The organism is Luteimonas padinae, assembly GCF_014652935.1.
GTDB classification, from domain to species: Bacteria; Pseudomonadota; Gammaproteobacteria; order Xanthomonadales; family Xanthomonadaceae; genus Luteimonas; species Luteimonas padinae.
The window spans coordinates 1-57,671 of sequence record NZ_BMZT01000011.1 but is presented as its reverse complement, the minus strand read 5'-3'; the positions used below and the strand labels follow the sequence as shown (position 1 = coordinate 57,671).

General features: G+C 71.7%; 40 protein-coding genes and 4 pseudogenes (1 of these 44 running past the window's edge). 11 read left to right on the top strand and 33 right to left on the bottom strand.

Features of this window, described 5'->3' with window-relative positions; translation table 11 throughout:
* The 5 genes from IE168_RS12695 to IE168_RS12675 all read right to left on the bottom strand — a co-directional run.
* Positions 1 to 249, bottom strand: the 5' portion of a protein-coding gene (locus tag IE168_RS12695) for a dihydrofolate reductase (RefSeq protein WP_189498922.1). It extends 237 nt beyond the left edge of the window; only the first 249 of its 486 coding nucleotides appear in the window; its start codon is at positions 247 to 249; the stop codon falls past the left edge of the window.
* Positions 250 to 283: 34 nt separating this feature from the next.
* Entirely contained in the window at positions 284 to 1,078 is a 795-nt protein-coding gene (locus IE168_RS12690; RefSeq protein ID WP_189498812.1) for a thymidylate synthase, read from the bottom strand.
* Between the two features lie 72 nt (positions 1,079 to 1,150).
* Positions 1,151 to 2,062: a prolipoprotein diacylglyceryl transferase gene (lgt, locus tag IE168_RS12685; protein WP_189498810.1), complete on the bottom strand. Its 912-nt coding sequence runs from the start codon at positions 2,060 to 2,062 to the stop codon at positions 1,151 to 1,153.
* A 10-nt stretch (positions 2,063 to 2,072) separates the two neighbouring features.
* Positions 2,073 to 2,810 (bottom strand): TerC family protein, encoded by a 738-nt coding sequence (locus tag IE168_RS12680; RefSeq protein ID WP_189498808.1) that lies wholly within the window; start codon positions 2,808 to 2,810, stop codon positions 2,073 to 2,075.
* A 46-nt stretch (positions 2,811 to 2,856) separates the two neighbouring features.
* Entirely contained in the window at positions 2,857 to 3,237 is a 381-nt protein-coding gene (locus tag IE168_RS12675; protein ID WP_189498806.1) for a diacylglycerol kinase, read from the bottom strand.
* Positions 3,238 to 3,487: 250 nt separating this feature from the next.
* Here IE168_RS12675 and IE168_RS12670 point away from each other — a divergent pair, with 250 nt between their 5' ends.
* Complete coding sequence (locus IE168_RS12670; protein WP_189498804.1) at positions 3,488 to 4,258, top strand: SGNH/GDSL hydrolase family protein; 771 nt, start codon at positions 3,488 to 3,490, stop codon at positions 4,256 to 4,258.
* 127 nt (positions 4,259 to 4,385) lie between these two features.
* A complete protein-coding gene (locus IE168_RS12665; RefSeq protein WP_189498802.1) occupies positions 4,386 to 4,922 on the top strand; it encodes a hypothetical protein in 537 nt (178 codons plus the stop codon).
* 124 nt (positions 4,923 to 5,046) lie between these two features.
* Here the strand turns inward: IE168_RS12665 and IE168_RS12660 are convergent, their stop codons facing one another.
* The 10 genes from IE168_RS12660 to nudE form a co-directional block, all read right to left on the bottom strand.
* Positions 5,047 to 5,715, bottom strand: a complete 669-nt coding sequence (locus tag IE168_RS12660; RefSeq protein ID WP_189498800.1) for a LysM peptidoglycan-binding domain-containing protein — start codon at positions 5,713 to 5,715, stop codon at positions 5,047 to 5,049.
* Positions 5,716 to 5,824: 109 nt separating this feature from the next.
* On the bottom strand, positions 5,825 to 7,060 hold the full coding sequence (locus tag IE168_RS12655) for an ABC transporter permease (protein ID WP_189498798.1): 1,236 nt from the start codon (positions 7,058 to 7,060) through the stop codon (positions 5,825 to 5,827).
* On the bottom strand, positions 7,057 to 7,761 hold the full coding sequence (locus IE168_RS12650; RefSeq protein ID WP_189498796.1) for an ABC transporter ATP-binding protein: 705 nt from the start codon (positions 7,759 to 7,761) through the stop codon (positions 7,057 to 7,059). The genes IE168_RS12655 and IE168_RS12650 overlap by 4 nt, the downstream gene beginning before the upstream one ends.
* Complete coding sequence (locus tag IE168_RS12645; protein ID WP_189498794.1) at positions 7,758 to 9,254, bottom strand: efflux RND transporter periplasmic adaptor subunit; 1,497 nt, start codon at positions 9,252 to 9,254, stop codon at positions 7,758 to 7,760. Before IE168_RS12645 ends, IE168_RS12650 begins: the two co-directional genes overlap by 4 nt.
* Before the next feature lie 61 nt (positions 9,255 to 9,315).
* A complete protein-coding gene (locus IE168_RS12640) occupies positions 9,316 to 10,614 on the bottom strand; it encodes a sensor histidine kinase (protein WP_189498791.1) in 1,299 nt (432 codons plus the stop codon).
* 17 nt (positions 10,615 to 10,631) lie between these two features.
* A complete protein-coding gene (locus IE168_RS12635) occupies positions 10,632 to 11,345 on the bottom strand; it encodes a response regulator transcription factor (RefSeq protein ID WP_189498789.1) in 714 nt (237 codons plus the stop codon).
* A 70-nt stretch (positions 11,346 to 11,415) separates the two neighbouring features.
* Positions 11,416 to 11,718, bottom strand: a complete 303-nt coding sequence (locus tag IE168_RS12630; protein ID WP_189498786.1) for an Mpo1-like protein — start codon at positions 11,716 to 11,718, stop codon at positions 11,416 to 11,418.
* A gap of 36 nt (positions 11,719 to 11,754) precedes the next feature.
* A complete protein-coding gene (gene mazG / locus IE168_RS12625) occupies positions 11,755 to 12,579 on the bottom strand; it encodes a nucleoside triphosphate pyrophosphohydrolase (RefSeq protein WP_268245221.1) in 825 nt (274 codons plus the stop codon).
* A 287-nt stretch (positions 12,580 to 12,866) separates the two neighbouring features.
* Positions 12,867 to 13,691, bottom strand: coding sequence for a 3'(2'),5'-bisphosphate nucleotidase CysQ (gene cysQ / locus IE168_RS12620; protein ID WP_189498784.1), 825 nt, complete (start codon positions 13,689 to 13,691; stop codon positions 12,867 to 12,869).
* Positions 13,681 to 14,232 carry an ADP compounds hydrolase NudE gene (gene nudE / locus IE168_RS12615; protein WP_189498782.1) on the bottom strand — a complete coding sequence of 184 codons (552 nt, stop codon included), beginning with the start codon at positions 14,230 to 14,232 and terminating at the stop codon, positions 13,681 to 13,683. Before nudE ends, cysQ begins: the two co-directional genes overlap by 11 nt.
* Positions 14,233 to 14,270: 38 nt before the next feature.
* Between nudE and bioA the strand changes: the two genes are divergently transcribed.
* Positions 14,271 to 15,677, top strand: coding sequence for an adenosylmethionine--8-amino-7-oxononanoate transaminase (gene bioA / locus IE168_RS12610; protein WP_189498780.1), 1,407 nt, complete (start codon positions 14,271 to 14,273; stop codon positions 15,675 to 15,677).
* Positions 15,678 to 16,078: 401 nt separating this feature from the next.
* Positions 16,079 to 16,816, top strand: coding sequence for a 16S rRNA (uracil(1498)-N(3))-methyltransferase (locus IE168_RS12605; RefSeq protein WP_189498778.1), 738 nt, complete (start codon positions 16,079 to 16,081; stop codon positions 16,814 to 16,816).
* Positions 16,817 to 16,840: 24 nt separating this feature from the next.
* On the opposite strand, the gene IE168_RS12600 is transcribed toward IE168_RS12605, so the two are convergent.
* From IE168_RS12600 to IE168_RS14875, 4 genes and pseudogenes are all read right to left on the bottom strand, one after another.
* Positions 16,841 to 17,326 (bottom strand): chemotaxis protein CheW, encoded by a 486-nt coding sequence (locus IE168_RS12600; protein WP_189498776.1) that lies wholly within the window; start codon positions 17,324 to 17,326, stop codon positions 16,841 to 16,843.
* An 11-nt stretch (positions 17,327 to 17,337) separates the two neighbouring features.
* Positions 17,338 to 18,981, bottom strand: a complete 1,644-nt coding sequence (locus tag IE168_RS12595; protein WP_189498773.1) for a chemotaxis protein CheB — start codon at positions 18,979 to 18,981, stop codon at positions 17,338 to 17,340.
* Positions 18,974 to 21,835: pseudogene (locus IE168_RS14880) on the bottom strand (response regulator); the annotation flags it as partial. The gene IE168_RS12595 and the pseudogene IE168_RS14880, both read right to left, overlap by 8 nt.
* Positions 21,836 to 21,933: 98 nt before the next feature.
* Positions 21,934 to 22,296: pseudogene (locus IE168_RS14875) on the bottom strand (hypothetical protein); the annotation flags it as partial.
* Between IE168_RS14875 and IE168_RS14870 the strand changes: the two are divergent.
* Positions 22,198 to 22,680 (top strand): annotated as a pseudogene (locus IE168_RS14870) (hypothetical protein); the annotation flags it as partial. The pseudogenes IE168_RS14875 and IE168_RS14870 overlap by 99 nt on opposite strands.
* On the opposite strand, the pseudogene IE168_RS14865 reads toward IE168_RS14870, so the two are convergent.
* The 5 genes and pseudogenes from IE168_RS14865 to pilG form a co-directional block, all read right to left on the bottom strand.
* Positions 22,616 to 25,927, bottom strand: a pseudogene (locus IE168_RS14865) (FimL-related protein); the annotation flags it as partial. The pseudogenes IE168_RS14870 and IE168_RS14865 overlap by 65 nt on opposite strands.
* 10 nt (positions 25,928 to 25,937) lie before the next feature.
* Positions 25,938 to 27,959, bottom strand: coding sequence for a methyl-accepting chemotaxis protein (locus IE168_RS12570; protein ID WP_189498771.1), 2,022 nt, complete (start codon positions 27,957 to 27,959; stop codon positions 25,938 to 25,940).
* Positions 27,960 to 27,990: 31 nt separating this feature from the next.
* Positions 27,991 to 28,545: a chemotaxis protein CheW gene (locus tag IE168_RS12565; RefSeq protein WP_189498769.1), complete on the bottom strand. Its 555-nt coding sequence runs from the start codon at positions 28,543 to 28,545 to the stop codon at positions 27,991 to 27,993.
* A 1-nt stretch (position 28,546) separates the two neighbouring features.
* Complete coding sequence (locus tag IE168_RS12560) at positions 28,547 to 28,912, bottom strand: response regulator transcription factor (protein ID WP_189498767.1); 366 nt, start codon at positions 28,910 to 28,912, stop codon at positions 28,547 to 28,549.
* A 19-nt stretch (positions 28,913 to 28,931) separates the two neighbouring features.
* Entirely contained in the window at positions 28,932 to 29,333 is a 402-nt protein-coding gene (pilG, locus tag IE168_RS12555; protein WP_189498764.1) for a twitching motility response regulator PilG, read from the bottom strand.
* Between the two features lie 176 nt (positions 29,334 to 29,509).
* On the opposite strand from pilG, the gene gshB reads away from it, so the two are divergent.
* Positions 29,510 to 30,472 (top strand): glutathione synthase, encoded by a 963-nt coding sequence (gene gshB, locus IE168_RS12550; RefSeq protein ID WP_189498762.1) that lies wholly within the window; start codon positions 29,510 to 29,512, stop codon positions 30,470 to 30,472.
* Between the two features lie 25 nt (positions 30,473 to 30,497).
* Positions 30,498 to 31,370 carry an energy transducer TonB gene (locus tag IE168_RS12545; protein ID WP_189498760.1) on the top strand — a complete coding sequence of 291 codons (873 nt, stop codon included), beginning with the start codon at positions 30,498 to 30,500 and terminating at the stop codon, positions 31,368 to 31,370.
* A 4-nt stretch (positions 31,371 to 31,374) separates the two neighbouring features.
* On the opposite strand, the gene tsaB is transcribed toward IE168_RS12545, so the two are convergent.
* The 4 genes from tsaB to mrcB all read right to left on the bottom strand — a co-directional run bounded on the left by tsaB (position 31,375) and on the right by mrcB (position 37,412).
* Positions 31,375 to 32,112, bottom strand: a complete 738-nt coding sequence (gene tsaB / locus IE168_RS12540; RefSeq protein ID WP_189498758.1) for a tRNA (adenosine(37)-N6)-threonylcarbamoyltransferase complex dimerization subunit type 1 TsaB — start codon at positions 32,110 to 32,112, stop codon at positions 31,375 to 31,377.
* Between the two features lie 119 nt (positions 32,113 to 32,231).
* Positions 32,232 to 34,346, bottom strand: a complete 2,115-nt coding sequence (gene yoaA, locus IE168_RS12535; RefSeq protein ID WP_189498756.1) for a DNA repair helicase YoaA — start codon at positions 34,344 to 34,346, stop codon at positions 32,232 to 32,234.
* A gap of 91 nt (positions 34,347 to 34,437) precedes the next feature.
* Positions 34,438 to 34,986: a tetratricopeptide repeat protein gene (locus IE168_RS12530; protein ID WP_189498754.1), complete on the bottom strand. Its 549-nt coding sequence runs from the start codon at positions 34,984 to 34,986 to the stop codon at positions 34,438 to 34,440.
* A complete protein-coding gene (mrcB, locus tag IE168_RS12525) occupies positions 34,983 to 37,412 on the bottom strand; it encodes a penicillin-binding protein 1B (protein WP_189498752.1) in 2,430 nt (809 codons plus the stop codon). The genes IE168_RS12530 and mrcB overlap by 4 nt, the downstream gene beginning before the upstream one ends.
* A gap of 138 nt (positions 37,413 to 37,550) precedes the next feature.
* Here mrcB and IE168_RS12520 point away from each other — a divergent pair, with 138 nt between their 5' ends.
* Positions 37,551 to 39,644, top strand: a complete 2,094-nt coding sequence (locus tag IE168_RS12520; protein WP_189498750.1) for a glycosyltransferase — start codon at positions 37,551 to 37,553, stop codon at positions 39,642 to 39,644.
* 7 nt (positions 39,645 to 39,651) lie between these two features.
* On the opposite strand, the gene IE168_RS12515 is transcribed toward IE168_RS12520, so the two are convergent.
* Together IE168_RS12515 and IE168_RS12510 are read right to left on the bottom strand one after the other, a co-directional pair.
* Positions 39,652 to 41,019, bottom strand: a complete 1,368-nt coding sequence (locus tag IE168_RS12515; protein ID WP_189498748.1) for a hypothetical protein — start codon at positions 41,017 to 41,019, stop codon at positions 39,652 to 39,654.
* 37 nt (positions 41,020 to 41,056) lie between these two features.
* Entirely contained in the window at positions 41,057 to 43,243 is a 2,187-nt protein-coding gene (locus tag IE168_RS12510) for a bifunctional (p)ppGpp synthetase/guanosine-3',5'-bis(diphosphate) 3'-pyrophosphohydrolase (protein ID WP_189498746.1), read from the bottom strand.
* A 55-nt stretch (positions 43,244 to 43,298) separates the two neighbouring features.
* On the opposite strand from IE168_RS12510, the gene IE168_RS12505 reads away from it, so the two are divergent.
* Positions 43,299 to 43,781: a hypothetical protein gene (locus IE168_RS12505; RefSeq protein ID WP_189498744.1), complete on the top strand. Its 483-nt coding sequence runs from the start codon at positions 43,299 to 43,301 to the stop codon at positions 43,779 to 43,781.
* Here IE168_RS12505 and hrpA read toward each other — a convergent pair.
* Positions 43,774 to 47,898 (bottom strand): ATP-dependent RNA helicase HrpA, encoded by a 4,125-nt coding sequence (gene hrpA / locus IE168_RS12500; RefSeq protein WP_189498742.1) that lies wholly within the window; start codon positions 47,896 to 47,898, stop codon positions 43,774 to 43,776. The genes IE168_RS12505 and hrpA overlap by 8 nt on opposite strands.
* Before the next feature lie 81 nt (positions 47,899 to 47,979).
* On the opposite strand from hrpA, the gene IE168_RS12495 reads away from it, so the two are divergent.
* Together IE168_RS12495 and recQ are read left to right on the top strand one after the other, a co-directional pair.
* Entirely contained in the window at positions 47,980 to 48,549 is a 570-nt protein-coding gene (locus IE168_RS12495) for a Dps family protein (protein WP_189498740.1), read from the top strand.
* 106 nt (positions 48,550 to 48,655) lie between these two features.
* Entirely contained in the window at positions 48,656 to 50,479 is a 1,824-nt protein-coding gene (recQ, locus tag IE168_RS12490) for a DNA helicase RecQ (RefSeq protein WP_189498738.1), read from the top strand.
* 122 nt (positions 50,480 to 50,601) lie between these two features.
* Here recQ and IE168_RS12485 read toward each other — a convergent pair whose 3' ends face one another.
* Together IE168_RS12485 and IE168_RS12480 are read right to left on the bottom strand one after the other, a co-directional pair.
* Entirely contained in the window at positions 50,602 to 54,318 is a 3,717-nt protein-coding gene (locus tag IE168_RS12485; protein WP_229823523.1) for a TonB-dependent receptor, read from the bottom strand.
* Entirely contained in the window at positions 54,315 to 57,662 is a 3,348-nt protein-coding gene (locus tag IE168_RS12480; RefSeq protein WP_425490162.1) for a DUF7507 domain-containing protein, read from the bottom strand. Before IE168_RS12480 ends, IE168_RS12485 begins: the two co-directional genes overlap by 4 nt.
* Positions 57,663 to 57,671 lie beyond the last annotated feature (9 nt).

The following is a 57,671-nucleotide window of genomic DNA, read 5'->3' as shown; positions in this document are numbered from 1 at the left end:
CGCCTCGTCCAGCGACCCCACCGCCTCCATGCCGGCGAACGGCACGCGGCCGCTGCGGGTCAGCACGAGGTTGCGGCGCTTCGGCAGCGCCCGCCCCAGCGACTCGGCCGTCCGGCGGCCCATGAGCAGGGTCCGCCCGAGGGTCAGCGCCTTGAAGCGCGCGAGGTCGTCGGGCAAATGCCAGGGCAGGCCGTTGTCGCGACCGATGGCGCGCGCGCGGTCCATCGCCACGACCAGGTCGATCGGCACACGCGTCGCGGCGCTGGCCGCCATCGCGCCGCGCTCAGACCGCCACCGGCGCCTTGATCGCCGGCAGCGGGTCGTAGCCTTCGATCGCGATGTCCTCGTAGCTGAAGTCGAAGATGTCGCGGATCGCGGGGTTCAACGCCAGCCTCGGCAGCGGCCGCGGCTCGCGCGCCAGCTGCTCCCGCGCCTGGTCGTAGTGGTTCGAATACAGGTGCGCATCGCCCAGCGTGTGCACGAAGTCGCCCACGCCAAGGCCCGTGGCCTGCGCCACCATGTGGGTGAGCAGCGCATAGCTGGCGATGTTGAAGGGCACGCCGAGGAAGATGTCGCCGCTGCGCTGGTAGAGCTGGCAGCTCAGCTTCCCGTCGACCACGTAGAACTGGAACATGGTGTGGCAGGGCATCAGCGCCATCGCCGGCAGGTCGGCCACGTTCCAGGCACTGACGATCAGCCGGCGCGAATCGGGGTTGCGGCGGATCTCGTCCACCACCCAGCGGATCTGGTCGATCTCGCGGCCGTCGCCTGCGGCCCAGCGCCGCCACTGCTTGCCATAGACCGGTCCAAGTTCGCCTTCGGCGTCGGCCCACTCGTCCCAGATCGAGACCTTGTTCTCGCGCAGGTAGGCGATGTTGGTCTCGCCCTGCAGGAACCACAGCAGCTCGTGGATGATCGACCGCAGGTGCAGCTTCTTGGTGGTGACCAGCGGGAAGCCTTCGGCCAGGTCAAAGCGCATCTGCCAGCCGAAGACGCTGCGCGTGCCGGTGCCGGTGCGGTCGGCCTTTTCTGTGCCGTGCTCGAGGACGTGGCGGAGGAGGTCGAGGTACTGGCGCATGGGGTGGCCTCGTCTGTCGGGTCGGAGGGCGCTGCCGCGGCGGCGGGATGCGGGTCGCAGCTGTAGCTGCTCCTACAAGGGGGCGGTGGGCGGGGGGGCGGGTTGCAGGGTGGGGGTGCGGCGCGACCACCACAGCCAGTACAGGCCCAGCAGGATCAGCGGCGTGCTCAGCACCTGCCCCATCGTCAGCCAGCCGAAGGCGAGGTAGCCGATGTGCGCGTCGGGCTCGCGCACGAACTCGACCAGGAAGCGGAACGCGCCGTACAGCAGCGCGAACATGCCGGCCACGGCGTAGCGCGGGCGCGGCCGGCGGGAGAACCACCACAGCACCGCGAACATCGCCACGCCCTCGAGGACGGCCTGGTACAGCTGCGAGGGGTGGCGCGCGTAAGGCTCGAGCTGCCCGGCCTGGTGCAGCGCACGCAGCGCGGCGTCGTCGAGGTAAGCAAGGTCCTGCGGCAGCGCGCTGCGGAACACCGTGGCCCAGGGCAGGTCGGTGGGCTTACCCCAGAGCTCGCCGCCGATCCAGTTGCCGATGCGGCCGAAGCCCAGCCCCAGCGGCACCAGCGGCGCCACGAAGTCCATCGTGTCCATGAAGTGCAGCCGGCGCTGGCGCGACCACAGCCAGCTGGCCAGCAGCACGCCCAGCAGGCCGCCATGGAAGCTCATGCCGCCTTCCCAGACCTTCACCAGCATCAGCGGGTTGGCGAGGAAATCACCGAACGAGTAGAACAGCACGTAGCCGATGCGGCCGCCCAGCACCACGCCGAGCATGCCGTAGAACATCAGGTCACCGAAGCCGGCCTCGTCGACGCCGGGCAGGCGCCCGGCGCGGATCCGCGAACGGCCGAGCAGCCAGGCGCTGAGGAAGGCCAGCGCATACATCAGCCCGTACCAGTGGACCCCGGGCTGGAAGGTTCGCCCCGCCAGCTCGAAGGCGGGCGACTGGAGCGCGATCGGGTCGACCAGGTGCAGGAGGCTCATGCCGCGTCGCTCACTCGTTGGCCACGCCCCTCAGGGCGCGGCGCTTGGCCCACAGGTTCAGGCCCTCGACGAAGGCCGAGAAGGCCATCGAACCGTAGATGTAGGCGCGCGGGATGTGCAGGTCGAAGCCCTCGGTGAGCAGGTACACACCGATCAGCACGATGAACGCCAGCGCCAGCATCTTGACCGTCGGGTTGTTGTCGATGAAGCGGCCCAGCGGTTCGGCCGCCAGCAGCATCACGCCGACCGCGACCAGGATCGCCGCGACCATCACCGGGATGTAGTCGCCGGCCATGCCCACCGCGGCGATCACCGAGTCGAGTGAGAACACGATGTCGATGATCGCGATCTGGGTGATGACCATGGCGAACGAGGTCGCGGCCTTGCCCATGCCGTCCACGTCCTCGTGCTCGCCCGCCACGAGCGAGCGGATCTCCATCGCGCCCTTCACGATCAGGAACAGGCCGCCCAGGATCAGCACCAGGTCGCGGACCGAGATGCCCTGCCCGAACAGCGTGAACAGGTCGCTGGTCAGCCCGGCCAGCCAGGCCAGGGTCAGCAGCAGGCCCAGGCGCGTGATGCAGGCCACCGCGATGCCGAACTTGCGCGCGAACTCGCGCCGCTCCGCGGGCAGGCGGCTGACCGCGATCGAGATGAACACCAGGTTGTCGATGCCGAGCACGATCTCGATCGTGGCCAGCGTGACCAGCAGGATCCACACCTGCGGGTCGGTGATGAGTTCGATCATGGCTTGCTTGTCCTTCGGGAAACGGGTGCCGTGGCGTGCACGGCGGTCATGGCAGGCGTGGCAGCAGGATCGCGCCCCACACCAGCAGCACATTGAGCATCAGCACGAACACGGCGGCCGAGCCCATGTCCTTGGCGCGCCCCGCGAGTTCGTGGTGTTCGTCGCCATAGCGGCCGATCACGGCTTCGATGGCGGAGTTCAGCAGTTCGATGGCCAGCACCAGCATCAGGCAGCCCACCAGCAGCGCGCGCTCCACGCCGTCCTGCCCCAGCCACCAGCCGAGGGGTGCCAGCACCACGAACAGGTAGACCTCGAGCCGGAACGAGGACTCGTGCAGCCAGGCGGCGCGCAGCCCCTGCAGCGACCAGACGGTCGCCTTGAACATGCGCGCGGGACCGCGGGGCAGGTGTCCGGTTTCGTCGGCCATCGTCTTCCCTGCTCAGCGCCAACCGCTGGAGCGCGTTGGCGCGACCGGCAGGGCGCCAGCGAGGCCGGCGGCGGGGATGCGGCTGCCCTCCGGGCACCACGGGGATGGGAACTGCATGCGAATCAGCGCCGCGTCCGACCAGTAAGCGGGCAATTTTGCCACAAGGCGGCGTGCGCGGCCGGTCGCCCCCGGTTGTGCCCGGGGACGCGCGCTGCTCCACTGGCCGCAGGCCCCTGCCCGGAGTCCATCCATGGATCGCCCCAGCCGCACGCGCGCCACCGGCCCGCGCATCTCCATCCCGCGCGCCGCGGCCGCCTTGGCCTGTGTCGTCCTGGCGCTGCTGCCTGGCGCCTGCGCCACGCAGCCGGAGACGCCGGCCGCAGGCTCGACGACGGCGTCCGCGCCGCTCGCCGGGCATCTGGATCCGGTCTCCTCGCCGGACTGGCAGGCGGACATGGCGCGGTTCGCGGCCCGGGACGAAGCGCACCCGCCGCCGCCCCACCCGGTGGTCTTCGCCGGCAGTTCCTCGTTCCGGATGTGGGATTCGCTGCGCGCGGATTTCCCCCGGACGCCCGTGCTCAACCGCGGGTTCGGCGGCTCCCAGGTGCGCGATCTGGCATGGCACGCGGACCAGGTCGCCATTCGCTACCGCCCGCGCGTCCTGCTGCTCTATGCCGGCGAGAACGACATCGACGCCGGGCGCACGCCCGCGCAGGTGCTGGCGGACACGCGTCTGCTGGTCGCGCGGCTGCGGGCGGCGCTGCCGGACACCCGCATCCTCTGGGTCTCGATCAAACCCAGTCCCGCGCGCTTCGCGCAGCTGCCGCTGCAACGGGAGGCCAACGCAAGGGTCGAGGCCTGGCTGCGCGGCCAGCCCGGGACGGGCTACATCGACGTCGCCACGCCGATGCTCGACGCATCGGGCCAACCGCGCGGCGAGCTGTTCATCGCCGACCGGCTGCATATGAACGCGCGCGGCTACGGCATCTGGCGGGAAGCGATCGCGCCGCGGCTGCGCTGACACTTCACCCGCCGCGAAGACCACGCCTGCGATGATGCAGCCGTCGCACAACCGGACCAGGAGGCTGGGCATGCGCCAGGCCGCTGTTATTCTCGGGGCGATGACCGCCCTCGCCCTCGGAGCTGCCATGAATCCTTCGTTCGCACAGGCCAATCCGCAGCCGCTGGCGGCCGGCGATCCCGTCCACGATGCGGTCCTCGGCGCCGCGATGACGCCGTTGAACACGGAGTTCGGGCGCAACGTCGAACTCGCGGTCGAACGCATCGACCGCCTGGGCAACTGGGCCTTCGTGATCGGCAACATGCGCTCCCCCGGGGGCGGTCGCATCGACGTCTCTGGCACGCGCTTCGCCGATGCGGCGGAACAGGGCGCGATGTCGGATGTCTACGTGGCGCTGCTGCGTCGCGAAGGCGACGCGGCAGGCGATGCGTCCGATGGCGCCCGGGAATCCGTGGCAGCCGGAGCCGGTCCGGCCGCTCCTGCCGAGGCGGCAGCCCGCGACCAGGCCGGCCTGCCGCAGGAGGACGCCGACGCGGCCGTCGCCGCGGAGGCTCCGCAAACGGGCCACTGGACGGTGGTGGACTTCGCCATCGGCCCGGGCGACGTGGCCTGGCTGGGCTGGCCGCAGGAACACGCGGCGCCGCGCGCGCTGTTCGGTTTCTAGCGCCCGCCGTTCCGTTTCTGGCGCCGGCCGTCCGAGGGCCGTCGCAGGCCTGCAATTCCCCGTCCGCAAAACGCAGCGAGCCGGGACGGAACCCGGCTCACTGTCGACCACGGCGCGAGCTGCATCAGCGCGGCGGGGTGATGATCTCGTAGTTGCCCGACGCGCCGCCCCAGCTGATGCGCTGCGAACCGTCCGCGTTGACGTTGTTGGACCCGATGAACTTCGGCTGCCCGTTCTCGAAGCCCGCGAACAGCACCACGTGCGACTGCCCGTTGCGCTGCATCAGCACCACGTCGCCGGGGCTGGCATTGGCCAGCGACACCGTCTGCCAGCCATCGCCCTTGAGGTTGTTCGCCAGCTGGTCGACCGAGGCGCTGGCCTGGCCGGCGTCGATGAGGCCGGCCTTCTGCAGGCACGCCGACACGAAATTCGCGCAGTTGACGTTGTTCGGCACCCAGCTCTGCATCGGCAGCTCGTCGCTGTACTTCAGCTCGCCGGCGTTGCGGCCGATGAACTGCTCGGCGATCGCCGCGGCGTTGTTGCCGCTGACCGGACCGCCCCCCTTCACGCCGTCGACGCCGGTCGTACCGCCCGGCCCACCCGGACCCCCGGCAGCGCCCGCGCCGCCCTGCGAGCCGGTCGCGCCGGGGATGTTCAGCGAATCGCCGGCGTAGATCAGGTCCGCGTCCTTGATCTGGGAGTTGGCGTCCATCAGCGCATTGACCGAAGTGCCGTAGCGCTGCGCGATCTGGGACAGGGTGTCGCCCCAGGAAATGCTGTGGATGGCGGTCATTGGTGTCTCCGTCCCGCAGAGAGCGGCGGCAGCCGCGATGGAGCGAGTGTCCCGCTCCCGCCGGCAGCCGCCAACCCGGGGCCGCCCCCGATGGGGTCGACCCTAGTGCCTACTGCGAGCGCAGCGCCTCGATCGGATCAAGCATCGACGCCTTGCGCGCCGGGTAGTAGCCGAAGAACAGGCCGGTGGCGACCGAAAACCCGGCTGCCAGGCCCACCACCTGCCCGTTCAGCACCACCGGCAGGTCACCGAAGCGCCCCACCAGCAGCGCCCCCGCGACCCCGATCACGATGCCGAGCGCGCCGCCGACCAGCGACAGCAGCATCGCCTCGGCCAGGAACTGCCGGCGCACGTCCGACGGCCCCGCGCCCACGGCCATGCGCAGCCCGATCTCGCGGATGCGCTCGGTGACCGACACCAGCATGATGTTCATGATCCCGATGCCGCCCACGATCAGCGAGATCGTCGCCACCGCGCCCAGCAGCAGCGACATCAGCCGCGTGGTCGCGGTGCGCGTGGCCACGATCTCGGAGATGTTGCGGACGCTGAAATCGTCCTCGCCGCCCGGCGCGATACGGTGGCGCTGGCGCAGCAGCGATTCCACCTCGCCCTGCACGTAGCCCAGGTCGTCGGCATCGGCCACGGTGAGTGCGATCTGCATGACGGCACCGGGCGGCAGGCCCATGGAGCCGAGCAGCCGGCGGCGCGCGGTCTGCATCGGCACCATCACCACGTCGTCCTGGTCCTGGCCCCAGCCGCCCTGCCCCTTGGGCGCGAGCACGCCCACGACCACGAAGGGCACGCGGCCCAGGCGCACGGTCTGGCCGATCGCGGGCTCGTCGCCGAACAGCTCGCGGCGCACGGTCTCACCCAGGATCACTTCCTTGGCCGCACCGCCGTAGTCCTGGGCATCGAAGGCCTCGCCCTCGACGAGGGTCCAGGCGTTGATGTCGAAGTAGTCGGGCTGCACGCCCTGCCAGCGGCTGGACCAGTTGTTCTCGGCGTAGACCACCTGGGTGCTGCCGTTGAGCGAGCCGGAGACGTACTGCACCTCGGGGATGTCGCTGCGGATCGCCTCGACGTCGCCTTCGGTGAGCGTGTAGAAGCTCGACGCGCTCTGGCGCACGCCGCCCGGGCCGCGCCGCGAGCCCGGCGAGATGTCCAGGCGCTGCGAACCCAGCCCCGACACCATCTTGTCGATCTCCGACTGGGTGCCCTGCCCCACCGACACCATGACGATCACCGCGGCGATGCCGATGATCACGCCCAGCGAGGTAAGCACGCTGCGCATCCAGTTGCCGCGCAGGGCGTGCACGGCGGTGCGGATGACGTCGCTGAACTTCATGCCGCGGCCTCCGCGTGTTCCGGATGCAGCTCGCCGTCGCGAATCACGTAGGTGCGGTCGGCGTGCGCCGCGACCTCGGCATCGTGGGTGATCAGGACCACCGTGTGGCCCTCGTCGCGCAGCCGCTTGAACAGCGCCAGGATCTCCTCGCCGGTCTTCGAATCCAGCGCGCCGGTGGGCTCGTCGGCCAGCAGCAGCGGCGGGCGGTTGACCAGCGCGCGGGCAATCGCCACGCGCTGCTGCTGGCCGCCCGAAAGTTCGTTCGGCCGGTGGCCGGTGCGGCCGCCCAGCCCCACCGCCTCCAGCACCTCGGCGGCCATGCGCGCGCGCTCGTCCGGGGGCACGCGGGCATAGGCCAGCGGCATCGCTACATTGTCGAGCGCGCTCATCCGCGGCAGCAGGTGGAAGCCCTGGAAGACGAAGCCGATCTTCTCCCGGCGCAGCGACGCCAGCTCTTCCGCGTCGAGCGTGGAGACATCGACGCCATCGCAGTGGTAGCTGCCGGTGCTTGGCGTATCGAGGCAACCGATGAGGTTCATCAGCGTCGACTTGCCCGAACCCGACGGCCCCATGATGGCGACGAACGCGCCGCGCTCGATGCGCAGGTCGACGTCCTTCAGCGCCACGACCTCGGCCTCGGTGCCCGCCGAATAGACCTTGCCCAGGGCGCGGGTCTCGATGATCGGGACGGCGGTGTTCATCGCGCCGCGCGCTCGCCGGTCACCAGCACGTCACCGGCCTGCACGGCGCCGGAGATCTCGGTCATGGTGCCGTCGGACGCGCCGACGCGGACCATGACGGGCTCGGGGTTGCCGCCCGACAGGCGGTATACCGTCGTCCGCGTGGCGCCGACCAGGCTGGCCACCGCCGCGTCCCAGCGCCGCGCCTGGTCCTCGTCGAGGCTGGCGCGGAAGCCGGCGAAGTCGTCGCGGTAGCGCTGCAGCATGCGCTGGCGGATCTGCGAGGACATCGCCGCCGAAGGCGCTCCGCCACCGCCGCGCGAGCCGAAACCGGGGCCGCCGCCGCTCGGCGCCGCGGGAGCCGCCTGGCGTGCCTCCTGCCGGGCCTGGATCGCGGCGATCGCCTCGTCGAAGGCCGCCTGCTGCGCCGGCGCCAGCGCCAGGGCGGCGGCTTCGCGGCGCAGGTCGTCGGTGACGCCGGCACGCGCGCCGCGGCCCGACGCCGCGGCCACCGGGCCCTCGGCGCTGGTGGGCTTGTAGCGCAGCGCGGCGTTGGAGACCTTGAGCACGCCGTCGCGGCGGCTGACCTCGATCTCGGCGTTGACCGTCAGCCCCGGCAGCAGCGTGCCGTCGCTGTTGTCGACGGTGACCACGACGGGATAGGTGACCACGTTGCTGGTGTTCGTCGCGGCCAGCCGCACCTGCTCCACTACGCCGGAGAACTCGCGGTCGGCGAAGGCGTCGGCGGTGAAGCTTACCCGCTGCCCGGGCTGGACCTGGCCGATGTCGGCCTCGTCCACCGCGAGCTCGATCTTCATCTTCGACAGGTCTTCCGCGATCGTGAACAGTTCCGGCGCCTGCAGGCTCGCGGCCACGGTCTGGCCCGGCTCGATCGTGCGCGTGAGCACCACGCCATCCACCGGCGAGCGGATCACCGTGCGCTCGAGGTTGATGCGCGTGGTCTGCGTGGCCGCCGTCTGCTGGCCGATCTGGGCCTGCGCCGAGGCCACCTGCGCGCGCGCCTGGTCGAGCGCCGCGCGCGCCAGGTCGACATCGCTCCGCGCGACCAGCTGGCGGTCGCCGAGCTCCGCCTTGCGGCGGTAGTCGAGCTCGGCGTTCTTCAGGCTGGCCTGGGCCTGGGCCAGGCTGGCCCGGGCGTTGGCGATCTGCGCCGAGCCCTGTTCGATCTGCGCCTGGTAGCTGCTGGGGTCGATCTTCGCGATCACCTGCCCCTGTTCGACCTTGTCGTTGAAGTCGACCAGCACGTCGGTGACCTGGCCCGAGATCTGGCTGCCCACGACCACGGTCGAGATCGCGCTCAGCGTGCCGGTGGCGGAGATCGCGACGCGGATGTCGCCCTGCTCGACCTCGACGGTGCGCCAGGTCCCGGCCTCCGCATCGGCGTCGCGCTGGACGAGGTACCAGCCACCCGCCGCCACGGCCAGGAACACGGCAACGACGACGGCGATCGGCTTGCGGGAGCGCCTGTCGGCGCGCTTGGGACGTGGGCTCATGCGGTACGGGGTCCGGCTGGGGTCAGGGAGCCTAACGCACCAGTGCGACGGCGGTTGACCGCTAGCGTGCGCGCGGAAACTTCAGCGTGACCCGGGTGCCCTGCCCGGGCGTGCTGTCGATCGAGATCGTCCAGTTGAACCGCCCCGCGAGGCGGCGCACCACCGCGAGGCCGAGGCCGCGGCCGCCCACGTACTGGTCGGCGCGGTAGAACGGTTCGAAGACGCGTTCCAGCACGTCGCGATCCATCCCGACGCCGGTATCGTTGACCTCGACGCGGTCGTCGCCGACGACGACTTCGATGCGGCCGGCAGCGGTGAAGGTGCAGGCATTGCGCACCAGCTGCTCGAGGATCACCGCCATCGCCCGCCGCGACCCGGACAGGACCGGCGTGGCGCGCTCGACCAGTGTCAGGTCGACGACCGCGGAGTTCCCCAGCTCGTCGAGCAGCACGGTGCCGATGCGGACGGCTTCCGCCGCCACCTCGAGCACCTCGACTTCCTCGGTCGCGACCGGCTCGTCCTCCCGCGCCAGGATCAGCAGGGCGTCGACGACGGCCTCCATGTCGCGCGCGGCCACCTGCACCCGGTCCAGCGAGCGCTGCATCCTCGGCGGCAGTTCGGGGTCGCGGCGGAGCATGTCGGTCGCCACGCGCACCACGGTCAGCGGCGTGCGCAGTTCGTGGCTCGCCTCGCGCGTGAAGTCGCGCTCGCGGCGGATGAACGACTGGCTCCGCTCGGCCAGGCCGCGGATGGCACCGCCCAGCAGCCGGACCTCGCGTCCGACCTCGCCCGGGAGCTGTCCCGGCTCGATGGCGTCGAGGTCCGGCTGGCGCGGATCCCAGTGCGCGACCTCGCTCGCCATCGCGGTCACCGGGAGCACCATCCGGCGCGCGATCCGGTAGCTCAGCCAGCTGACGGCGCCGATCGCCCCCATCGCCACCAGGGCCGCGATCACCAGCGACCAGCTTCCCACGCGGTCCATCAGGTGGAAGGTGACCCGCAGGTAGAGCCGGCCGCCGGGACCGTCCTGGACCAGCAGCCGCTGCGAGGGCCCGGGTTCGCGCAGCAGGTGGCGGCCGGGCCCTGCCTCGACGAAGGTGGCGGGCACCCCCAGCGCCAGCGCATCGGCGCCCTCGGGCACGAAGTAGCCGTTCACCGACTGCGTCCAGGGCGGCGGATAGGCGGGGTCCCGCGCAAGCTCCTGCCAGAAGCGGTCCGCTTCGGCCTGCATCCAGTCGGACGCGATCTGGCCGCGCGCGAACACGGTCGCCACGTACATGCACGTGACGACCGCGATGATCGCCAACACGGCCTGCAGCACGAACACGCGCCGCAGCTTGCGCGGTAGTCCTTGGGGCATCAGCGGATCCGCCGCCCTCAGGCGGGCGGCTGCTCGATGTCGGCGATCCGGTAGCCGGCGCTCTGCACGGTGTGCAGCAGCGGCTTGTCGAAGGGCTTGTCGATGGTCTTGCGCAGGTTGTAGAGATGGCTGCGCAGCGTGTCCGAGTCCGGCAGGCTGTTGCCCCAGATCTCGCGCTCGATCTCCTGCCGGTTCACCACCCGCGGCGACTCCCGCATGAGGATCGTCAGCAGCTTGAGCCCGATCGGCGACAGCTGCAGCTCGGTACCCGAACGCGTCGCGCGCAGGCTGGCCGGATCGAGCACCAGGTCGGCGACCTTGAGCACTTCCGAGCCCACCTGGCGGCGCTCGCGCCGGATCAGCGCGCGCAGCCGGGCCTCCAGCTCCTGCACCGCGAAGGGCTTGACCAGGTAGTCGTCGGCGCCGGCGCCGAGACCGGTCAGCTTCTCGTCCAGCGTGTCGCGGGCGGTCAGCATCAGCACCGGCGTCGACTTGCGCGCTTCCTCGCGCAGGCGCTTGCAGACCTCGATGCCGTCCAGGCGCGGCAGCATCAGGTCGAGCACGATCACGTCGTAGTTGTTCTCGCTCGCCAGCCTGTAGCCATCAAGGCCGTCGGCCGCATAGTCCACCTCGAAGCCGCGGCTTTCGAGGTATTCACCCACCATTTCCGAAATGTTCCGGTTGTCCTCGACGATCAGGACGAGGCCACCGGGTTCCTGCGATCCGCGCATGAGTCCTCCAGCAGGACAGTCTTCAGCTTTGTGAAAGGCTGCCGGGTGGCCTGTCCAGAGCGCGTGAAGATCAGAACGGAATGCGGCCGGCGAGGATGTCGCGGAACATCACCCAGTCGCCCGCGAAGGAATACAGCGGATGCCGGAAGGTCGCCGGCCGGTTCTTCTCGAAGAAGAAGTGGCCGACCCAGGCCAGGGCATAGCCGCAGGCCAGCGCCGCCAGCAGCCACCAGGCGTTGCCGGTGGCGAGCGTCACGGCGACGAAGGCGAGCGCCCCGCAGCTGCCGATGAAGTGCAGGCGCCGCGACGTCCGGTTGCGGTGTTCGTCGAGGTAGTACGGATAGAACTCGCGGAAGCTTGCGAAGCGGGCCATGCCGCCTCCCGGTGTGGCCGACCGCCCGATGATGCCTCAGCCGCCATCGGCGCGCTCGGCATCCTTGACCCGCGACCAGAGCGCGTCCTGCGCGTCGAGCGTCCGCTCCGGCAGCGGCGTGCCTTCGGCCGATGCCAGGGCCTCCATCGCGCGGAACCGGCGTTCGAACTTGTGGTTGGCCCGCCGCAGCGCCGCGCCGACGTCGACCTTCGCATGCCGCGCCAGGTTGGCGGCGACGAACAGCAGGTCGCCGAGCTCGTCTTCGAGCCGCGCGCGGGCGCCGGCGTCGTCCGGCGCGGCGGCCAGGGCATCGAACTCGACGCGGACTTCGCCGAGTTCTTCGGCCAGCTTGTCCAGCACCGGCCCAGGCCCCGGCCAGTCGAAGCCGACGCGCGCGGCACGCGCCTGCAGCTTCACCGCACGCTGCCATTCGGGCAGGCCTCGCGAGATGCCGGCTAGCGCTGACGTGTCTTCATCGCCGGCGGCGGCGCGTTCGGCACGCTTGATCTCCTCCCAGCTCGCGCGCACCGCCTCGGCGTCTTCACGATCGGCATCACCGAAGACGTGCGGATGCCGGCGCTCCATCTTGTCCGCGATCGCCCGGGCCACGTCATCGAAGGCGAAGTCACCGGCCTCTTCGGCCATCTGTGCATGGAACACCACCTGCAGCAGCAGGTCGCCCAGTTCATCGCGCAGGCCGTGCATGTCGCCCCGATCGATCGCATCGGCGACCTCGTAGGCCTCCTCGATCGTGTACGGCGCGATGGTCGAGAAATCCTGCGCCAGGTCCCAGGGACACCCGCCATCGGGATCGCGCAGCCGGGCCATGATCCCCAGCAACCTTTGCAGCTGGTCGGACACTTCGGGACTCCTTTGAAAGTGTTTGCCGCGGATGGACGCGGATGAACGCGGATTTACACGGGTAAGGCGAAAAGGGCTGGAAAAGCGGAGAGCATTTTTTGCCACGGATTTACGCGGATTACGCGGATCTGGCCGAGGCCAGTGCCGACACCGCGCGCTGCACCCGCTTTTTCTTCAGATGGGCTTTCTGCCACAACCTTGCCTCAGCCGGATCCGCGTAATCCGCGTAAATCCGTGGCCAAGAAAGCTTTTTCTCCTGCCTTTGCTCTATCCGCGCAAATCCGCGTTCATCCGCGTCCATCCGTGGCAAAAAGCTCTTTGACCCACTCTTGCCACGGCAGCGCCGGATCGCCAAGCGCGATGAAGTCGCCGTTGAGGAGGGTGTCGCGCTGGTTGTAGCGGAAGGGGCGACCGCGGAGGTCCAGCACGCAGCCGCCGGCGGCTTCGAGGATGGCCTGGCCGGCGGCGGTGTCCCATTCGCTGGTCGGGCCCATGCGCGGGTAGGCGTCCATGCCGCCTTCGGCGAGCAGGCAGAACTTGAGCGAGGAGCCCAGGCCGATGCTTTCGTGCTCGCCGATGCGGGCCAGCAGCGCCGCGGTGCGCGGGTCGAGGTGGGAGCGGCTGGCGGCCACGCGCAGCGGTGCGGTGGCGGGGCGGCGGGTGGCGATGGCGCGCTCGGCGTCGCCGTCGCGGCGGAAGGCGCCCTGCCCGGGCGCGCCGTGCCAGACGGCGCCGCTGACCGGCGACTGGATCACGCCGAAGACCGGCACGCCGTCTTCGATGAGCGCGATGTTGACGGTGAACTCGCCGTTGCGCTTCAGGAACTCGCGGGTGCCGTCGAGCGGGTCGACCAGCCAGAAGCGCGTCCAGCCGCGGCGCTGTTCCAGCGCGACCGTGTGTGCGGACTCCTCCGACAGCACCGGGATCTCCGGTGTCAGCCGCGCCAGGCCGTCGACGATCCAGCGGTGCGCGGCCAGGTCGGCGGCGGTGACCGGGCTGGCGTCGGCCTTGGCGCGCACGGCGAAGTCGTCGCCGTCGTGCACCGCCATGATCGCGCCGCCGGCGTCGCGGGCGATGGCGATCACGCCTTCGCGCAGGACCTCATCCAGCATGGTGCTGCAGCCAGTCGCGGGCGATGAACAGCGCCGCGATCGAGCGGCCTTCCGAGAAGTCCTCGCGCAGGATCAGCTCGTGCAGGCGGTCGAGCTTCCACGGCACCACTTCCAGCTCCTCCGGTTCGTCGCCGGGCAGGCGCTCGGGGTAGAGGTCGCGGGCGAGCACGAGGTGGGTGGAGTGGCTCATGTAGGTGGGCGCGAGGGTGAGCGCACGCAGCGCGTCGAGCCTGCGGGCACCGTAGCCGGCTTCTTCCTTCAGCTCGCGGTCGGCCGCCTGCAGCGGGGTCTCGCCGGCGTCGATGCGGCCCTTGACCAGGCCCAGCTCGTAGCGGTGCACGCCGGCGGCGTACTCGCGCACCAGCAGCACGGTGTCGGCGTCGATCAGCGGCACCACCACGACGGCACCGTGGCCGCGGCCGTGCAGGCGCTCGTAGCGTCGGCGCTCGCCGTTGGCGAATTCCAGGTCCAGGCGTTCGAGCCGATAGGGGCCGGCGTCGGACTCGCTGACGCCGTGGATGATCGGCAGGCGGCGGCTCACGGACGCACCCCGGCGACGCCAGGGGCGATAATGCAGCGATGTCCGACAAGTCTTCCCACGATCCCGCCATTCTAGCCGAGGGCGACGCCTGGCGATCCCGCGACCTGGCCGTGCTCTGGCATCCCTGCACGCAGATGCGCGAGCACCCCGACACCCTGCCCCTGCTCACCGTGTCCCACGGCGACGGCGCCTGGCTGGTCGGCCACGACGGCCGCCGCACGCTGGACGCGGTCAGCAGCTGGTGGACCAACATCCACGGCCATGCCGAGCCGCGCATCGCCGAGGCGATCGCGCGCCAGGCGCGCAGGCTGGAACACGTGATCCTCGCCGGCGCGACCCACGAGGGCGCGATCGAGCTGGCCGAGCGCCTTCTCGCGATCGCGCCGCGGCAGCCGGGCCGGCCCCCGCTGGCCAAGGTCTTCTACGCCGACAACGGTTCGGCCGGCGTCGAGGTCGCGCTGAAGATGGCCTTCCACTGGTTCCGCAACCGCGGCGACGAGCCGCGGCGCACGAAGTTCCTCGCGCTGCAGAACGGCTACCACGGCGAGACCATCGGCGCGCTCTCGGTCGGCGACATCCCGCTGTACCGGCGCATCTACGCGCCGCTGCTGATGGAGGCGATGTTCGCGCCCTCGCCCGACGCCTGGAACGCGCGCCCGGGGCAATCGGCCGAGGACTGCGCCGAGGAGGCCGCGGACGCGCTCTCCCGCTTGTTCGACGACCATCCGGGCGAAATCTGCGCGCTGATCCTGGAGCCGCGCCTGCAGTGCGCCGGCGGCATGCGCATGCATCATCCGGTGTACCTGAAGCGCGCGCGCGAGCTCTGCGACGTGCACGGGGTGTTCCTCATCGCCGACGAGATCGCGACCGGCTTCGGCCGCACCGGCACCATGTTCGCCTTCGAGCAGGCCGGCGTGATGCCCGACCTCATGTGCGTGTCGAAGGGGCTGACCGGCGGCTTCCTGCCGCTGGCCGCGGTGCTGGCGACGCAGTCGATCTACGACGGATTCCTGGATGACTCGCGCGAGCGCGCCTTCCTGCATTCGCACAGCTACACCGGCAACCCGCTGGCCTGCGCCGCGGCGCTGGCCTCGCTCGACATCTTCGAGTCCGACGATGTCATCGCCCGCAACCGCGCGACCGCCGCGAAGATGGCCGACGCCGCCGCGACGCTCGCCGACCTCCCCCACGTGGCCGAGGTGCGCCAGGCCGGCATGGTGGTCGCCTTCGAACTCACCCGCGACGGCAACCGCGACACGCCCTTCGACCCCGCCGAACGCATCGGCCTGCGCGCCTACCGCGAGGCCCTGGACCACGGCGTCCTGCTGCGCCCGCTGGGCGACACGCTCTACTGGATGCCGCCCTACTGCATCGACGATGCCCAGCTCGCACTCCTGGCCGCAACCACCCGGGCGGCGATCGTCGCGGCGCTGCCAAAGGACTAGCCACGGATCCACACGGACAAGGCAAAGCCTTCGCCTTTGTAGGAGCAGCTATAGCTGCGACAGCGCAGACCAGGGAAAGCACTTTCAGCCACGGATTTACGCGGATCACGCGGATCTGGCCGAGGCCAGTGCAGTCGCCGCGCTCCGACCAGGCTTTTTATCCGGGATGGCTTCCGGCAACAATCTTGCCTCGGCCAGATCCGCGTGATCCGCGTAAATCCGTGGCAAAAAATGCTTCTGGTTCGTCGCCTGTGCGTGGTTGGAGCTGCAGTGGCTCTTGCGCAGGCAGCGGTCGCAGCTATAGCTGCTCCTACAAAAACAAAAGCAGAATCAAAGGCTTTTGCTCCATCCGTGGAAATCCGCCCTGACCCGTGCAGATCCGTGGCAAACAAAGGACCCCCATGCGCCAGAATCGCGAGTACGTGGACCAGCCCCTGACCGTCGGTGCGAGCGTGACGCTGCCCGACACCGCCGCGGCGCACCTGCTGCGGGTGCTGCGGCTCGGGATCGGCGACGCCTGCGTGCTGTTCAACGGCGACGGCTTCGACTACGAATGCAGGATCTCGGCCGCCGGCAAGCGCGGCGGCGAAGTCGAGGTGCTGGCGGCACGCGAAGTCGACAACGAGTCGGCGCTGCGCATCGTGCTGCTGCAGGGCGTGGCCCGCGGCGAGAAGATGGACTGGATCCTGCAGAAGGCGACGGAGCTGGGCGTAGCCGGCTTCATACCCGTGAACAGTGAGCGCAGCGAGGTGCGGCTCGATGCTGCCCGCGCGGAAAAGCGGCTGGCGCACTGGCAGGGCGTGGTGGCGTCGGCCTGCGGCCAGAGCGGGCGCGCGAGGGTGCCGGCGGTGGCGGCGCCGGTGCCGCTGGCCGAGGCGGTGGCCGGACTCCCCGCCGACGCGCTGAAGCTGACTCTGGACCCGACGGCGGAGGCCGCGGTACGCGGACTGGCCGACCCGCGCGGGCGCAGCATCGTGGTCGCGATCGGGCCCGAAGGCGGCTGGTCGCCACGCGACCGCACGGTGCTGTCCGAGGCGGGCTTCGAGGGCCTTCGGCTGGGTCCGCGCATCCTGCGCACCGAGACCGCGGGCATCGCGGCGATCAGCGCGCTGCAGGCGGCGTTCGGCGACCTCGCCTGACGCGCGGGCCGCGCGCCGACGCGCTCAGGCCGCCAGCGCCTCGCGGATCGCGCCCTCGATTGCGTCGACGTCGGGCAGCAGCGCGGGTTCGTCGTTGAGCAGCACGTGCATCAGCACGCACGGCGGCAGCGCTTCCGCACCTTCGCCATCGCCCTCGCCGGCGTTCGCCACCAGGGCCTCGCGCGACACCGTGACCAGGCGCGGGAAGCCCTTGGTCAGCAGCGCCACGTAGGGCAGGCGTGCATCGCCGCCCAGGGCCTTGAGCACCACCACCTTGCTGCCCAGGCCGCCAGCCTCCTCGGCGATGCCGGACAGCCGCGAGAACGAGGCCAGCGGCAGCTGCCAGCCGCGCCAGCGGATGCGGCCCAGCAGCCAGTGCGGGGCGTCGGCCACCGGTTCGGGATCGGCGTAGGACAGCACTTCGGCGATCGTGGCGTTGGGCAGCAGCAGGCGCGCGCCCTCGACCTGGATGAGCACGCCGCGGATGTCCTGGATGGCAGTGGAATTCATGTGGGATCTCGTCAGGGCCAACGGTCGACCAAGGCCTGGGCCAGGTCGCCGGGCTCGGCGGACACGGCCCCGCGCGCGACCAGCGCGGTCACGGCGGCGCCGTCGTAGCAGCTCTCCGGAGCCTGGGCGAGCAACAGCCCACCGGCGTCCGCCATCGCCGTCGCGCGCTCGACGCGGTCGACGCTGGCGCCGCTCAGGAAGACCAGCGCGCTGTCGGCGGCAGGCAGTGCGTCATAGCCGGTGGCGCGGCCGTCATCGGCATCGGCGAACCGCAGCCGTGCGCGGTCCTCGACCACCGTGATGCCCGGCGGCAGGAAGTAGACGGTGCCGGCTTCGGCTGCGCCGCCGGCTTCGGCCAGCTGCACAGGCAGCACGCTGGCGCGCTGCATCTGCTGCACCAGGCGGTCGTAGCGGCCGCCGTCGAGCTGCAGCCGCACCAGCACGGTGCGCGCGAACGCCTCGCCGAGGCCCGCAAGCAGCTGGCGGACGGCGTCGGGGCCACCCAGCCCCGCTTCCACGATCACCGCGCCGCGGAGCTGGCCGTGGCCGTAGCTGTCCGGATCCACCAGCGACATGCTGTCCAGGCGCGACGACAGCGCGTCGAGATCAATGGCGCCGCTGTCGGCGTCGCGGCTGCCGATCGGTCCCGCGTCGTCGTCGGCCAGCGACAGGCCATCGAGGCGCGACTCGAGCGCCTCGAGATCGACCGCAGCGGTGGCGTCGCGGACGGACAGCGGCGCGTCGTCATCGGCAAGCGACAGGCCGTCACCGAGCGACAGCGGGTCGCGCACGTCCGGCGCGGGCGTTTCGCGGGCCGGCGCTTCCGGCTCGCCGGGAGCGTCGACGCCGGCGCCGTGGAGATCCGCAGCCTGGCCGCCGCCGGGCCCGGGCGCGAGGACTTCGTCCAGGCCCTGCACGGCTTCGGGCGCGTCGGCCCCGTCGTAGCTGCCGCGCGATGCGGAGGTGCTGGCAAGCAGTTCCGCCAGCGCGGGATCCTCGGCGAGCGTGAGCTCGTCCGCACCGCCCGACGACCAGTCCATGTCCTCCGCGGCGAGCAGGCCGGTAAAGCCGGAGGACTCTTCGAAGGGCGCCCCATCGGCCGGCGGCCCGTCGGTCGGCGACGTCGCGGAGAACGGCTCATCGGCGGACGGCGCGTCGAAGTCGCCCGCGCGCGGCACGTCCGTCGCCAGTTCATGCGCCGCATCGGCCAGCGCACCGACGTCGACGCTCTCCGGATCGAATTCCCGTTCCGGCAGGCCGCCCGGCACCGGATGCACCGCGTCCTCGGACCCGGCCCCCGGCGGCAGCACGTTCGCGTGGCCATTGAGCTTCGCCGCCAGGTGGCGCACCCAGCGTGCGGCATCCCAGCCGTCGCGGCGCGCGGCCACCTCGGCCTCGTCGAACATCACCAGCACGCCGGGATCCGACAGCAGCGCGTCGTAGCGCTCCAGCGCATCCTCGATCGCCGGCTCCAGCGCGACCAGCACGGCGCCCGGACGCAGGGCGACCGCCTCGTCGGGATCGCCATCCTGCGGGTCGACCGAGCGCAGCAGTTCGGCACCGGCATCGGCCAGCGCCGATTCAAGGCGCTGCCTGGCCTCGCCCTCGCGGGCCAGCAGCAGCACGCGCACGGCCTGGCCTCCGTCCTCAGCCATGGCGGGCGGTCTTCAGCAGGTCGTTGACGTTGCGCAGCAGCTCGTTCTCCTGGTAGGGCTTGCCCAGGTAGCGCTCGACGCCGATCTCGAACGCGCGCTGGCGATGCTTCTCGCCGGTGCGCGAGGTGATCATGATGATCGGCACGTTGCGCAGGCGCGGGTCGCCCTTCATCGCGGTGGCCAGCTCGTAGCCGTCCATGCGCGGCATCTCGATGTCGAGCAGCATCAGGTCGGGCACGCGCTCGGCCATGCGCTCCAGCGCGTCGAGGCCGTCCTTCGCGGTGGAGACCTCGAAATTGTGGCGTTCCAGCACGCGCCCGGTGACCTTGCGCATGGTGATCGAGTCGTCGACCACCATGACCAGCGGCACGCGGCGCTGCTCGGGCGTCTCCCCCGGCGCGGCATCGCGCGGCAGGGCGACCTGCTGGCGGCGCACCAGCGGCGCGATGTCCAGGATCACCACCACGCCGCCGTCGCCCATGATCGTCGCGCCGAAGATGCCCGGCACCGAGGCGACCTGGGGGCCGACCGGCTTCACCACGATCTCGCGGTTGCCGGTGATCTGGTCCACCGCCACCGCGACGCGCAGGTCGCCGGAGCGGATCAGCAGCAGCGGCATCTGCAGATGGCCCTCGGCGCGCGCCGAGGCATGGCCGACCAGGCCGCCGAGGTCGTGCACGGCGTAGTCCTCGCCACCGTAGGAGTAGCTGGCGCCCTCGCGCTCGAAGTCCTCGCGGGCGATGCGGCCCACGCCGCGCACCGAGGCGATCGGCACCGCGAAGCTGGTCTCGCCGATCTTGACGAACACCGCCTGCGTCACCGCCAGCGTCTGCGGCAGGCGCATGGTGAAGGTCGTGCCCTTGCCGCGCTGGCTGGCGATGTCGAGCGCGCCGCCGAGCTGGCGGACTTCGCTGGCCACCACGTCCATGCCGACGCCGCGGCCGGCCAGGCGGCTGACCTCGTCGGCGGTGGAGAAACCGGGCTGGAAGATCAGGGTGTCGAGGTCGCCATCGGCCAGCACCGCGTCCTCGCGCAGCAGGCCGCGCTCGATGCCGCGGCGACGGATCGCATCGCGGTCGAGGCCACTGCCGTCGTCGGCGACTTCCAGCACGACTTCCGAACCTTCGCGGCGCACCGAGATGCGCACCGTGCCCTCGTCGGCCTTGCCGGCGTCGCGACGCGCGCCCGGCTTCTCCAGGCCGTGCGCGACGGCATTGCGGAGCATGTGCTCCAGCGGCGCGGTCATGCGCTCGAGCACGTTGCGGTCGAGCTCGCCCTGGGCGCCGTCCAGCCTGAGCTGGGCGTGCTTGCCGGTTTCCGACGCCGCCTGGCGCACCACGCGGCGCAGGCGCGGCACCAGCGAATCGAAGGGCACCATGCGCGTGCGCATCAGGCCTTCCTGCAGCTCCGAGCTCACGCGCGACTGCTGCAGCAGCAGGGTCTCGTACTGGCGGGTCAGGTCGTCGAGGGTGCCCTGCAGGCTCGAGAGGTCGGCCGCGGACTCACCGAGCGCGCGCGAGAGCTGCTGCAGGGTCGAGAAGCGGTCGAGCTCGAGCGGGTCGAAGGTCGCGTCGGCGGTCTCCTGCTCGCGCTGGTAGCGGGCGATGATCTGCGCTTCGGTCTCGATGTCGAGGCGGCGGAGCTGGTCGCGCAGACGCATGTTGGTCTGCTCCATCTCGCCCATCGCGCCGCGGAAGGCACCAAGCTGCTGCTCGAGGCGCGCGCGGTAGATGGCCACCTCGCCGGCGTAGTTCACCAGGCGGTCGAGCAGGTCGGCGCGGATGCGCACCTGCTCCTGTGGCGCACGGACGGTGATGTCGTCCTCGTCGCCCTGGAGCGGATCGGCGATCGGCGCGGTCAGCGGCTTGAGCTCGACCACCGGCGCGGGCACGCGCTGCGCAGGCGCCGACAGCGCCTCGGCGGACAGCTCCTCGCCGCGGGCGCGGGCGTCGAAGGCATCGATCAGCGCCTGCGAAGGACTGATCGCGCGGCGCTCGCCGACGCGCGTGACCATCGCGTGGAGGCGGTCGAAGCCGCGCTCGAGCAGGGGCACGTCGCTGCGCGACAGGTCGAAGCGCTGCTCCGAGACCGCCTCGAGCAGCGACTCCATCGAGTGCCCGAGTTCGCCGATGGCGAAAACGCCTGCCATGCGCGCGCCGCCCTTGAGCGTATGCAGGTCCCGCTGCAGGCCGACCAGGGATTCACGGTCGTCCGCCGATTCGCGCAGCTTCGCGAGCAGGCCGTCGGAGTGGTCGAGCAGGTCGCGGCCTTCCTCGACGAAGATGTCGACCAGCTCGGTGTCCAGGCCAGTGAAATCGAATTCGGCGTCAGGGTCCTCGTCGGCCGGGATCGCGGCCAGCATCGCGGCGCTGGCCGCGGCGACGGCGCGCTCGGCGTCCATGCGCTCGGCGGCGAGGCGCTCGGCTTCGGCGCGTTCGGCAGCGAGACGTTCGGCCTCGACACGCTCGGCTTCGGCGCGTTCGGCGGCGAGACGTTCGGCCTCGACACGCTCGGCTTCGGCGAGCTCGGCGGCGATGCGCTCGGCTTCGACCCGCTCCGCTTCCAGGCGCTCGGCCTCGAGGCGCTCGAACTCCATGCGTTCGGCTTCAAGCCGCTCGGCTTCCAGACGCTCCGCTTCGAGACGTTCGGCCTCGAGACGCTCGGCCTCGAGGCGTTCGAGTTCGAGGATCCGGGCTTCGAGCTCGGCGAGCTCCAGGCGCTCGGCTTCGGCGCGCTCGGCTTCGAGGCGCTCCTGTTCGAGGCGCTCCTGTTCGAGGCGCTCCTGTTCGAGGCGCTCCTGTTCGAGGCGCTCCTGTTCGAGGCGCTCCTGTTCGAGGCGCTCGGTTTCGAGGCGCTCCTGTTCCAGGCGCGCCATCTCGGCGCGTTCGGCTGCGACGCGCTCCGACTCGATACGCTCCGACTCGGCGCGCTCGGCCTCCAGACGCTCGGCTTCGAGGCGTTCGGCTTCAAGACGGTCTGCTTCAAGCCGTTCCGCCTCAAGACGCTCGGCTTCGAAACGCTCCGCTTCAAGGCGGTCTGCTTCAATCCGCTCCGCTTCAAGGCGGTCTGCTTCAATCCGCTCCGCTTCAAGGCGGTCTGCTTCAATCCGCTCCGCTTCAAGGCGGTCTGCTTCAATCCGCTCCGCTTCAAGGCGGTCTGCTTCAATCCGCTCCGCTTCAAGGCGGTCTGCTTCAATCCGCTCCGCTTCAAGGCGGTCTGCTTCAATCCGCTCCGCTTCAAGGCGGTCTGCTTCAATCCGCTCCGCTTCAAGGCGGTCTGCTTCAATCCGCTCCGCTTCAAGGCGGTCTGCTTCAATCCGCTCCGCTTCAAGGCGGTCTGCTTCAATCCGCTCCGCTTCAAGGCGGTCTGCTTCAATCCGCTCCGCTTCAAGGCGGTCTGCTTCAATCCGCTCCGCTTCAAGGCGGTCTGCTTCAATCCGCTCCGCTTCAAGGCGGTCTGCTTCAATCCGCTCCGCTTCAAGGCGGTCTGCTTCAATCCGCTCCGCTTCAAGGCGGTCTGCTTCAATCCGCTCCGCTTCAAGGCGATCTGCTTCAATCCGCTCCGCTTCAAGGCGGTCTGCTTCAATCCGCTCCGCTTCAAGGCGGTCTGCTTCAATCCGCTCCGCTTCGAGACGCTCCGCTTCGAGACGCTCCGCTTCGAGACGCTCCGTTTCGAGACGCTCGGCTTCGAGACGCTCGACTTCGAGACGCTCGACTTCGAGGCGCTCGGATTCAAGGCGTTCCGCTTCAACACGTTCCGCCTCGAGACGCTCCGCCTCAATGCGCTCGGCTTCAAGCCGCTCCGCTTCGAGACGTTCGGCTTCGGCGCGCTCCGCCGCTGCGCGCTCGGCTTCCGCGTCCGCTTCGGCCTGCGCGGCAGCCTCCCGGTCCACGTCGCCGTCGGCAGCAACCGTGCCGAAACCCGCGTACTCGCTCAGGTCGATGTCGACCAGCTGCGCTCCAGGCAGGTCGGCGACCGCCTCGTCCGCGTGGGTCGCGTCCGCGGCCATCGCCTCGAAGTCCAGCGGCGCCGGCTCCGGCAGGCTGTCCCGGAGCGCCAGCAGGCGCGCGGCCAGGGCGGCGGCAACGGGCACCTGCGGGGTCGCCGACTGCAGCCCGACGATCGCGGCGCGTGTGATCGCGGCCAGCTCGCCGATGGCCGCGATGCCATCGCCCGTCGCCGGGATCCCGGCCGCCAGCAGGCGGCGCACATAGCCTTCCGCGGGCGTAAGCGCCTGGGCGACCGTCGGCAGCTCGGTCATCGCGAACGCGCCGTTCATCGTATGCAAGGCGCGCAACAGGTCCTCGGACGCCCCGGCACCACCGCCCGCGGCACGCTCCATCCACGCATCCACGGTCGCCAGGTGGCCGGTGACCTCGGCGTCGAGGATCTCGAGCAGCAGCGCATCGACCGACGCCGGCACCATCTCGATGACGGCCTCCGCGGCGGCGCCTGCCGGCAGCGAACCGGCCTCGACCGCCCCTGCACCATCGGCCTCGAGTTCGACCTCGGGCTGCGGCGCGTCGGCGACGGCCTCGACGCCGTCGGCGGCTGCTTCCTCGTCCACCACAGGCGGCGCGGACAGGGCCGGTATGGTGGAAACGGACGCGGCGGCGGCCTCGTCGGGCATGGCCTCGTCACCGGCGGCGATGCGGTCGGCCGAAGCCTGCATGCGCTCGAGGTCGGCCTGCACCGCGCCGTCACCGCGCAGCGCGGCCTGCAGCTGCGGCAGGGTGTAGAACGCCTGGTCGACCATCGCGACCACGGCCGGGCTGGCCACCCGCGTGCCGTCCAGCACGCGGTTGAGCATGTTCTCGATCTTCCAGCTGAACTCGCCGAGCGTGCGCGCGCCCACCAGGCGGCCGCTGCCCTTCAGGGTGTGGAACACGCGGCGGATCGGCCGCAGGCGCTCCACGTCGTCGGGCTGCGCGCGCCACAGCGGCAGCAGCTGGTCGAGGTTGTCGATCTCCTCGGCGAATTCCTCGAGGAAGACTTCGCGGATCTCGTCGTCGATCTCGTCGCCGGTGGCCTCGAAGCCGTCCTGTCCCGCGGCCGCGGCGATGGCCCCCACCGCCGCTGCGGGCGCTTCGTCAGGCTGCGCGGCGAGCGGCGCCTGCGCGTCGGCGGACCCGGCGCCGCCGCGGTCGATCAGCGCCGCGACCGTGCGCTCGATGTCGGCTTCGCTCACCATCGGCGGCGCCACCGCGGCCTCGGTCTCGTCCTGACCCGGCGTGCGTTCGGCCGGCAGCGGCCAGTAGCCCAGGCTCTCCAGGCTGTGGCGGCTGACGTCCAGGATCTCGTCGCGGTTGAAGCGCCGCTCGCGCAGCGCCTCGAGGTAGTACTCCAGGCTCGCCAGCGCGTCGGCGAACGTGTCCAGCTGGCGGCCGTTGGGCACGCGCCGGCTGGCGATCAGCTCGTCCTCGATGTAGCGGCGCACGCCGGTCAGGTAGGCGGCGGGCTGCGGTAGCTCGAGCATCTGCAGCGCACCGGACACCTCGCCCAGCAGGCGCGGCACTTCGGCCAGTTCGGCGTGGTCCCAGCCGGTCTCGATGAAGGCGACGAAGGCCTGGCGGGCGTCCGCGAAGTTGGCGATCGCCTCGCGCGCGAGCACGTCCAGCACCTTGTCGGCCTCGCCTGCGGCGAGATCGCCCTGCCCGGGCGCGTCCTGGTCGCCCGCGCCCAGGCGCGCGACCTGATCGTCCAGAGTGGCATCGACGTAGAGCAGCGCACCGGCGACGTCGAGCAGCGCGCCCTCGTCGGCGGGCTTGCGGCCGTCGACGATGTCCGCCATCGCCGTGCGCTGCTGGTCCACCACGCCGCGCGCGACGCCGAGGCCGAGCATGCCGAGCGTGTCGGCGACGCGGCCCAGCGCCTCGACCTGCGGCGCCAGCCGCGACAGATCGGTTTCGGCGGTGCGCAGGTGCAGGTCGAGGGCGTCCTTGACCCGCAGCAGGTCTTCCTTGACGGCCGCGGCCACGGTGTCGAGCAGCGCGCGGTTGCGGCCGCTCATGCTGCCCTGGGCGTGGCTGATCTCGGAGTCGGTCGGAAGCTGCCGCTGCAGCTCGAAGGTGTCGTGCAGCGCACGCAGCGCGGGGTGGTCCGCGCTCGCGTGGGCGGCGTGGTAGAGCAGCTGGCGGGTGGGCTCGAGCGCGGACTCGGCGCGTGGCACGCCGAAGCCGTCGTCCTCGAACAGCCGCCGCGATTCGCGCTCGACGCTGGCAAACGCCTGGCGCAGCGCCGGGGTCGCCTGCAGCGCGCCATCGGCCACGGCCCTGGCCACCGACGACGCCACCCACAGCATGCGCCGCGCGGGCTCGGCCTGGACATGGTCGAGCAGCGACCCGAGGGCGGCCGACAGCGCGCCCGCGTCGGCCGGGCCACCGGTCTCGGGCCACGCGGCCATCGATGCGCGCAGGTCGGCCAGCAAGGGCTGGGCGCGCGCGTTGCGCACCGGCACCGGGTCGTTGGCGACCGCGGCGCGGGGCACGTCGCCCGGCAGCGGACGCTGCAGGTCGGGCGCGAACAGCACGCTTTCGGACAGCCCCGGCTCGCCGCGCGCGGCGCGCAGGTCGTTGAGCAGCGGCAGCAGGACGATCGGGATGTCCTTGTGGCCGCTCTGCAGGCGCTCGAGATAGTCGGGCAGCAGCACCACGCCGCGCATCAGCATCGCGCAGGCACCGTCGCGGTCGGCCACGGCGCCTTCCTGCAGCGCCTGGGCCAGGCGCTCCATCTCCTCGGCCACCATCGCCGGCGCATACAGCTCGACCATGCGCAGCGTGCCCTGCACCTGGTGCAGGTAGCCCGCGCAGAAGCGCATGCGGCTGGTGTCGGTGGGGTCGGCGGCGAAGTCCTCGATCTCGATCCGCGCCTGGCGCAGGGTCTCGTCGAGCTCCGGCTTGACCCAGCCGAGCGTGGTGTAGTCGATGGCGTCGCGCAATGCCGTCATGGGACTGGAATCAGGCCGGCAGCTTGAAGTCGGCGACCGAGCGGCGGAGGTCCGCCGCCAGCTGCGCGAGGTTTCCGATCGAGGCCGCCGTCTGGTTGGCGCCCTGCGAGGTCTGCGCGGTGATCGACTGGATCGTGTTCATGGTCTCGGTGATGTTCGAGGCCGCCGCGGACTGCTGCTGCGAGGCGCTGGAAATGCCTTCAATCAGCGACGCGAGGCTGGTCGACACGTTTTCGATCTCGCCCAGCGCGGTGCCGGCGTCCTCGGCCAGGCGCGCACCGGCCACCACCTCGGAGGTCGTCTGCTCCATCGAGCTGACGGCTTCGTTGGTGTCGGACTGGATGGTCTCGACGAGCGTCTCGATGCGCTTGGTCGCGTTCGAGGCGCGTTCGGCGAGCCGCTGCACTTCGTCGGCCACGACCGCGAAGCCGCGGCCCGCTTCACCGGCCGACGCCGCCTGGATGGCCGCGTTCAGCGCCAGGATGTTGGTCTGCTCCGAGATGTCGTTGATGAGTTCGACGATCGAGCCGATCTCCTGCGAGCTTTCGCCCAGGCGCTTGATGCGCTTGGAGGTTTCCTGGATCTGGTCGCGGATCGAGTCCATGCCGGCGATCGTCTCGCGCACCACGCCCGCGCCCTTGGTCGCGATCTGCACCGAGCGCTGCGCCACGTCCGCGGATTCGGCGGAGTTGCGCGACACCTGATTGATCGACTGCGCCATCTCGTTGATGCGGTCGGAGGCGGAATTGATCTCCTGCGCCTGGTGCTCGGCGGCCTCGGCCAGGTGCATGGCGGTGGCCTGCGTCTCCTGGGCGCTGGACGCCACCTGCACGGAGGTGTCATTGATCGTCTGCACCAGGCTGCGCAGCTGCTCGACGGCGAAGTTGATCGAGTCGGCGATGGCGCCGGTCATGTCCTCGGTCACCGTCGCCTTCACCGTCAGGTCGCCTTCGGCGAGCGAGCCCATCTCGTCCAGCAGGCGCATGATCGCCTCCTGGTTGCGGTTGTTGAGCTCCATCGTGGTCTCGTAGCGCACGCGCTGGTCGCGGCTGAGTTCGCGCAGCAAGCCGACGATGGCCAGCAGCGCCAGCGCGCCGAACACGATCGAGATCCAGATGTTGCCGAGGATCGAGGTGTCGTTGAGCGAGCCGAAGGTGGTCAGCGCCTGGAACAGCGACTCGCTGTCGGCCAGCAGCTTGTTGGAGCCGGTGGCCAGCGCGGCCGCGGCGGTCTGCGCGCCGAAGAGGTTCTGCGAGCTGGACAGGATCGCGTCCAGGTCCTTCTTCATCTCCTCCCACTGCGTGGTCGCCTGGGCCAGCGCGGCCAGGGCGCCGGCGTTGGCCAGCGGCTGCACGTTCATCGCCTCGTCGCCCGAGCGCAGGCCGGTGAGCACCTGTTCGAACACGCCCGCGTCTCGCGCCAGCGCATCGCCGGCCACCGACGCCGCGGCGCCGCCAGCCTGGATCTCGGTGACGCGGCGCGCCATGGTCGAGGCCAGCACCACCTCGCGCAGGGCGATGTAGATCTGCGACGACGGCGAGCCGCTCGCCGACATCGCGCGCACCACCTCGTCGAGCTGCGCCTGCAGCTGCGGCACCGCCTGGGTGAAGCGCTGGGCGTTGCCGGCGAAGGCCACGACCGCGCCTTCGGACGCGATCACCTGCTCGGCGCTGGCCGACAGCGGCTCCCAGGTCGCGGCCACGGTGCGGATCTCGGCGGCGACGTCGGGCGTGTCGCCGAAGTTGGCCACCAGCTGCTGGATGTCGCTGTCGATGGCGGCCTTGGTGGCCTTGAACGCCGCGTAGGCCTCGGTGCTGCCGTCGACCGCCTCCCGCCCCTGGTTGGCCAGGCGCTGCGAGTTCACCTGCAGGCTGGAGGCCGCGGTACTGGCGCCACCCAGGCGCGAGGCCTTGGTCATCGCGTAGATCGTGTTGCCGGCGAAGATCGCCAGCGAGGCGATCAGCAGCCAGATCCAGACCTTGGCGCCGATGGTCCGGGCCTTCCCGGTTCCGTTGTCGATGACGTTGCTCATGCGATGTCCCCTGGCCTTTCCGATTGCGGCGTCAGGCCGCTGCTTGTCTGAATTCCGGAGTGCGCGACAGCCGGTCCAGGCTGAAGACGCCCCATGCGTGGCCGCCCACCTTGTAGGCGCGATCGATGAAGCCCGAATAGCGCCCGCCGGCGAGGGCCTCGTGCGACGACTGCTGCTCTTCCAGGAAGCTGCGCTGGCCGAACAGTTCGTCGATGGTCACCGCGACGTTGCCGCCCGGCTGGCGCACCACCAGCACCCGCTGGCCCTCGTGCATCACCGTGCGCTCGCCTTCCAGGAACAGGCGCAGGTCGACCACCGGCAGCAGGGTGCCGCGGATATTGGCCACGCCCAGCATCCACGGCTGCGCGCCGGGCACCGGCGTGAGCTGCGGCAGCGGCAGGATTTCCACCACTTCGTCGAAGCCCGAGGCCAGCAGGCGCTGGCCGACGCGGTAACCGACCCCGCGCCACAGGCCCGGGGCATCGAGCTGCTCGGGCAGGCCGACGACGTGCGCCAGGCTGCGCCGTTCGAAGCCCGCGAGGACCTCGAAGGGCTCCTCCCGGCGGACGGTGTCGCGCCGGGCCACTTCAGCCGCCCAGCAGCGCGTTGATGCGCTCGACCAGATCGGCCTCGACGGGCGGCTTGACGACGTAGCCGCGGGCCCCCTGGCGCATGCCCCAGGCCTTGTCCGTCTCCATGCCCTTGGTGCTGACGATCAGCACCGGGATGTGGCCGGTCGCCGCGTCGCGCGACAGCGCGCGGGTGGCCTGGAAGCCGTTCATGCCCGGCAGCACCACGTCCATCAGCACGAGGTCGGGCAGTTCGGCGCGGGCGGCCTCGATGCCGTCCTCGGCATTGGCGCGCGCGATCACCTCGTGCCCATTGCGCTCGAGGAGCTGGGTCAGCACCGCGGTGTCGGTCGGCGAATCCTCGATCAGCAGGATCTTTGCCATGGTGTACCTGTCCCCCCGGTCAGGTGTTGACGTGCGTTCGGATCGCGTCGAGGAGTTCCTCGCGCGTGAAAGGCTTGGTGACGTACTGCTCGGAGCCGACGATGCGCCCGCGCGCCTTGTCGAACAGGCCGTCCTTCGAGGACAGCATGATCACCGGCGTCTGCTTGAACAGCTGGTTGTTCTTGATCAGCGCGCAGGTCTGGTAGCCATCCAGACGCGGCATCATGATGTCGACGAAGATGATCTGCGGGCGCTGGTCGGCGATCTTGGCCAGTGCCTCGAAGCCGTCGGTGGCGGTAACCACCTCGGCGCCTTCCCGGCGCAGCAGCGTCTCCGCGGTGCGACGGATGGTTTTCGAGTCATCGATCACCATCACGCGCAGGCCTTCCAGGCTGCCGGCGCGGTTGTGGTCCTGCGTCATCGTGTCTCCCCGTGCATGGCGCCTGCACTTCGGCGCCACTGCGAACGTCTATCTTGCAGCCCGCCGCAGCAGTGTCAAGCACGGCTTGCGCGTTCAGGGCGCAGGGTCGCGCAATCGCTGCCAGGGCTACCACGGCAGCTGATAACATTTGTCAGCAACTGCCGTGGAATGCCCGTATGCCGCTTGATGTCGTCGTCGTGATGGACCCGATCGGGTCGATCAAGGTCGCGAAGGACTCCACCTTCGCCATGCTCCTCGAGGCGCAGCGCCGCGGCCACCGGCTGCACTACGTCCTGCGCGGCGGACTGTCGATGGACGGCGGACGCGCACGCGCGCTGGCGGCGCCGCTCACGGTGCGCGACGACGCCAGCGACTGGTACGAACTGGGAGCGCCGTCACATCGCGACTTCACCGCTGGCGACGTCGTACTGATGCGCACCGACCCTCCGGTCGACGCCGACTACATCCACGACACCCAGATCCTCGACATGGCCCGCCTGGCCGGCGCCAACGTGGTCAACGACCCGCGCGGCCTGCGCGACCTCAACGAGAAGCTGGCCGCGCTGCTGTTCCCTCAGTGCTGCCCACCCACCCTGGTCAGCCGCGAGGCCGCCGCGCTCAAGGCCTTCGTCGCCGAACACGGCCAGGCCGTGCTGAAGCCGCTGGACGGCATGGGCGGGCGCTCGATCTTCCGCGCCGCGGCCGGCGAGGCGAACCTCAACGTGATCCTGGAGACGCTGACCGACGGCGGCCGTCACCTGGCCATGGCCCAGCGCTATCTGCCCGAGATCAGCGAGGGCGACAAGCGCATCCTGCTGATCGACGGCGTGCCGGTGGACTACTGCCTGGCGCGGATCCCGCAGGGCGACGAGTTCCGCGGCAACCTCGCCGCCGGCGGCCGCGGCGAGGGCCGCCCGCTGAGCGAGCGCGACCGCTGGATCGCCGCACAGGTCGGCCCGGAGATGGTCAGGCGCGGCATGCGCTTCGTCGGCCTGGACGTGATCGGCGACTGGCTGACCGAGGTCAACGTCACCAGCCCGACCTGCATCCGCGAGCTCGACGCGCAGTTCGGGCTCAACATCGCCGGCCAGCTGTTCGACGCGATCGAACGCGGCGCGCCGGCCGCCGCCGGCGCGTGACGTCCGCGCGCGCACCGCGGCAGCCGTGAGCACGATGGCGGCCCCCGGGGGCGTCGGCGAACCCCAGCGCCTGGGCGCCACCATGGTGCTGTCGCTGCTGGTGCACGCGATGCTCGTGCTCGGCGTCGGCTTCGCGCTCGAAGAGGCGGCGCCGGTGCTGCCCACGCTCGACGTCATCCTCACCCGCACCACCAGCCCGCTGACCCAGGCCCAGGCCGACTTCCTCGCCCAGGCGAGCAACCAGGGCGGCGGCGAGGACGAGGCCAGCCGCCGCCCGCGCGACGCCCAGGCCGGCCACCTGCCGCAGGACGAGGCCGGCGTCGCCCAGCGCGAGTCGCGCGCGCAGTCGCCCGACGCCGCGCCGCCGCCGGAAGCGCGGGTGGTCGCCAGCCGTCGCGGCGAGGACGCGATGCCGAGCCCCGAGGCCACGCCGCGGGTCGACGAGCAGGTGCTGCCGCCCGGCCCGGAGCGGATCGAACGCGACCTGGCGATGGCACGCCTGGCCGCCGAGATCCATCTGCAGTCCGAGCGCTACGCCAAGCGCCCCAAGCGCAAGTTCGTGTCCGCGTCGACGCAGGAATGGGCTTACGCCACCTACCTGCGGGCCTGGGTCGACCGGGTCGAGCGCGTGGGCAACCTCAACTATCCCGACGAGGCGCGGCGCCGGCAGCTGTCGGGCACCCTGGTGATCAGCGTCGCGATCCGCCGCGACGGCTCGGTCGAACGCGCCGAGGTGATCCAGTCCAGCGGCGTGCGCCTGCTCGACGACGCCGCGCTGCGCATCGCTCGCCTCGCCGAGCCCTATCCGCCGCTGCCGCAGACCGACGAGGAGATCGACGTCCTCCACGTCACCCGCACCTGGAACTTCCTGCCAGGCGGCGAGCTGGTCGACGACTGAGCGCTCAGCCGCGGGCCGCGCGCGCCGCGGCCTGCTCGGCCAGGGTCAGGGCGACGGCGTTGCGCAGGTAGGCGGGCTCGACCAGCTCCGGCGCCACCGCGCGGCCGGCTGCCATGGCCAACGCGCCGAGCCGCGCCAGGTCGCCGGCACGCGGCAGCGCGGCGGCATCGGCCGACGCCAGCCGGTCGCCGAGGCGACGCGCCAGCGCGCCGTCCGCGGCGGCGAAGCCGGTGCCGGCGCCGATCCAGCGACCGCCAGCGGGCAGCTCCACCGCCTCGGGCGCGGACACGGTTTCCGGCGACAGCGCGCGCACGCCGCCACCCTCGCGGACGAAGCCGCCCGCATAGACCTCGCCCATGCGCGCGTCGATCGCGGCGAGGACGTGGTCGCAGGCGTGCACCGCGACGTCCGGCGCGCCCGCGCCCTGCCCGCGCAGCGCGCCGAGCGCCAGCACCGCCAGCGTCGACACCGGCAGCAGCGGCCGGTCCAGCGCCAGCGCGATGCCCTGGGCGATGGAGATGCCCAGGCGCACGCCGGTGAACGCACCCGGGCCGCGGCCGACGGCGATCGCGTCCAGTTCGCTGCGGCGCAGGCCGGCCTCGGCCAGCAGCGCCTCCGCCCAGGGCAGCACCAGCTCCGCGTGCCGCCGCGGCGCGACTTCGAAGCGCTCGCGCACCGCGCCGTCGACCATCACGGCGACGGAGCAGGCTTCGGTGGTGGTCTCGATGGCGAGCAGTCGCATGGGGCAGGCAGGAGGCAGGCGGGGCGACAGGGTAACGCCTCCACGCGGGGTGGCCGGCATCCGGCGGCCACCACGGCTGTCGACGTCGGCCCCTGCGGGACGCGAACGGCGCTGCCGCCCTACCCTTCCCGGGTGTCGGCGAAGAATGCCACCGCGTCGCCGACGTCACGGGTGCGCGGGAACGGCGGCAGCGAGTCGAGGAAGCGGCGGCCGTAGCCCTTGCCGAGCAGGCGCGGGTCGCAGAGCACCAGCACGCCGCGGTCGGTCTCGGTGCGGATCAGCCGGCCCACGCCCTGCTTGAGCGCGATCACCGCCTGCGGCACCTGCTCGTCGCGGAAGGGATTGCCACCGGCGCGGCGGATCGCCTCCAGCCGCGCCTCGAACACCGGATCGTCGGGGGCTGCGAACGGCAGCTTGTCGATCACCGCCACGCTCAACGCACCGCCGGCCACATCCACGCCCTCGCGGAAGCTGGCCGCACCCAGCAGCACGCCGTTGCCCGATTCGCGGAAGCGCTGCAGCAGCACGTGGCGCGGCGCCTCGCCCTGCACGAACAGCGGCCACGGTCCATCACGCAGGCCCTCGGCGGCCTCGCGCAGCGCGCGGTGCGAGGCGAACAGCAGGAAGGCGCGGCCGCCCGAGGCCTCGAGCACCGGGCGCACCGCGGCGGTGATGGCGGTGGTGTAGTCGCGCGACGACGGCTCCGGCAGGCCCGGCGGCAGGTAGCACAGCGCCTGGGTGGCCCAGTCGAAGGGGCTCGGCACCAGCAGCGTGCGCGGCTGGTACAGGCCCAGCCGGCGCGCGAGATGGTCGAAGCGGCCTTCCACCGCCAGCGTGGCGGAGGTGAACACCCAGGCCGCGCGCGAGCGCTCGCGGTGGGCGCGCAGCGGGCCGGAGACGTCCAGCGGAGTGCGCTGCAGGCGGAAGCCGCGCGGCGAGAGTTCGTACCAGCGCACGTCGTCGTCGCGGGTGGGGGCGGCCTCTTCGGCGTCGTCGCTGTCATCCGCCGCCTCCGCTGCGGCCCGATCGTCGTCCTGTCCGGCGTCGCGGCCGCCATCGTCGAGGTCGCGCCAGCGCCCCAGCCGGCCATGGTGGTCGCGGGCGCGCAGCAGGCAGGCCTCGAGGCCGGGCGCGGCATCGGCCAGCGGTGCCAGCGCGTCGGCCAGCGCCAGCAGCGCCGCCTTCAGCGCGTCGAGCTCCTCCACCACCTCGGGCACCGCCAGCAGCTGCGGCCGGGTGCCGCGCGCGGGCAGCCCCTCCATCGCCGCGCGCAGCTGGCGCGTGGCCTGCTCCAGCACCCGTGCCGGCTCCTGCAGCGTCGCCAGCGCGCCCGCGACCTCGCGGCACTCGGAGATCGCGTCGCGGGCCAGCTCCACCAGCGGCCGCGCCGACAGGCCTTCGCCGAAGAACTGCGCCGCCAGCTCCGGCAGCTGGTGGGCCTCGTCGATCACGAAGGCCTCCGCGCCGGGCAGGATCTCGCCGAAGCCCTCCTGCTTCAGCGCCAGGTCGGCCAGCAGCAGGTGGTGGTTGACCACCACCACGTCGGCCTCCTGCGCGCGCTGCCGGGCCTGGACCACGAAGCACTCGCCCCAGAACGGACACTCGCTGCCCAGGCAGTTCTCGGCGGTCGAGGTCACCATCGGCAACAGCGGCGAATCCTCGGGCAGAGATTCAAGCTCCGCCAGGTCGCCCATCCGGGTGCGCCCGCTCCAGGCCACGATGCGCTGGAAATGCGAGGCCTGGGCCGGGGTCTGGAAGCGGTTCTCGCCGCGCGCGCGCTCCAGCCGGTGGCGGCAGAGGTAGTTGGCGCGCCCCTTCAGCAGGGCCGTGCGCAGGCCGCGGCCCAGGGCGTCGCGCACCCGCGGCAGGTCGCGGTGGTAGAGCTGGTCCTGCAGCGCGCGGGTGCCGGTGGAGACGATGGTCTTGCGGCCCGACAGCAGCGCCGGGACCAGGTAGGCGAAGGTCTTGCCGGTGCCGGTGCCGGCCTCGGCCAGCAGCGGCTCGCGGTCCTCGAACGCCGAGGCCACGGCGGCCGAGAGGTCCTGCTGGGCCCCGCGCGGCCGGAAGCCCGGCAGCACCGAGGCCAGCAGGCCGTCGTCGGACAGCGCGGCGCGGCTCTGGCGGGCGAGCGCGCACTCGTGCGCCGCATCGTCGGCGCTGGCCGCGGCGTCGGCATCGGGCGCGGGTTCGTCGAAGGCCGCAGGCACGGCCGCGATGGATCCGGGAGTGTTCATCAGGTCGACATGATCGCCGCAAACCACGGCCGGCGGGGTCGCCCGAGCGCGCACGCCGTCGTCGGGATTGCCGCCGGCCCGGCGTGGCGCGTCACCAGCGCGGCGGGGGCGCGACCCGGCAGGCTTCGATCGCGGCCTTCGCGGTGGCCGCGGCCGCGGCGTCGCCCTGGACCAGGGCGACCTGCTCCAGCGTGGCCTGGTGGCGCCGGCACAGCGGGCCGACGCCGGAGCCGAGCGACTGCGCACGCGCGGCCAGCTCCCCGGCCAGCGCGTGGTCGCCGAGCAGGATCGCGGCTTCCGCGCGCTCCTGCAGCAGCGCCGGATCGTCCGCGACCAGCGCGATGGCCTGGTCGAGGGCTTCGGCGGCGTCGCGGTGGTGCCCCTGCTGCTGCAGGCGCTCGGCCCGCTGGCGCAGGTCCTCGACCTGGCTGTCGCGCAGCGGCTGCACGTCCAGTTCGCCGTCGCCGTCACCCGCGGCCGCGCGGATGGTGGCGACCATTGCAGCCGGCGTGGCCGTGGTCAGCGACTGCGTCGCCGGCGCCTCGGGCGTGCTCGCGCAGGCCGCGAGAGCGAGCAGCAGGACGGCGGGCGTGGCGCGCAGCACGCGTGCGACGGGAAAGCGGGTGCGGAGGGGCGTCATGGCTCGATGTCCTGCGGAGGGGGCGTGGATTCCGGCCGACCGGACGATTCGTCCGTCGCCGGCTGCTGCCCGGTGGCCGGATCGCGGCCGCGGCCGAAGCCGAACCACTCGCGCCAGCCACCACTGGACTCCTCTTCCGGCGGCGGCGCGACGACGCAGGGCTGCCACGGCGGCGCGAAGCCTTCGGCGAAGGCAAACCGCCGCGCACCGGCGCAGTCCGCGTCCGTGCTGTGGTTGCCCACCACCCAGCTCCATTCCAGGCCCTTGGCCTGGACCCGCAGCGGCGCGCTGGGCAGGCGGGCGAAGGTCGCCGACCACACCCGCATCGCGCCGGTGGCGCCGTACAGGCCGGTCTGCTCGTTCTTGTCGTTGCCGACCCAGACCACGGCGAGGTGGTCGCCGGTCCAGCCGGCGTACCAGCTGTCGCGGCCGTCGTTGCTGGTGCCGGTCTTGCCGGCGGAATCGAGCCGGCCGAGACCGTCGTTCACCAGCTGTCGCCCGGTGCCGGAGCTGACCGCGTGCTGCAGCGCCACCGTCACCAGCCGCGCCGCGGTGCGGTCGCCGTCGTCGGGCTGGCGCGGGGCCTTGTCGTAGCGGTTGAGCACGCGGCCTTCGGAATCGAGCACGCCGCGCACGGTGTACAGCGGCTGGATCTCGCCGTCGGACGCCAGGAACTGGTACAGCTGCGCCATCGCGTACGGCGTCTGGTCCACCGAGCCCAGGATCAGCGCCGGATTGGCCACCGCGTCGATCCCGGCCAGCTGCTTCATCAGCTGCGCCAGCCGCTCCGGGCGCATCGCCATGCCCACGCGGACGGTGGCCTGGTTGTACGAGCGCGCCAGCGCGTCGATCAGGCGCACGCTGCCGTGGCTGCGGCCGTCGGAATTGCCGGGCGACCAGCGCTTGCCGTTGTCCAGCGTCACCGTCACCGCCGAGTCGTCGACCCAGGTCGCCAGCGAATACCGGTCGGGCAGCGCCAGCGCGAGCAGGTAGACGAAGGGCTTGAGCAGCGAACCCACCGGACGGTGCGCCTCGATCGCGCGGTTGAAACCGGGCATGGCGAAGTCGCGGCTGCCGACCACCGCCACCACCTGGCCGCTGTGCACGTCGGTGACCACCACGCCCGCCTCGAGGTCGGGGCGCTTGCGGCTGTCGAGCGACTCCAGCGTCTTCGTGACCGCGCTTTCCGCATAGGCCTGGGCCGAAGGCGCCATCGCCGTCATCACCGCAAGGCCCGCGCCCTGCAGCTCGTCGGCGGAATAGTCGCTGGCGAGGTGGCGGCGGACGACGTCGATATAGGCCGGGAAGCGGTTGGCGGCGATGCTGCCCGGCGCGCTGGTGATGCCCAGCGGCGCGGCCACCGCGCGGTCGTGCGTGGCCTGGTCGATGAGGCCGGTCTCGAGCATTTCGCCCAGCACGAAGTCGCGGCGCGTCTTCGCGCGCTCCGGATGGCGGCGCGGGTCGTAGTACGACGGGCCGCGGATCAGGCCGACCATCAGCGCCACCTGCTCGGTGGACAGATCGTCGAGCTGGCGCCCGAACCAGTACTCCGCGCCGGCGGCCACGCCGCGGATGGCCTGGTTGCCACGCTGTCCGAGATAGACCTGGTTGAGGTAGGCCTCGAGGATCACGCCCTTGCCGTAGCGCGCCTCGATGATCAGCGCGTACAGGATCTCGTTGATCTTGCGGGTCCAGGTCTGCTCGCGGCCGATGCCGAGCAGGCCGCTGCGCGCGAGCTGCTGGGTCAGCGTGCTGGCGCCCTGCCGCGCCTCGCCGGCCTTGAGGTTGATCCAGGCCGCGCGCGCGATGCCGCGCACGTCGATGCCGTGGTGGTGGGCGAAATCGCGGTCCTCGACCGCCTGCAGGGCGTCGGTGAGCTGCTGCGGCACCTCCTGCACGCGCACCAGCCGGCGCTCCTCCTGCTGGCGGCCGTAGAGCGTGGCGATGCGCGCCGGGTCCAGGCGCACGCGCTCGGCATCGCGATCCGCCACGAGGTCGCGCACGCTGCCGACGGCGCCCTTGGCCAGTCGCACCTCGACCCGGCTCGCCGCGACCTGGCCGTCGACGTCGGTGAAGCCGCGGCTGGCGATCGTCCAGCGGCCGTCCTCGCTGGCCCAGGTACCGGGCCGCAGGCCGTCGCCTTCGCGGTAGCCGGCCGACTCCAGCTCGAGCTTCAGCGCGCGCGCGTCCATCGCCACGCCCGGCGCCAGCTCCAGCGGCCTGGCGTACACGCGGGTGGGCACCTGCCACTGCAGCTGGCCGAAGCGTTCGCCGACCTGGTGGTTCAGGTACAGCATGTACGGAACGAGGAAACCGAGGCCCAGGCCGGCGACGGCCAGCAGCCAGGTCAGCAGCGTGCGTCGCCAGTCGCGGCGCGGACTGCCGGAATCGTCGTGGTCGTCTTCGTCGTAGTCGATGCGTGCCATGAGGGCTCGGTGGCCGTGAAGCGCGACGCCGGCCGGGCGCACGCGGGATGAGAGAATGTCGGATCCGTGCGAGTCTAGCCCAGCACCTGCCCACCGCCCGTCTACCCTCGCCCCACCTTCAGCCGGAGTTGTCGCTGGATGGCCTACTCGCTCGCCGACGCGCGCTTCTTCTTCGCACGCGCCGCCGGCTTCGCCCACCGCAGCCTGCTGAGCCTGCGCACGCGAGGCCTTTGCACGACCTGGGAACGCGCCCGCGCCCAGCTGGCGCCTCCGCCACACGCGCTGCGCAGGGACCTGTTCCTGCCGTCGCCGGCCGCATTCGAGCCCTTCGCGCTTCCGACCAGCCCGGAGCCGCGGGCCAGCATCGTGATCCCGGTCTACGGCCAGTTCGCGCATACGCTGGCCTGCCTTCGCGCGCTGGCGGCGCACCCGCCCGCAGCCGCCTTCGAAGTGATCGTGGTCGACGATGGATCGACCGACGAAACCCCCGGGCGCCTGCTGCAGGTGGCTGGCCTGCGCTACCACCGGCGCGCACGCAACGGTGGCTTCATCGCCGCCTGCAACGACGGGGCGGCGCTGGCGCGCGGCGAGTACCTGGTCCTGCTCAACAACGACACCGTGCCGCAGCCTGGATGGCTGGATGCGCTGCTGGCCACCTTCGACGAACATCCCGGCACCGGGCTGGCCGGTGCACAGCTGCTGTATCCCGACGGGCGGCTGCAGGAGGCCGGCGGCGTGGTGTTCGGCAACGGCGGCGCCTGGAACTACGGCCGCTTCGGCGACCCGGCCGATCCGCGCTACGCCCACGTCCGCGATGCCGATTACGTCAGCGGCGCGGCCATCGCCATTCCCGCGCGGCTCTTCCTCGACCTTGGCGGCTTCGACGCCCGCTATGCGCCCGCGTACTACGAGGACACCGACCTCGCGTTCGCGGTCCGCGCAGCCGGCCGCCGGGTGCTGTACCAGCCGGCGGCGAAGGTGGTCCACGACGAGGGCACCAGTTCCGGCACCAGCATCGACAGCGGAGTGAAGGCCTACCAGGCGCGCAACCGGGAGATTTTCCTGTCCCACCGCCGCGAGGTCCTGGCCCGGTTGCCCCCCCCCCACGAGCCGACGCCAGCCACCCTGCATGCACGCCAGCGCCAGGTGCTGGTGATCGACGCGCTGACCCCGCAGCCGGACCGCGATTCCGGATCGCTGCGCCTGTTCAACCTCATGCGCCTGCTGCGCGAGGAGGGCGCGCACGTCGTCTTCCTGCCCGCGCACCGCCGCTATGAGGGGCGGTATACCGACGCCCTGCGCCAGCTGGGCGTGGAAGCGTGGCATGCGCCCTACGCCGCGCGCGCGCCGGTCTGGCTGGCCGAGCACGGGCCTCGCTTCGACGTGGTCATGGCCTGCCGCCACTATGTCGCCAGCGAATTCCTGCCGCTGCTGCGGCGCCATGCACCGCGGGCGAAGCGCGTGTTCGACAGCATCGACCTGCACCACCTGCGCGAATCACGCACGGCACAGGTCTGCGACGACCCGGCGCTGGCCCGGGCCGCGGAGCGCACGCGCAGGCAGGAGCTCGCCGTGATCGCCGCCGCCGACACCACCCTCGTGGTCAGCTCGGTGGAGCGCGAAGTCCTGGCCGCAGATGCGCCCGGGGCCCGCGTGGAGATCCTGTCCAACCTGCACAGCGTGGCCGGCTCCGGCCTGCCCTTCGAACAGCGCCGCGACCTGGTCTTCGTCGGCGGCTTCCGCCACCCGCCCAATGTGGACGCGGTGCGCTGGTTCGTGTCCGAAGTGCTGCCCCGGGTGCGTGAGCGGCTGCCGGGCGTGTGCTTCCACTGCATCGGTTCGGACATGCCTGCGGACATCGAGGCACTGGGGGCGCTGCCCGGCGTGGAAATGCACGGCTACGTCCCCGACATCACGCCGTACATGGAGGGCTGCCGCCTGGCGCTGGCGCCGCTGCGCTACGGCGCCGGAGTCAAGGGCAAGGTCAACCTGAGCATGGCCCACGGCCAGCCCGTGGTCGCCACCAGCTGCGCCGCCGAAGGCATGCACCTGGTCGACGGCCAGGACGTGCTCGTGGCCGATGACGCCGATGACTTCGCCGAAGCGGTGGTCCGGGCCTACGGCGACCCTGCACTCTGGGAGCGACTGGCCGCCGGCGGTCTGGACAACATCAGGCGCCACTTCTCCGCCGAGGCGGCGCGCGGAGTGGTCCGGCGCGTGTTCTTCGACTGAGGCACGCTCAGTCGAACCTGGAAGCGGCCGCCGCCGCGCGCACCCGCCGTTCGAAATCGTCGAGTCCTGGAACCGCCGGATCCGCCCGACGTGCCGCGGCCAGTGCGCTGCGCGCGTTTCCGATTTCACCCGCGCCCAGACGCTCGTCGCCAACGGCCAGCCAACGCTCCGCCAGCTGCCGGCGTGCGGCCGCCAGTTCGCCGGCGTCCTCGCCCAGGCCAGCCCGTGCGTCTAGGCAGGCAGCGGCGCGCCGAAGGCTGTTGGTGCGCAGCTCGCGTGCGTGGCACTCGCGCACCAGGGGCCGCAGCCGTTCCGCCGCTGCGATCGCCGCGGGGGAAGCAGGGTCCAACACCAGGGCCGCGGCCACGTGGTCGACCGCGCCTTCCCCTCGCGGATCGAGCAGCCTGCCGTCGGCCTCGGCAGCTTCCGCCGCGGCCAGCAGAGCGGAGACGCGGCGCAGCCGCTCGGCCTCGTCCAGGGGAGTGGTCGTGGCAACGGGATCGGACGCGCCTGCAGGGCTCGCGACCTGGGACAGCGACGCTCCACCGGCCAGCAGGCGCGCCAGTCCGTCGCTGTCGAGCCGGGCCTCCTCCATCAGCCGCGCCAGGGTGTCCGGCAGGTCGACGTGGCCGGGATCGTAGGTGCGCACGGTGCCGACCAGGCGCCCCGCCTCCGCCACGTCGCCGGCGCGCAGCGCCTCGCGCGCCTGCGCCAGCAGCTCGGCAAGCGCGTCCTCGCGGCCGCGCAGCGCGCCCGGATGCGTCGGCTCCAGCGCGAGCACGTGCGCGTACAGCGGCAGGGCGCTGCCGACGCCGCCATCCAGGCGCCCCGCCGCGTGCGCCTCCTCGGCGTGGGCGAACAGGCGGTCCACGCCGGCGTGTCCGGCCTCACGCTGGCGCAGGGCGTCGGCCAGGGCATCGGCCTCGGCGCGCGGCACCGACAGCGCGCGCGCCAGCGCGAGGTCGCGACGGGCGTCGTCGAAGCGGTCCGCGGCCAGGGCGACGCGGGCCTGTTCGAGCGCGGCCAGCGCCACGCGCGCCAATCCCTGCCGGGCCTCGGCGCGGTCGGGATCCATCGCCAGCGCGGCCTCGAACAGCTCGCGCGCGCCGCGCCCGTCCTCGTCGCTCAGGCGGCCCTCGGCCAGGGCCTGCTCGGCCTCCTCGCGCAGCGCCTGGGCGCGCGTCTGCGGCCACAGCCAGGCCCCGATGGGCGCGCGCAGCACCGCCAGCAGCACGATCGCCAGCATCGAACCGATCAGCCACCAGCGCCAGTGGCGGACCATGCCCAGGCGCACCGGCAGCGCCGCGACCCAGCGCGCGATGGCGCTGGCGCTGGGCGGTTCGGGGAACGGGTCGAGGTGGCCGGGCGAGTTCACGCGCGGCAGCATAAAGCGGGCACGGTGAACGCGCGGCTCAGGCGCGCCGGGCGCGCTCGACCCCGGGCAGCGCCTCGAGCCGGCCCAGCAGCCGCGACAGCTGCCCGAAATCGGCCACCCGCAGCGCCAGCCGCAGCTGCACCCGCCCCTGGGCGCGTCCGGCGCCGCCGCCGTCGATCGACAGCACGTGCGCGTCCTCCTGCGCGATCAGGTTGGTCACGTCCTTGAGCAGGTGCTTGCGGTCGACCGCGTCGAGCACCACCGACGCCTCGTGGCCGCCTCCGGAAGCCCCCCATTCCACCGGCAGCACGCGCTGCGGCTCCTTCGCCGACAGGCGCGCGAACGCGGCGCAGTCGGCGCGATGCACGCTGACGCCACGGGTCCGGGTCAGGTAGCCGGCGATCGCCTCGCCGGGCAGGGGCTGGCAGCAGCGCGCGATCTGCACCAGCAGGTTGTCGACGCCGACGACGGTGAAGTCGCGGCTCGCGGCCTTGCGCACGCGCCGGGGCGCACGCACCGCGATCACCCCGTCGTCCGCGGGGCCCGCGGCCGCCTCGCGCTGCGCACGCTCGTGCTCGGCCAGCGCACGCGCGACCTGGTGCGGGCCGACGTCGCCGAGCGCCACCAGCACGTGCAGGTCGTCGGCGGACTCGACGTTGAAGCGCTTCAGCACCGGCGCCAGGTCCGCGTGGCCCAGCCCCACGCGCTTGAGCTCGCGCTCCAGCAGCTCGCGACCGTCCTGCAGGTTGCGCGCGCGATCAAGCTTGTGGAACCAGGCGCGCACCTTCTCGCGCGAACGCGGGCTGGCGAGGTAGCCGCTGGTGGTCATCAGCCAGTCGCGCCGCGGCTCGGAGACCCTGCCGGTGAGGATCTCGACGCGGTCGCCGGAATGCAGCACGTGGTCCAGCGGCACGATGCGGCCGTCGACCTTGGCGCCGCGGCAGCGGTGGCCGACCTCGGTGTGCACGCGATAGGCGAAGTCCAGCGGGGTCGCGCCGCGCGGCAGGTCGATGACCTCGCCCTTCGGCGTCAGCGCGTAGATGCGGTCCTCCACCAGTTCGGTGTCGAAGGCGCCGGCCAGCGCGCCGTCGCCGCCGTCGGTGGTGGCCTCGAGCAGGCTGCGCATCCATTCGATCTTGCGGTTGAGCGCGGCCTCGCCGGCGGCCGAGCGCTGGGAGCCACCGCTCTCCTTGTAGCGCCAGTGTGCGGCCACGCCGCGCTCGGCCTGCTCGTGCATCTCGCGGGTGCGGATCTGCACTTCGAGCGTCTTGCCCTCGGGCCCGACCACGGCGGTGTGCAGCGAGCGGTAGTCGTTGTTCTTCGGCCGCGCGATGTAGTCGTCGAACTCGCCCGGCACCGGCGTCCACAGCGCATGCACCACGCCCAGCGCGGCGTAGCAGGCCTGGACGTCGTCGACCAGCACGCGCACCGCGCGCAGGTCGTAGAGTTCGCCGATGGGCACGTCCTTCTTCCGCATCTTCTTCCAGATGCTGTAGATGTGCTTCGGGCGGCCGGCGATGTCGCCGTCGATGCCGGACGCACGCAGCGCCTCGCCCAGGACCGCGGTCACTTCGGCGATGTAGCGCTCGCGCCCGGCGCGCTTGTCGTCGAGCAGCTTGGCGATGCGGCGGTAGGTGTCGGGCTCGAGGTGGCGGAAGGCCAGGTCCTCAAGCTCCCACTTCAGCTGCCAGATGCCCAGGCGGTTGGCCAGCGGCGCGTGGATGTCGCGGGTCAGTCGCGCCAGCGCCAGGCGCTCCTCGTCGGCAAGCGTGGTGGCCGCGCGCATCCGCGCCAGCTGCCGGGCCAGCAGCACCAGCACCACGCGCAGGTCGCGCACCAGCGCCAGCAGCAGGCGACGCAGGCCCTCGTGGCCGCGCCCGCCGGGCTGCTCCGCGTGCAGCGCCCACACCTGGCCGGCGGCGTCCTGGCCCTCGAGGAGCGCCGGGATCGCGGCGCCCGGACCGTGACCGGGCGCGAAGTGGCGCTGGGCCCAGTCGGGCACCGCATGCAGGATGGCCGCGGCCATCACCTCGGCGTCGGCGTCGAGCAGCGCCAGCGCCTCGAGGGTGTCCTCCAGCACCGCCCGCGTGTCGATGCACGGCGCCGCCCCCCCGGCCGCGGCCGCCCTCAGGAGCGCCGCCACCGGCGCGTGCAGGCCGCGCAGCGCCGGCAGCGCCAGCAGGCCCTCGATGTCCACGGTGTCGACCACGTCGCTGACCGCCAAAGCGGGTGATGGGACGGTCTACACTAGCCCGACCTCGCCATCGGGAACAGACGCCATGCCGGTCCGCAGCCTCCTTTTCGCCGCCCTGCTCTTCGTCGCCGCGCCGGTGCTCGCGCAGCAGCAGCCGATCGAAACCAGCATGACGCCCGAGGAGTTCAAGGCCGCCGGCCTGGACAAGCTCGACGCCGCGGAGCTGGCGCACCTCAACGCCTGGCTGGGCCGGACCATCGAAGGCGAGACCGAGAAGGCGGCGGCCACCGCCAAGCGCAAGGTGGAGGACGAGAACCGCGGCTTCCTCAGCTTCGGCTCGAACGAGCCGGTGACCGGGCGCATTTCCGGCGAGTTCCGCGGCTTCGCCAACGGGCGCGAGTACACGCTCGACAACGGCCAGGTCTGGCGCCAGATCGATTCGGCCACCCTGGCCGGCGTGCGCCGGGATGCACCGGCGGTCCGGATCACGCCGAGCCTGGTCGGCAACGCCTGGTACATGGCCGTCGAGGGCTCCAACACCCGCGCCAAGGTCCAGCGGATCAAGTAAGCGCCGCCAGCCGCGCCGCCAGCTTTTTCGGCGAGACGCCGCCCCTGGCACCGAGCTCCTGCGCGAACAGCTGCACGCGCAGTTCCTCCAGCTCCCAGCGCAGCGCCTGCCAGCCCGGGTCGCCGCCGCGGCCCGCGGCGGTGGCGCGGGCCAGCGCGTCGGCGAACGGCTTCAGCTCCAGCATGCGCTGCTGGTCGCGCGCGGGATCGTTGAGCGCGCGGCCGGCGCGGATCGCCAGCGCCTTCAGGTAGCGCGGATAGCCGGCCAGCACGTCGGCCGGCACGTCGCGCAGGAACCCCGGGGGCACCAGGGCCGCGAGCTGCGCCTGCATGTCGTCGAGGTTGCCGCGCGCCCAGCCCATCAGCTTGCCTTCCAGCGCCGCGCGCACCTCGGCCACCTGCCCCAGGATCGTTTCGGCCTGCTGCAGCCGGCGCATCGCCTCGGGGAACAGCGCCTTGCCGACGGCCTCCGCGTGCGCCGCGAACACGCCGGGATCGCGGATGTCATCCAGCCCTTCAGCAGTCAGCGCCGCGAAGGCGCCATCCACGAGGTCTTCGCGCAGGGTGTCGGCCGGACGGGGGCCGCCGGCCTCGCGCGGCGCAGTGGATTCGATCGCGGCGTAGAGCAGCGCCGTCTTCGGCTGCACCGGCAGCTGCCGGCGCGCCTGGCGCATGCGGTCGGCGAGCGCGATCGCCAGCAGCCGGCGCACGCCGCCCGGATGCAGGCGCGCGGCCTCGGCGCGATCGGCATGGACGTCGAGCGACACCGCGTGGCCCTCGTCCTGCAGCGCCGGCCACGCGGGCACGCCGCCCGCGCCCGGCACCGAGACCGGGATCGGCGCATCGGGAAAGGCGGTGAGCGCGTCGCGCGCGAGACCGGCCGACGCATGTGCGGCGAAGGCGTCCGCCGCGCGCGCGCCGAAGCGGGCCCTCAGCTCGTCGAGGTCGCGCGACTCGGCCAGCACGCGGCGGCCGTCGGCATCGAGCAGCCTCAGGTTCGCCCGCAGGTGCGGTTCCAGCGCCGGCTCGTCGAAGTCGGTGGCAGCGACATCGGCACCGGTCAGCCGCTTGAGGAAACGCGCCAGCGCGCCGGTGATGCTGTCGGTGGCGGCGTCGGCCGAACCGTGGGCCTCGGCGAAGGCGCGCGCGAAGTCGGGCGCCGGCACGAAGTTGCGGCGCAGCGCCTTGGGCAGCCCGCGCAGCAGCGCGGTGGCCTTGTCGGGCACGAACCCCGGCGCCAGCCAGCCCAGGCGCGGCGCATCCAGCGCATTGAGCAGGTGCAGCGGCACCACCACGGTCATGCCGTCGTCGGGCGCGCCGGGCTCGAAGCGGTAGTGCACGGCCAGGCGCGCATCGCCGAGGGCGAAGTACGCGGGGAAGCGGTCGGCGTCGCCGGCGTCGGCGACCAGCAGGTCGTCGCGCGTCCACTGCAGCGCGCGGCGCGCGTCCTTCGCCAGCGTCGCGTACCAGGCATCGAAGGCCTGCGCGCTGGTGATCTCCGCCGGCACGCGGTCGCGGTACCAGCGCAGCATCCAGTCCTCGTCGACCACCAGGCCGGTGCGGCGCTGCTTGGCCTCCTCCTCCTCGGCCGAGGCCAGGGTGCGGCGGTTGCGCGCGACGATGTCGGCGCGCAGGTTGATCTCGCCGGCTACCAGGCCCTCGCGCAGGAACAGCTCGCGCGCTTCCACCGGATAGTGCCCGCCGTAGTGGAACGGCCGCGCCGCGGCGATCACCAGGCCGAACAGCGCCACCTGCTCGCTGCCGATGACGCGGCCCTGCTTCCGTGACCAGCGCGGATCGAAGTGGCGGCGCGACAGCAGGTGCGCCAGCTCGGCTTCGACCCACTCCGGCTCGATCGCGGCATTGGTCAGCGCCCAGACCTTCTCGGTGTCGAGCAGGGTGGCCGACAGCAGCCACGGCGGCGGCCTCGAGGCCAGAGTGGAGCCCGGGAACAGCTGGAAGCGCCGCCCGCGCGGGCCCTCGTAGCTCACTTGGCGACGCTTGTCGCGCTCCGGCAGGGCATGGCCGACCTGGGTCGGCAGGCCCGCCAGCAGTGCGCGATGGAGGGCCTGGTAGAGGTCCCGCGCATGGGCCACGACGGCCACCTCGCCGGCCTCTCCGCCACGCGCCGGGCCGCCCGCGCCACGACGCCGGCGCCGCGGGGCCCGCCGGTCGCCCGCGGCCGCCGGCGCCTCCGCGGCCACCGGCTGCACGGCCTCCACCACGTCCGCGGCGAACAGCGCATCGCCCGCGCGCGCTTCCTCGCTCCAGCCGAGTTCCGCGCACTGCAGCTTGAGCTGCCGGTGCAGCTCGCGCCACTCGCGCAGGCGCAGGAAGCCGAGGAAATGGCGGTCGGCCCACTTGCGCAGCTGCGACTGGGTCATGGCCTCGTGCGCGGCGCGGTAGGCCTCCCACAAGCGCAGGATGGCCACGAACTCGGACTTCGGATCGGCGAAGGCGGCGTGCGCGGCATCGGCGGCGGCGCGCTGGTCGGCCGGGCGCTCGCGCGGATCCTGGATGCCGAGGAAGGCGGCGATCACCAGCATCTCGCGCATGCAGCGATGTTCATGGGCAGCCACCAGCATCCGCGCGAGCTTCACGTCCACGGGCAGCCGGACCATCTGCCGACCGATCGCGGTGAGCGCGCGGCGGCCGTCGACCGCGCCGAGCTCGGCCAGCTGCTGCCAGCCGTCGGCGATCGCGCGGGCATCGGGCGGCTCGAGGAAGGGAAAGTCCTCGATCGCGCCGAGGCCCAGCGACAGCATGCGCAGGATCACCCCGGCCAGCGAGGCGCGGCGGATCTCCGGATCGGTGAACGCCGGCCGGGCGGCGAAGTCGGCCTCGTCGTACAGCCGGTAACAGGTGCCGGGCGCGACGCGGCCGCAGCGGCCGGCGCGCTGGTTGGCGCTGGCCTGGCTGACGGGTTCGATGTGCAGGCGGTCGAGCTTCTGGCGCGGGCTGTAGCGCTTGACCCGCGCCAGGCCGGGATCGACCACGTAGTGGATCCGCGGCACGGTCAGCGAGGTTTCGGCGACGTTGGTCGCGAGCACGATGCGGCGCTGCGGGCCGGGGTTGAACACCCGGTCCTGGTCCTTCGCCGACAGCCGCGCGTACAGCGGCAGCACTTCGGTGTGGCGGTACTTGCGGCCTTCCAGCGCGCGGTGCGCGTCGCGGATCTCGCGCTCGCCGGGCAGGAACACCAGCACGTCGCCACCGATCCCGCTGCCGCCGCGGATGATCTCGTCGCAGGCGGCGACGATGCCCTCGCTGACCGACATGCCGCCGTCGCCCTCGCCATCGGCCCCCGCGCTGCCGTCGAGCGGCCGGTAGCGCGTTTCCACCGGATAGCCGCGGCCCTCGACCTCGACCACCGGCGCGTCGTTGAAGTGCGCGGCGAAGCGCGCCGTGTCGATGGTGGCCGAGGTCACCACCAGCTTCAGGTCCGGGCGCCGCGCCAGCAGCTGCTTCAGGTAGCCAAGCAGGAAGTCGATGTTGAGGCTGCGCTCGTGCGCCTCGTCGATGATCAGGGTGTCGTAGCGCGACAGCCAGCGGTCGGACTGCATCTCGGCCAGCAGGATGCCGTCGGTCATGAACTTGACCGCGGTCTGCTCGCCCACGTTTTCGGTGAAGCGCACCTGGTAGCCGACCGCGCCGCCCAGTGGCACCTGCAGCTCCTCGGCCACGCGGCGTGCGACCGCGCGAGCGGCGATGCGCCGCGGCTGGGTGCAGCCGATCATGCCGGCGGCGCCGCGGCCGGCGGCCAGGCACAGCTTGGGCAGCTGGGTGGTCTTGCCGGAACCGGTCTCGCCGGCCACCACGACCACCTGGTGCGTGCGCAGCAGCTCCACGATGCGGTCGGCCTCGGCGGCGATCGGCAGCGACGGGTCGACCGTCGCCCGCGGCAGGCTGGCGGCACGTGCCTCGCGCTGCGCCAGCGAGCGCGCCAGCGCTTCCTCGAAACCCTTGCGCGCGGCATCGTCGCCGCGGGCCTGCTCCCAGCGGCGCCACAGCCCGAGCAGGCGCCCGCGGTCGCGGCTCAGCGCAGCGTCCACGGCCTTGCGCGCCGCCCGTCTTGACCCCGGGCTTGCATCGGCAGGACTAGACTCCATCTCGTTCATGCAGGTTCAGACATTCCTGATCGCGTCGTTTCCCCTCCCCATCGCGCGCATTGTCGCGCGCCGAACAGAAAGGACACAGTGATGGCCAAGACCAAAGACAAGCCCAAGACCGCCAAGCGCACCGCCACCAGGACCGCCACGCCGGCCGCATCGCCCTCGGCCGCATCGATGGCCCCGGGCGTCGATATCGGGATCGCGGACAAGGATCGCAAGACGATCTCGCAGGACCTCGCCCAGTTCCTCTCCGACAGCTTCACCCTGTACCTGAAGACCCACAACTTCCACTGGAACGTGACCGGGCCGATGTTCAACTCGCTGCACGCGATGTTCATGGACCAGTACACCGAGCAGTGGAACGCGCTGGACGAGACCGCCGAGCGCATCCGCGCGCTGGGCTACAACGCGCCGGGCTCCTACGCGGAGTTCATCAAGCTCTCGACGATCACCGAAGAGCCGGGCCTGACCAAGGCGCCGGACTGGCAGGACATGGTGCGCCAGCTGGTGGAAGGCAACGAGGCCGTCTGCCGCACCGCGCGCAAGGCCCTCAGGCACGCCGACGACGCCGGCGACGACCCGACCGTCGACCTGCTGACCCAGCGCCTGCAGGTGCACGAGAAGAACGCCTGGATGCTTCGCTCGCTGCTGCAGTGATCCCTGCGCGGCCGGGGATCCCCGGCAGGTGCAAGGCGCAACGCCCGACCTCGCGTCGGGCGTTCGCGTTCCGGGGCCTGAGACGCCGGCCCGGTATCCTTGGCGCATGAGCGAGACGGCACACGACATCCTGCGCGAGGTCTTCGGCCACGAGGCCTTCCGCGGCGAGCAGGCCGCGATCATCGAACATGTGGCCGCCGGCGGCGACGCCCTGGTGCTGATGCCCACCGGCGGCGGCAAGTCGCTGTGCTACCAGGTGCCGGCCCTGCTGCGCGAGGGCTGCGCGATCGTGATCTCGCCGCTGATCGCGCTGATGCAGGACCAGGTCGAGGCGCTGCGCCAGCTGGGCGTGCGCGCGGCCTTCCTCAACTCCACCCTCGAGGGCGCCGAGGCCGCGGCGGTCGAGCGCCAGCTGCGCGAAGGCACGCTCGACCTGCTCTACGTCGCGCCGGAGCGGCTGCTGACGCCGCGCTTCATGTCGCTGCTGGATGCCAGCCGCATCGCCCTGTTCGCCATCGACGAGGCGCACTGCGTCTCGCAATGGGGGCACGACTTCCGCCGCGAGTACCGCGAGCTGACCGTGCTTCACGAGCGCTGGCCCGGGGTGCCGCGCATCGCGCTCACCGCCACCGCCGACCCGCCGACCCAGCGCGAGATCGCCGAGCGCCTGCAACTCGAGGGCGCCCGCCGCTTCGCCAGCTCCTTCGACCGCCCCAACATCCGCTACACCGTGGTCAACAAGGACAGCGGCCAGCGCCAGCTGCTGGACTTCCTAGCCGGGCACCGCGGCGAAGCCGGCATCGTCTACTGCCTGTCGCGCAACAAGGTCGAGAAGACCGCGGCCCTGCTGGTCGAGGCGGGCATCGACGCCCTGCCCTACCACGCCGGCCTGGACGCATCCGTGCGCGCCGCCAACCAGCGCCGCTTCCTGCTCGAGGACGGCGTGGTGGTGGTGGCGACGATCGCCTTCGGCATGGGCATCGACAAGCCCGACGTGCGCTTCGTCGCGCACATGGACCTGCCGAAGTCGATCGAGGGCTATTACCAGGAGACCGGCCGCGCCGGCCGCGACGGCGACCCCGCCGAGGCCTGGATGTGCCACGGCCTGGGCGACGTGGTGCTGCTGCGGCAGATGATCGACCAGTCCGAGGCCGGGGACGACCGCAAGCGCCTGGAGCACCGCAAGCTCGACGCCCTGGTCGGCTACTGCGAGACCACGCGCTGCCGCCGCCAGGTGCTGCTGGCGAACTTCGGCGAGGACTACGCCGGCAACGGCGCCGGCCAGCCCTGCGGCAACTGCGACAACTGCCTGTCGCCGCCCGAGACCTGGGACGCGACGGTGGCCGCGCAGAAGGCGCTGTCCTGCGTCTACCGCACCGGCCAGCGCTTCGGCGCCGCGCACCTGATCGACGTGCTGCGCGGCTCGGAGTCGGAGCGGATCCGGCAGTTCGGGCACGACGGCATCAGCACCTACGGCATCGGCGCCGAGCTCGATTCACGCGCCTGGCGCGGCGTGTTCCGCCAGCTGGTGGCCGCGGGCCTGCTCGAGGTCGACAGCGAGGGCTACGGCGGGCTGCGCCTCACCGCCGACAGCCGCGATGTGCTGCAGGGACGACGCGAAGTGCTGCTGCGCAAGGAGGCTCCGCGGCCGCGCGGGCGCGGCAAGGAGCGCAGCCGCGACGCGCGTGCCGTGGCCGTGGACCTGCCGGCAAGGGCGCAACCGCTGTTCGACGCCCTGCGCGAACTGCGCACGCGGCTGGCGCGCGAACAGGGCGTGCCGCCCTACGTGATCTTCCACGACTCGACCCTGCGCGAGATCGCCGCGCTCAGGCCGGCGAGCAGCGACGAGCTGGCGGGCGTGCCGGGCATCGGCGCCGGCAAGCTCGAACGCTACGGGGAGCTGGTGCTGGACACCGTCCGCGCCGCCTGAGCGGTGCCCGCCGTTTCCGGCACCCGCTGCTGCGCCCGACCGGACCGCACCATGAAAAAAACCCGCCTGCAACCTGTGCGGGCGGGTCCGTGCTTTTCGGCCGGCAGTCCCGGGAAACGGGCTCAGTAGCTGCCCACGAAGTTGATGTACCAGCCGCGGTGGTCGTAGTCGAAGTCGGTCAGGTCGTCGCTGAAGTCGGTGAAGTTGTAGCCGGCACCGATGCGGAAGTTCCTGCCGATGTCGCGGTCCACGCCCATCATCCAGCCCTGGCGGGTGCCGCCGTCCTTGACGTCCAGCCAGCGGTACTCGGCCAGGCCATGCCACTTGTGGGTCAGCTCGTAACGTAGCTGGCCGGCGGCGAAGGTGGTGGCCGAATCGAACCAGTCGCCGGTGCCGCGCCCGTAGCGGACCTCGCCTTCGCGGCGCGCCAGCTTCGCGGCGGCCTCCCAGCGGTGGCCCAGGCGGTACACGCCTTCCAGCGACACGATCTGCGTCTTCTGGTCGTAGTCCGCGCCGCCGACCTGTCCCAGCGTGGCCAGGTCGTACAGGTAGGTGTAGCGGCCGAAAACGCCCCAGCTGCTCTCGTTCCAGGGTCGGTAGGCGAAGCCAAAGTTGCCTTCGATGAACTTCGCGCCGGCTTGCGGATTGATGGCGTCGTCGGTGTCGGCGTAGTTCAAGCGCGCCGCGATCCGCCAGCTCTCGTTGATCCGGTGCGCCAGGCGGTTGGTGCTCACCCACTGCGTGCGCTGCTCCGCGCCCGTGTCCTCACGCCATTCCAGCTTGCTCTGCCAGTCGGTGCGCTGCGAGGTCCGCCCGCCGAAGACGCTGATCGCGCGCCGGTCGACGTTGCCGCCCTCGCTGTTGGTCAGTTCGCCGTCGCTCAGCGTGAAACCGAGGTTCCAGCCCGTCGCCGGGTAGAAGTCCATGCCGAAGGTATGGGCCAGGCCCGACTCGCCGCGCGTCTTCAGGAACTGGCTCTCGTTGAACATGTTGACCTGGTTCGAGAGCCTCCAGCGCTGGCCCAGCGTCCAGCCGTTGCGGGCGCCGGGGTTGAACAGCGGGTCGTAGTCGGTGCGGTCGGTGGAGTAGGTGTAGCTGCCGTAGAAGCTGTGCTGCGACGACAGCCGATACTCCGCCTCGACGTTCGCGCCTTCGCCGCGGTCGCCGGTCGTGACCTCGGCGCCGACCGTGGACAGGTTGGCGAAGTTGTAGCGGCCGCCCAGGGTCAGCGCGTTGTTGTCCTCGTACTGGCCGCCATCGTCGTCCAGGGTCACCTGGCCGATGCCGTACAGGTCCAGCGCGGTGCCGAAGCGGTGGCTGTACTTCACCGCGCCCAGGGTGCCCGCCACCGCCGCCTGCGACTGGCGGCGCTCCTCGACCCTACGGACCTCGGCGGTCAGGGCGTTGTACTCGGCCAGGCGCCATTCCAGGCTCGCCTGCGCCTGGCGGAGCGTGTCGCTTCCGCGCTCGGCACTGCTGTAGCGGGCGAACACGCCGAGGTTGGGCGTGAACTGGCCCAGCACCTCGGCACCGTACTCCTCGACGTCCATGCCGGTATCGAAGCGTGAGATCGAGTAACCGGCGTCCACCTGCCGCCACCAGGCGCCCGCGCTCCACTCGAGTTCGGTCCAGCCCAGCTCCATGAAGTTCGCGCGCGCCTCGACCGCGCTCGCCTCGCCCTCGCGCGGGCCGGTGGGGTTGAGCTGGACGAAGCTCATGCCGCCGTTGTCGGAGAAGAACACCGGTGCGCTGGTGGCCTCTGTGCGGCTGTGCTCGAGCTTCAGGTACGTGCCGCGGCCGGCCTGCAGGGTGAGGTCGGCGGCCATCAGGCTGTAGTCCTCGCCCGCACGGTCCTCGTCGACGTACGTCAGGCCCACGCCCACGTGGTCACCGAACCAGTGCTTGCCGCGGACGCCGGCGGTGATGTCGTCGGGATCGAAGCCCTGCGGCACCCACTCGTAGTCCACCAGCAGCCGCTGCTCGTAGCCATCCAGCGGCGCGTCGCGGGTAATGGTCGGCATGTTCTGGCGGGTGATCTGCGCCAGCGGACGGGTCAACAGGATCCGGCCCTGCAGCTCGTCGATCTCGTAGTCGGCGCCGCGCAGCAGCTCGACGCGCTGCTCGACGCGACCGGTGGTGCCGTCGCGCACCTCGAGCACCACCCGGTCCGAACCGGGCAGCACGTCGGTGTGTCGCAGGTAGTACAGGCTGCCGCCGGTGCCGATGAACTCGCTGTGGCCCGGCGCCGTCTGCGCCTCGGAGCCGAAGGCCCGCACCTGGGTCTTCGCATGCCCCCAGGCGTTGTTGGCCATCGAGCGCCAGTTCAGGCCCGCGCCGTACAGCGAACGCGAGTACTGCCCGTACTCGGTGCCGGTGATGCCGGTGTGGAAGTTGCCCCACAGCGCCTCGTTCTTGTCCCAGTCCACCCGCACGTAGAACCGGCCCATGGTGTCGACGTCGCGCCTCAGCGTGGAGTCGTCGCCATAGGTCGGGTAGTACAGGTCGGGATCCAGGCGCCGGAAGATGTCCTGCGGATCGGCGTTCGTGAAGCCGTCGAAGAGATCTTCTAGCGGACGGTTGCGGGTGTCGGCCTGCGCCGTCACCAGGTACTTCCCGCGCGCCTTGCCCTTCAGGTAGAACGCCAGGCGCCCATCGCTGAGGATGTCGTCGTCGCGGCCTGCCCAGGCCATGTCGCGCCCGGGGCCGCTGGCCTTGTTCTCGTACACCGTGACGTCGGCCAGCGCCACGCCGAAGAAATAGCGGCCGCTGACGTCGACGTCGAGCGCATGGCTGGAGCTCGCGCCACCCGGGCCGCCCTCCGACACCGCAATGTCGAAGCGGTGCTGGCCGATGGGCATCAGGTACTCGGCGACGAACTTGCGCTCCATGTCGACGGGATAGGTGTCGCCGTTGATCGACAGCGTGTGGCCTTCGGGCACGTTGCGGCCCTGGATCCGCACGCGCGAACCGTGAATCGGGATGTTCTGCTGACGCAGTCCGCTGCCCGAGAACACGTCCTCGACCAGCATCCGGTCCTGCGCTTCCGCGGCGCCCAGGCTGGTGCCAAGCGTGCGCTCGGCGCTGCTGCGCACCTGCTGCAGGCCGCGCTCGGCCTCGGCCGGGGTGACCAGCTGGAGCTTGCGCGGGTGGGTCTCGTCGAAGCGGCCGTCGGCGTCGTAGGCTCGCAGGACGTAGACGAGCTCGTCGCCGGCGCGGAACGGGATCGTGGAAGGCAGGCTGCCCACCCATTCGTCCTGCGAGACCGCCGCCACCGGCATTTCGAAGCGCGCCACCGGTGCCACCAGGTCGGCATCGTTGCCACGGAACAGCATGACCTCGTAGCGCTCTACGAATCCGGTGTAGTTGCCGCGCACGAAGAATCGCACCGGCTTCTGGATGCGGCCGTCGGCGAACGGCACCACCGACGGCGCCGACACCGACAGCTCGGGCAGGCCGAGGTCGGGGTCTTCCGTCGCCCAGATCACACCGCCGCCGGGCAGGCGGATCGAGAAGTTGCCGACGATGTCGGCGCGTCCCGGCGCCTCCAGCGCTACGGACACGCGGCGATCGGGCTGCAGCGCAGCCGAGCCCGAGTGCTCGTCGGTGCCGCGGGTCACCGGGTCGTCGTAGCTGCGCGTGCGCAGCCGGAACAGCAGGCCTTCGTCGTTGGCGCAGCCGGCATCATCGCAATCGAATGCGGCCGGGGCGGCGTCCGACGCCTCCACCGGCGCGGTCGGCGGCGTCACCTCTTGCGCCATCGCCACCGGCACCATGCCGGCCAGGATGCCCAGCAGGGCGCGGTCAAGCAGCTTCATCTTCATCGTCCGGGCCCTGTTCATCGTGCATCCGTCCCGGTCGGAGCCGCCGGATCACCACTGGATTCCACTCTCACGCGTTCGCGGACCTCCGGCCGCAGTCGCGTGCGCAACGCTTCGTACACGGAGGTGGCGCGCCGCAGGCCGAGTGCCGCGTTGTAGGCGTGCGAACCCCGCACATCGGTATGGCCGACCAGCACCACCACGCCGCCGTCCAGCGCATCGAGCCGCGCGGCCACCGCGTCGAGCAGGCCTTCGAAGTCGGGCCGGATCGCCGACTTGTCGGTGTCGAACAGCACGGTGCCCAGCAGGGCGCCGCTGGCGGTCGCGCCGGCGATCACCGGGGCGTGCGGGTCATCGACCCGGCTGCGCAGGACCACCTGCAGCCCGTCCCTCGCCTCGGCCGACACCAGCGGCTGCAGCGCATCGCGCACCGCACCGGCGCGGGCGAAGGCCAGGCCCTCGCTGTCGCCGTCGGCCGTGATCACGACTTCGCCGCCGTCATGGGCGTTGATCCGCTCGGCCACCCGCCCGAGTACGGGCAGATAGGCCTCGCGCACCTCCGCGCTACCGGGAGCGAAGAGAACTTCGCCCAGCTCCAGTTCGACCTGTTCACGGCCACCCGGCACGAGCTGCACCGGCAGCTTCACGCCGAAGTCGAAGCGCACCGGGATGCCCGGGGTGACTCGGCGCACCAGCGGGTTGGCCGTGGTGAACTCCGTGCCCGCGGGCAATGTCGCCGGATCGACCTTCAGGATGAAGTTCCGGCCACGGCCCCAGTCACCGCCATGCACGTCGGGGACGTGGTAGCGACCGTACTGGTCGGTCTCGATCAGCAGGCCTTCCACCGAGGCGATGCGCACGCCGGGGATGCCGCGCTCGTCGATGCCCTGGTTGGAGATGACGTAGGCCACTTCGTAGCCGCCCTCCACCGAGGACACGCGACGCTCGACCACCGGCTCCGCGGCGTTCAGGCCGCGGGCGGCATCGCCGCTGCGCTCGATGCGGGTCGTGCCGTCGGCCGCCATGCGCACGGTGACGCCTTGGGCGCTTGTGAGCACGAAGCCGTCGGTGAACTCCAGCGCGCCCAGGCGCTGGCGGATCACCACCGTCGGAGCCGGATCGGCCTCGGACTCGCGGGCGCGGATCGCACCAACGTCGACGCCGTGCAGCAGCGGCGAGCTGGCGTCGGCCAGCGGCGTCGGCCCGTTGCCGGTGTCGATCGTGGTCGAGTTGGCCACGTAGGCGCCCGGCGCGAAGCCGCCGCTCGCCGCCACGCCGCCCAGATCGGCACGATCCTGCCAGCCGTCGCCGTCGCGGTCGTCGAAGACCGTGCCGAAGACCAGGCTGTCGTCCAGCATCGGATCGCCATCGAGCGTCACTTCGGCAGTCGCCACGTTGGAGATCGGGTTGCCGCTCCCGTCCACGGCCACCGCCTCGTTGACGTGGCTGCCCAGGCGCACGCCCGCACCCACCCGCAGCAGGTAGACGATGGTCGCGTCCTCGCCCGCGGCGATGTCCAGCCCACCGATCCGCAGCGGATGGTGGCCCGGCGCCAGGGTGAAGGCACCGTCGGCATCACGCACCGACATCGAACCCTCGACGTAGCTGAAGCCGGTCGGCGGCGTATCGACCAGGTTCCCGTCGATCAGGTCCACCAGGCCGATGTTCTCCACGGTCACCGTGTAACGGACCAGGTCGCCGATGTTGACGGTGCGGGTCGCGACGCTCTTGACCACGCGCAGCAGCGTCGGGTTGCCCACCACCTCGATGGTCGCGATCGCGGTGTCGCAGTTGGTCGGATTGGCCGCGTCGCAGATCGTGTACGGGTACTCGTAGGTCCCCGAAGGCACGTCCACCGCGATGGTTATGGTGCCGTCCGGATTCATGGACAGGCCCGGGTGGGAGGGAACGCCCGGGGTCAGCACGACCTCCGGCACCGTGGCCGGATCCGGCCCCAGGGTGTCGTTGCCGAGCACGCTGCGGGTACCGGTGCCGGCATCCACGACCCCCATCGGGTCGTCGATCGCCACGATGCGGGGCATCGGCGTCGGCGTCACCACGTCGGTGTTGTCCTCCGGATCCGGGTCGGTCTCGTTGCCGTCGACACTGGCCGTGTTCCGGTAGTCGCCGGTGGCGTTGACGGTCACCGTGATCGACAGGCTCGCGGCGCCGCCATTGGCGAGGTCGCCGATGGTCCACAGGCCGGTGGCCGCGTCGTAGGCACCGTCGCCGGCGCTGGACACGAAGGTGTAGCCGCTGGCGAGCACGTCCGTGGCAACCACGCCGGTGGCGTCCGCCGGACCGGCATTGCGCAGCGTGAGGGTGAAGACCACGTTCTCCCCGATGATGGGTGTAGCGTTGTCGACGGCCTTCTGGATGGACAGGTTGGCACCGGTCTCGATCTCGACCACCGCCTCGCCAGGCGGCGAGACGATCGGCGTGGCGGGCTCGCCAGGCGTACCCGGCGGCGTGCCTTCGGCGATGGCCGCGTTGTGCACGGTGCCGGCGTTCACGTCGACCTGGGTCACGACGTAGGCCGCGACCGCGGTCACGCTCTGGCCGACCAGCAGCACACCTTCAGCGCCGGGCCACTCGTACGTCAGGTCACTCAGGCCCGGCAGTTCGTCGATCACCGTCACATCGGTCAGCGTCACGTCGCCGGTGTTCTCGACAACGAACTCATAGGTGATGGTGTCACCTTCGCTGTACGGGCCCGTCGAGATCACGGACTTGGTCAGCTCGATCGCCGGGTTCTGCGCGATCGGGGTGTCGACGTCGCCCGGCGGCGTCACCACCGGCGTCGGCGTCGGATTGGTCGGCGTCGACGGCGGCGTACCTTCGGCGGTCGCGCTGTTGTGCACGTTGCCTGCGTTAACGTCCGCAGCCGTAACCGTGTAGGTCGCAGTTGCCGTCACGCTCTGGCCCACCAGCAGGACGCCTTCGGCACCCGGCCACGCATAGGTGATCGTGCTCAAGCCAGCCAGCGCGTCAGTCACCGACACATTGGTCAGCGTCACGTCGCCGGTGTTCTCCACCACGAACTGGTAGCTGATCACACTGCCTTCGGTGTACGGGCCCGCCGAGGTCACCGACTTCTGGACGCTGAGACCCGGCTCCTGGGCGATCGGCGTATCCACCTCGCCCGGGGGCGTGGTAATCGGCGGCGGCGTCGGGTTGCTCGGCGTCGAAGGCGGCGTGCCTTCAGCGGTCGCGCTGTTGTGCACGTTGCCGGCGTTCACGTCGGCCGCGGTCACAACGTACGTCGCGGTGGCCGTGACACTCTGACCGGCTTCAAGCACGCCTTCGGCACCCGGCCACGCGTAGGTGATCGCACCCAGGCCCGCGAGCTCGTCGGTCACGGACACGTTCGTCAG

What these genes read in the sequence shown, in the direction of transcription:
- IE168_RS12675 (WP_189498806.1), bottom strand. Translation starts at nt 3,237, where the DNA reads ATGGCCGACGAAACCGGACACCTGCCCCGCGGTCCCGCGCGCATGTTC.
- IE168_RS12485 (WP_229823523.1), bottom strand. Translation starts at nt 54,318, where the DNA reads ATGAACAGGGCCCGGACGATGAAGATGAAGCTGCTTGACCGCGCCCTG.
- IE168_RS12605 (WP_189498778.1), top strand. Translation starts at nt 16,079, where the DNA reads ATGCGCCAGAATCGCGAGTACGTGGACCAGCCCCTGACCGTCGGTGCG.
- IE168_RS12560 (WP_189498767.1), bottom strand. Translation starts at nt 28,912, where the DNA reads ATGGCAAAGATCCTGCTGATCGAGGATTCGCCGACCGACACCGCGGTG.
- gshB (WP_189498762.1), top strand. Translation starts at nt 29,510, where the DNA reads ATGCCGCTTGATGTCGTCGTCGTGATGGACCCGATCGGGTCGATCAAG.
- mrcB (WP_189498752.1), bottom strand. Translation starts at nt 37,412, where the DNA reads ATGGCACGCATCGACTACGACGAAGACGACCACGACGATTCCGGCAGT.
- recQ (WP_189498738.1), top strand. Translation starts at nt 48,656, where the DNA reads ATGAGCGAGACGGCACACGACATCCTGCGCGAGGTCTTCGGCCACGAG.
- IE168_RS12635 (WP_189498789.1), bottom strand. Translation starts at nt 11,345, where the DNA reads ATGCGCGGATCGCAGGAACCCGGTGGCCTCGTCCTGATCGTCGAGGAC.
- tsaB (WP_189498758.1), bottom strand. Translation starts at nt 32,112, where the DNA reads ATGCGACTGCTCGCCATCGAGACCACCACCGAAGCCTGCTCCGTCGCC.
- IE168_RS12600 (WP_189498776.1), bottom strand. Translation starts at nt 17,326, where the DNA reads ATGAATTCCACTGCCATCCAGGACATCCGCGGCGTGCTCATCCAGGTC.
- IE168_RS12570 (WP_189498771.1), bottom strand. Translation starts at nt 27,959, where the DNA reads ATGAGCAACGTCATCGACAACGGAACCGGGAAGGCCCGGACCATCGGC.
- IE168_RS12665 (WP_189498802.1), top strand. Translation starts at nt 4,386, where the DNA reads ATGAATCCTTCGTTCGCACAGGCCAATCCGCAGCCGCTGGCGGCCGGC.
- IE168_RS12670 (WP_189498804.1), top strand. Translation starts at nt 3,488, where the DNA reads ATGGATCGCCCCAGCCGCACGCGCGCCACCGGCCCGCGCATCTCCATC.
- IE168_RS12530 (WP_189498754.1), bottom strand. Translation starts at nt 34,986, where the DNA reads ATGACGCCCCTCCGCACCCGCTTTCCCGTCGCACGCGTGCTGCGCGCC.
- IE168_RS12495 (WP_189498740.1), top strand. Translation starts at nt 47,980, where the DNA reads ATGGCCAAGACCAAAGACAAGCCCAAGACCGCCAAGCGCACCGCCACC.
- IE168_RS12520 (WP_189498750.1), top strand. Translation starts at nt 37,551, where the DNA reads ATGGCCTACTCGCTCGCCGACGCGCGCTTCTTCTTCGCACGCGCCGCC.
- IE168_RS12595 (WP_189498773.1), bottom strand. Translation starts at nt 18,981, where the DNA reads ATGGCTGAGGACGGAGGCCAGGCCGTGCGCGTGCTGCTGCTGGCCCGC.
- IE168_RS12690 (WP_189498812.1), bottom strand. Translation starts at nt 1,078, where the DNA reads ATGCGCCAGTACCTCGACCTCCTCCGCCACGTCCTCGAGCACGGCACA.
- IE168_RS12680 (WP_189498808.1), bottom strand. Translation starts at nt 2,810, where the DNA reads ATGATCGAACTCATCACCGACCCGCAGGTGTGGATCCTGCTGGTCACG.
- lgt (WP_189498810.1), bottom strand. Translation starts at nt 2,062, where the DNA reads ATGAGCCTCCTGCACCTGGTCGACCCGATCGCGCTCCAGTCGCCCGCC.
- pilG (WP_189498764.1), bottom strand. Translation starts at nt 29,333, where the DNA reads ATGACGCAGGACCACAACCGCGCCGGCAGCCTGGAAGGCCTGCGCGTG.
- IE168_RS12645 (WP_189498794.1), bottom strand. Translation starts at nt 9,254, where the DNA reads ATGAGCCCACGTCCCAAGCGCGCCGACAGGCGCTCCCGCAAGCCGATC.
- hrpA (WP_189498742.1), bottom strand. Translation starts at nt 47,898, where the DNA reads ATGAACGAGATGGAGTCTAGTCCTGCCGATGCAAGCCCGGGGTCAAGA.
- bioA (WP_189498780.1), top strand. Translation starts at nt 14,271, where the DNA reads ATGTCCGACAAGTCTTCCCACGATCCCGCCATTCTAGCCGAGGGCGAC.
- IE168_RS12630 (WP_189498786.1), bottom strand. Translation starts at nt 11,718, where the DNA reads ATGGCCCGCTTCGCAAGCTTCCGCGAGTTCTATCCGTACTACCTCGAC.
- yoaA (WP_189498756.1), bottom strand. Translation starts at nt 34,346, where the DNA reads ATGAACACTCCCGGATCCATCGCGGCCGTGCCTGCGGCCTTCGACGAA.
- IE168_RS12650 (WP_189498796.1), bottom strand. Translation starts at nt 7,761, where the DNA reads ATGAACACCGCCGTCCCGATCATCGAGACCCGCGCCCTGGGCAAGGTC.
- IE168_RS12640 (WP_189498791.1), bottom strand. Translation starts at nt 10,614, where the DNA reads ATGCCCCAAGGACTACCGCGCAAGCTGCGGCGCGTGTTCGTGCTGCAG.
- cysQ (WP_189498784.1), bottom strand. Translation starts at nt 13,691, where the DNA reads ATGCTGGATGAGGTCCTGCGCGAAGGCGTGATCGCCATCGCCCGCGAC.
- IE168_RS12655 (WP_189498798.1), bottom strand. Translation starts at nt 7,060, where the DNA reads ATGAAGTTCAGCGACGTCATCCGCACCGCCGTGCACGCCCTGCGCGGC.
- IE168_RS12505 (WP_189498744.1), top strand. Translation starts at nt 43,299, where the DNA reads ATGCCGGTCCGCAGCCTCCTTTTCGCCGCCCTGCTCTTCGTCGCCGCG.
- IE168_RS12660 (WP_189498800.1), bottom strand. Translation starts at nt 5,715, where the DNA reads ATGACCGCCATCCACAGCATTTCCTGGGGCGACACCCTGTCCCAGATC.